The 57,671-nt window shown below is 58.4% G+C and carries 46 protein-coding genes (1 of these 46 running past the window's edge); 30 read left to right on the forward strand and 16 right to left on the reverse strand.

Annotated features, from left to right (window positions below):
- The 4 genes in view from A3709_RS18945 to A3709_RS18960 are tightly spaced (at most 39 nt apart) and all read left to right on the forward strand, a layout consistent with a single transcriptional unit that may run on beyond the window.
- Nucleotides 1–1,428, forward strand: partial view of a glycosyltransferase gene (locus tag A3709_RS18945; RefSeq protein WP_066058234.1) — the 3' portion only. 2,181 nt of this gene lie to the left of the window's left edge; the window shows 1,428 of its 3,609 coding nt (coding positions 2,182–3,609); the start codon falls outside the window, past its left edge; the stop codon is at nucleotides 1,426–1,428.
- A 39-nt stretch (nucleotides 1,429–1,467) separates the two neighbouring features.
- Nucleotides 1,468–3,423 carry a sulfotransferase gene (locus A3709_RS18950; protein WP_066058237.1) on the forward strand — a complete coding sequence of 652 codons (1,956 nt, stop codon included), beginning with the start codon at nucleotides 1,468–1,470 and terminating at the stop codon, nucleotides 3,421–3,423.
- Nucleotides 3,424–3,455: 32 nt separating this feature from the next.
- Nucleotides 3,456–4,709, forward strand: coding sequence for an AmpG family muropeptide MFS transporter (locus A3709_RS18955; RefSeq protein ID WP_066058239.1), 1,254 nt, complete (start codon nucleotides 3,456–3,458; stop codon nucleotides 4,707–4,709).
- The gene (locus A3709_RS18960; RefSeq protein WP_066058243.1) at nucleotides 4,706–5,869 is read left to right on the forward strand and encodes a hypothetical protein; all 1,164 of its coding nucleotides are present in this window, start codon (nucleotides 4,706–4,708) and stop codon (nucleotides 5,867–5,869) included. Before A3709_RS18955 ends, A3709_RS18960 begins: the two co-directional genes overlap by 4 nt.
- Here the strand turns inward: A3709_RS18960 and A3709_RS18965 are convergent.
- Nucleotides 5,847–6,155 (reverse strand): MGMT family protein, encoded by a 309-nt coding sequence (locus A3709_RS18965; RefSeq protein ID WP_066058660.1) that lies wholly within the window; start codon nucleotides 6,153–6,155, stop codon nucleotides 5,847–5,849. The genes A3709_RS18960 and A3709_RS18965 overlap by 23 nt on opposite strands.
- A 74-nt stretch (nucleotides 6,156–6,229) precedes the next feature.
- Between A3709_RS18965 and A3709_RS18970 the strand changes: the two genes are divergently transcribed.
- The 5 genes from A3709_RS18970 (at nucleotide 6,230) to A3709_RS18990 (ending at nucleotide 10,901) form a co-directional block, all read left to right on the forward strand.
- Nucleotides 6,230–7,243 (forward strand): YdiY family protein, encoded by a 1,014-nt coding sequence (locus A3709_RS18970; protein WP_197484292.1) that lies wholly within the window; start codon nucleotides 6,230–6,232, stop codon nucleotides 7,241–7,243.
- 56 nt (nucleotides 7,244–7,299) lie between these two features.
- Nucleotides 7,300–7,725, forward strand: coding sequence for an FxsA family protein (locus A3709_RS18975; RefSeq protein ID WP_082850221.1), 426 nt, complete (start codon nucleotides 7,300–7,302; stop codon nucleotides 7,723–7,725).
- Between the two features lie 197 nt (nucleotides 7,726–7,922).
- Nucleotides 7,923–8,213, forward strand: a complete 291-nt coding sequence (locus A3709_RS18980) for a co-chaperone GroES (RefSeq protein WP_066058249.1) — start codon at nucleotides 7,923–7,925, stop codon at nucleotides 8,211–8,213.
- A 50-nt stretch (nucleotides 8,214–8,263) separates the two neighbouring features.
- Nucleotides 8,264–9,910: a chaperonin GroEL gene (groL, locus tag A3709_RS18985; protein ID WP_066058251.1), complete on the forward strand. Its 1,647-nt coding sequence runs from the start codon at nucleotides 8,264–8,266 to the stop codon at nucleotides 9,908–9,910.
- A gap of 289 nt (nucleotides 9,911–10,199) precedes the next feature.
- Nucleotides 10,200–10,901 carry a crotonase/enoyl-CoA hydratase family protein gene (locus A3709_RS18990; protein WP_066058253.1) on the forward strand — a complete coding sequence of 234 codons (702 nt, stop codon included), beginning with the start codon at nucleotides 10,200–10,202 and terminating at the stop codon, nucleotides 10,899–10,901.
- A 92-nt stretch (nucleotides 10,902–10,993) separates the two neighbouring features.
- Here the strand turns inward: A3709_RS18990 and A3709_RS18995 are convergent, their stop codons facing one another.
- Entirely contained in the window at nucleotides 10,994–11,575 is a 582-nt protein-coding gene (locus A3709_RS18995) for a Fe-Mn family superoxide dismutase (protein WP_066058259.1), read from the reverse strand.
- A 145-nt stretch (nucleotides 11,576–11,720) separates the two neighbouring features.
- Here A3709_RS18995 and A3709_RS19000 point away from each other — a divergent pair, with 145 nt between their 5' ends.
- From A3709_RS19000 to A3709_RS19085, 18 genes are all read left to right on the forward strand, one after another.
- Nucleotides 11,721–12,341, forward strand: a complete 621-nt coding sequence (locus A3709_RS19000; RefSeq protein WP_066058262.1) for an antitermination protein NusG — start codon at nucleotides 11,721–11,723, stop codon at nucleotides 12,339–12,341.
- 123 nt (nucleotides 12,342–12,464) lie between these two features.
- A complete protein-coding gene (gene pyrH, locus A3709_RS19005) occupies nucleotides 12,465–13,214 on the forward strand; it encodes a UMP kinase (RefSeq protein ID WP_066058265.1) in 750 nt (249 codons plus the stop codon).
- Nucleotides 13,215–13,216: 2 nt separating this feature from the next.
- Entirely contained in the window at nucleotides 13,217–13,774 is a 558-nt protein-coding gene (gene frr / locus A3709_RS19010) for a ribosome recycling factor (RefSeq protein WP_066058268.1), read from the forward strand.
- A 23-nt stretch (nucleotides 13,775–13,797) separates the two neighbouring features.
- Complete coding sequence (gene uppS / locus A3709_RS19015; protein ID WP_082850222.1) at nucleotides 13,798–14,577, forward strand: polyprenyl diphosphate synthase; 780 nt, start codon at nucleotides 13,798–13,800, stop codon at nucleotides 14,575–14,577.
- Nucleotides 14,570–15,406, forward strand: coding sequence for a phosphatidate cytidylyltransferase (locus tag A3709_RS19020; protein ID WP_066058270.1), 837 nt, complete (start codon nucleotides 14,570–14,572; stop codon nucleotides 15,404–15,406). Before uppS ends, A3709_RS19020 begins: the two co-directional genes overlap by 8 nt.
- A 2-nt stretch (nucleotides 15,407–15,408) precedes the next feature.
- Nucleotides 15,409–16,599 carry a 1-deoxy-D-xylulose-5-phosphate reductoisomerase gene (ispC, locus tag A3709_RS19025; RefSeq protein WP_066058274.1) on the forward strand — a complete coding sequence of 397 codons (1,191 nt, stop codon included), beginning with the start codon at nucleotides 15,409–15,411 and terminating at the stop codon, nucleotides 16,597–16,599.
- Nucleotides 16,599–17,954 (forward strand): RIP metalloprotease RseP, encoded by a 1,356-nt coding sequence (gene rseP, locus A3709_RS19030; RefSeq protein ID WP_066058277.1) that lies wholly within the window; start codon nucleotides 16,599–16,601, stop codon nucleotides 17,952–17,954. Before ispC ends, rseP begins: the two co-directional genes overlap by 1 nt.
- Nucleotides 17,955–18,009: 55 nt before the next feature.
- On the forward strand, nucleotides 18,010–20,580 hold the full coding sequence (bamA, locus tag A3709_RS19035) for an outer membrane protein assembly factor BamA (RefSeq protein WP_066058671.1): 2,571 nt from the start codon (nucleotides 18,010–18,012) through the stop codon (nucleotides 20,578–20,580).
- Between the two features lie 26 nt (nucleotides 20,581–20,606).
- Complete coding sequence (locus tag A3709_RS19040) at nucleotides 20,607–21,119, forward strand: OmpH family outer membrane protein (protein ID WP_229801664.1); 513 nt, start codon at nucleotides 20,607–20,609, stop codon at nucleotides 21,117–21,119.
- A 12-nt stretch (nucleotides 21,120–21,131) separates the two neighbouring features.
- Complete coding sequence (gene lpxD / locus A3709_RS19045; RefSeq protein WP_066058280.1) at nucleotides 21,132–22,133, forward strand: UDP-3-O-(3-hydroxymyristoyl)glucosamine N-acyltransferase; 1,002 nt, start codon at nucleotides 21,132–21,134, stop codon at nucleotides 22,131–22,133.
- Nucleotides 22,134–22,162: 29 nt separating this feature from the next.
- Nucleotides 22,163–22,594, forward strand: a complete 432-nt coding sequence (fabZ, locus tag A3709_RS19050) for a 3-hydroxyacyl-ACP dehydratase FabZ (protein WP_082850225.1) — start codon at nucleotides 22,163–22,165, stop codon at nucleotides 22,592–22,594.
- Nucleotides 22,591–23,361 carry an acyl-ACP--UDP-N-acetylglucosamine O-acyltransferase gene (gene lpxA / locus A3709_RS19055; protein WP_066058282.1) on the forward strand — a complete coding sequence of 257 codons (771 nt, stop codon included), beginning with the start codon at nucleotides 22,591–22,593 and terminating at the stop codon, nucleotides 23,359–23,361. The genes fabZ and lpxA overlap by 4 nt, the downstream gene beginning before the upstream one ends.
- A gap of 5 nt (nucleotides 23,362–23,366) precedes the next feature.
- Nucleotides 23,367–24,512, forward strand: coding sequence for a lipid-A-disaccharide synthase (gene lpxB, locus A3709_RS19060; RefSeq protein ID WP_066058285.1), 1,146 nt, complete (start codon nucleotides 23,367–23,369; stop codon nucleotides 24,510–24,512).
- Nucleotides 24,505–25,095: a ribonuclease HII gene (gene rnhB, locus A3709_RS19065; protein ID WP_066058288.1), complete on the forward strand. Its 591-nt coding sequence runs from the start codon at nucleotides 24,505–24,507 to the stop codon at nucleotides 25,093–25,095. The genes lpxB and rnhB overlap by 8 nt, the downstream gene beginning before the upstream one ends.
- A gap of 477 nt (nucleotides 25,096–25,572) precedes the next feature.
- Complete coding sequence (dnaE, locus tag A3709_RS19070) at nucleotides 25,573–29,061, forward strand: DNA polymerase III subunit alpha (RefSeq protein ID WP_066058291.1); 3,489 nt, start codon at nucleotides 25,573–25,575, stop codon at nucleotides 29,059–29,061.
- A gap of 158 nt (nucleotides 29,062–29,219) precedes the next feature.
- On the forward strand, nucleotides 29,220–29,531 hold the full coding sequence (locus A3709_RS25095) for an NUDIX hydrolase (protein WP_369795160.1): 312 nt from the start codon (nucleotides 29,220–29,222) through the stop codon (nucleotides 29,529–29,531).
- 10 nt (nucleotides 29,532–29,541) lie between these two features.
- A complete protein-coding gene (locus A3709_RS19080; protein WP_066058297.1) occupies nucleotides 29,542–29,832 on the forward strand; it encodes a DUF1244 domain-containing protein in 291 nt (96 codons plus the stop codon).
- A 21-nt stretch (nucleotides 29,833–29,853) separates the two neighbouring features.
- The gene (locus A3709_RS19085; protein WP_066058301.1) at nucleotides 29,854–31,377 is read left to right on the forward strand and encodes an arylsulfatase; all 1,524 of its coding nucleotides are present in this window, start codon (nucleotides 29,854–29,856) and stop codon (nucleotides 31,375–31,377) included.
- Between the two features lie 51 nt (nucleotides 31,378–31,428).
- Here A3709_RS19085 and A3709_RS19090 read toward each other — a convergent pair whose 3' ends face one another.
- The 3 genes from A3709_RS19090 to A3709_RS19100 are packed head-to-tail and all read right to left on the reverse strand — an operon-like array spanning nucleotide 31,429 to nucleotide 35,966.
- Complete coding sequence (locus tag A3709_RS19090; protein ID WP_066058303.1) at nucleotides 31,429–32,445, reverse strand: TIGR03617 family F420-dependent LLM class oxidoreductase; 1,017 nt, start codon at nucleotides 32,443–32,445, stop codon at nucleotides 31,429–31,431.
- Between the two features lie 12 nt (nucleotides 32,446–32,457).
- Nucleotides 32,458–33,480, reverse strand: a complete 1,023-nt coding sequence (locus A3709_RS19095) for a hypothetical protein (protein ID WP_066058305.1) — start codon at nucleotides 33,478–33,480, stop codon at nucleotides 32,458–32,460.
- A complete protein-coding gene (locus tag A3709_RS19100; RefSeq protein WP_066058309.1) occupies nucleotides 33,477–35,966 on the reverse strand; it encodes a PEP/pyruvate-binding domain-containing protein in 2,490 nt (829 codons plus the stop codon). Before A3709_RS19100 ends, A3709_RS19095 begins: the two co-directional genes overlap by 4 nt.
- Nucleotides 35,967–36,244: 278 nt before the next feature.
- Between A3709_RS19100 and A3709_RS19105 the strand changes: the two genes are divergently transcribed.
- Complete coding sequence (locus A3709_RS19105; protein WP_231871246.1) at nucleotides 36,245–37,513, forward strand: ribonuclease J; 1,269 nt, start codon at nucleotides 36,245–36,247, stop codon at nucleotides 37,511–37,513.
- On the opposite strand, the gene A3709_RS19110 is transcribed toward A3709_RS19105, so the two are convergent.
- The 8 genes from A3709_RS19110 to A3709_RS19145 all read right to left on the reverse strand — a co-directional run bounded on the left by A3709_RS19110 (nucleotide 37,510) and on the right by A3709_RS19145 (nucleotide 48,860).
- Complete coding sequence (locus A3709_RS19110; RefSeq protein ID WP_066058315.1) at nucleotides 37,510–38,070, reverse strand: DUF2452 domain-containing protein; 561 nt, start codon at nucleotides 38,068–38,070, stop codon at nucleotides 37,510–37,512. The genes A3709_RS19105 and A3709_RS19110 overlap by 4 nt on opposite strands.
- A gap of 191 nt (nucleotides 38,071–38,261) precedes the next feature.
- Complete coding sequence (locus A3709_RS19115) at nucleotides 38,262–41,387, reverse strand: efflux RND transporter permease subunit (RefSeq protein ID WP_066058318.1); 3,126 nt, start codon at nucleotides 41,385–41,387, stop codon at nucleotides 38,262–38,264.
- Nucleotides 41,388–41,390: 3 nt separating this feature from the next.
- Entirely contained in the window at nucleotides 41,391–42,551 is a 1,161-nt protein-coding gene (locus A3709_RS19120) for an efflux RND transporter periplasmic adaptor subunit (RefSeq protein WP_066058681.1), read from the reverse strand.
- 222 nt (nucleotides 42,552–42,773) lie between these two features.
- Nucleotides 42,774–44,525, reverse strand: a complete 1,752-nt coding sequence (locus tag A3709_RS19125; protein WP_066058323.1) for a DUF885 family protein — start codon at nucleotides 44,523–44,525, stop codon at nucleotides 42,774–42,776.
- Nucleotides 44,526–44,539: 14 nt separating this feature from the next.
- Nucleotides 44,540–45,169, reverse strand: coding sequence for a DUF2894 domain-containing protein (locus tag A3709_RS19130; RefSeq protein ID WP_066058327.1), 630 nt, complete (start codon nucleotides 45,167–45,169; stop codon nucleotides 44,540–44,542).
- Complete coding sequence (locus A3709_RS19135) at nucleotides 45,162–45,806, reverse strand: OmpA family protein (protein ID WP_066058330.1); 645 nt, start codon at nucleotides 45,804–45,806, stop codon at nucleotides 45,162–45,164. The genes A3709_RS19130 and A3709_RS19135 overlap by 8 nt, the downstream gene beginning before the upstream one ends.
- A complete protein-coding gene (locus tag A3709_RS19140) occupies nucleotides 45,806–48,121 on the reverse strand; it encodes a hypothetical protein (protein WP_066058333.1) in 2,316 nt (771 codons plus the stop codon). Before A3709_RS19140 ends, A3709_RS19135 begins: the two co-directional genes overlap by 1 nt.
- Nucleotides 48,111–48,860, reverse strand: coding sequence for a DUF3348 family protein (locus A3709_RS19145; RefSeq protein WP_066058338.1), 750 nt, complete (start codon nucleotides 48,858–48,860; stop codon nucleotides 48,111–48,113). Before A3709_RS19145 ends, A3709_RS19140 begins: the two co-directional genes overlap by 11 nt.
- Before the next feature lie 195 nt (nucleotides 48,861–49,055).
- Here A3709_RS19145 and A3709_RS19150 point away from each other — a divergent pair, with 195 nt between their 5' ends.
- Nucleotides 49,056–49,691, forward strand: a complete 636-nt coding sequence (locus A3709_RS19150; protein WP_197484294.1) for a peroxiredoxin — start codon at nucleotides 49,056–49,058, stop codon at nucleotides 49,689–49,691.
- A gap of 63 nt (nucleotides 49,692–49,754) precedes the next feature.
- Here the strand turns inward: A3709_RS19150 and A3709_RS19155 are convergent, their stop codons facing one another.
- Nucleotides 49,755–52,265, reverse strand: a complete 2,511-nt coding sequence (locus A3709_RS19155) for a TonB-dependent siderophore receptor (protein ID WP_156507853.1) — start codon at nucleotides 52,263–52,265, stop codon at nucleotides 49,755–49,757.
- A gap of 356 nt (nucleotides 52,266–52,621) precedes the next feature.
- A complete protein-coding gene (gene gcvP, locus A3709_RS19160; protein ID WP_066058346.1) occupies nucleotides 52,622–55,519 on the reverse strand; it encodes an aminomethyl-transferring glycine dehydrogenase in 2,898 nt (965 codons plus the stop codon).
- Between the two features lie 127 nt (nucleotides 55,520–55,646).
- On the opposite strand from gcvP, the gene A3709_RS19165 reads away from it, so the two are divergent.
- Nucleotides 55,647–56,237, forward strand: coding sequence for a uracil-DNA glycosylase family protein (locus A3709_RS19165; protein ID WP_066058349.1), 591 nt, complete (start codon nucleotides 55,647–55,649; stop codon nucleotides 56,235–56,237).
- An 18-nt stretch (nucleotides 56,238–56,255) separates the two neighbouring features.
- Here the strand turns inward: A3709_RS19165 and A3709_RS19170 are convergent, their stop codons facing one another.
- Nucleotides 56,256–56,771 carry a hypothetical protein gene (locus A3709_RS19170; protein ID WP_066058352.1) on the reverse strand — a complete coding sequence of 172 codons (516 nt, stop codon included), beginning with the start codon at nucleotides 56,769–56,771 and terminating at the stop codon, nucleotides 56,256–56,258.
- Nucleotides 56,772–57,671 lie beyond the last annotated feature (900 nt).

Consider the following 57,671-nt stretch of genomic DNA (forward strand, 5'->3'; position numbering starts at 1 on the left):
AAAATGCGCACCTGCGGCGATTGGGTACTGTACCTGCACCTCCTGCGTGGCGGAATGCTGGCCTATTCCCCCGAGGCCTGCAATTATTACCGGATTCACGGTCAGAACACCTCGGTCAGCTCCTACTCACAGGATGCGTTTTATCGCGAGCATGAAATGGTCGCCAAAACAGTGCAGCGCTATTTTGATGTCCCGGTCAGCGTGTTCGAGCAGTTGCGTGACAACCTCGAAATTCACTGGCGCGAAACACGCGGTGATTATAGTGATGAGGCCCTGGAGAACTGCTACAGCCTGGCCTGCATAGCGTCCGAGGACGAGCAGAGAGCGCCCAACCTGCTAATGGCATCCTATGCGTTCTGCTCGGGTGGTGGAGAAACCTTCCCGGTTAGTCTGGCGAATATCATGAAGCGGTATGGATATAACGTGACCTACCTGGACTGCGCCCGTGAACCGCGGATGGAGGGTGTGTACGGTAAGCTTCGCAAAGATATTCCCATCGTATCCGACTTCGGCCAGCTGGAGCGGATTATTGAGGATTTCGACATCGATCTGGTGCACTCACACCATGCCTGGATGGATAGCACGATTCTCGATTTGCTGCCGGAAGATGTAGATTGCAAGACCGTGGTGACCTTGCACGGCATGTACGAGACTATTAACGAATATGACCTGAGGCCCATTCTTCCGCGCCTGGTCAAGCGCAGTGCGCGCTTGATATATGTTGCCGAGAAGAACCTGGAGGCGATTAATCGCCACGGTCTGCTGCAGTACGCGCGTACCAGCTGTATCGACAACGCCCTGGAGCTTGAAAACTTCGAGCCGCTGAGCCGCGAGGTGCTCGGGCTGCCCGAAGACGCGTTTGTCTTTACGCTGGTCAGCCGCGCTATGGCGGAAAAGGGCTGGGCTGAGGCTATTGCCGCCACCGGCGTTGCGCGCGAGCAAAGCGGTCGTGATATCCATCTATTGCTGGTGGGTGACGGCCCTGAATACGATCGTCTTGCGACCAGTGAGCTGCCAGACTACGTGCACCTGGAAGGTTTTCAGCGCAATGTGCGCGGCTACTTTGCCGTGGCCGATGTGGGCTTTCTGCCATCGAAGTTCCGCGGTGAGAGTTTCCCTCTGGTGATTATTGAATGCCTGCAGACAGGCGTGCCTTATCTGGCCACTGATCTGGGTGAAATTTCGCGTATGCTGGACAGCAGTCAGGGGCCAGCGGGTGCGGTGGTCCCCCTGGATAACCACGAAATTGATATCGCTCGTCTGGCAAGTGAAATGGCGCGCCTGGCGGGAGATGCTGACTATTACGCTTCACTGCATGCAGCGGTACCTGCTGCGGCCGAAAAATTTGATCCTGCGGTACTGGCCGAAAAACATGACGAGGCCTATCGTCTCGCGCTGCTCGAGCCAGGATTACACGCAACCGTATAGCGAGAACCCGGTGCTCAATCCGGGTTATAGAGAGGAAGAATGAAGAAGAAGTTGTACGTGCATATCGGCATGGGTAAGACCGGTACCACGGCATTGCAGAATTTCTTCTGGGATAACCGCAAGGCTCTCAAGGAGCGGGATATCTGCTACCCGCGTCAGGGCATTATGTCCAACGCGCACCACCTGCTGTCACCGCATATTCCCCGTTTCCTCGAAGACCAGTGGAATTTCCAGACGGTGGAAGAGTGGGCGCCTAAGCTCGCCGACTGCGCCGAGGGAAATGTGTTGCTCTCTTCGGAGCTTATGGCCTGGGCTGAGGAATCCAAAGCTCGCCGTTTCTGTGCACAGGTGTCAGCCTGGTTTGATGTGCACGTGGTGGTATACCTGCGCCGACAGGACAACATCATCATGGCCAGCTACAACCAGCAGATTAAGGCCGGGCCGCAGAAACGTCGCATCGATCTGATTTACCGGAAACAGCAGGAACGCTTCGACTACCTGAAAGTGCTGGCCCCCTGGGCTGATTCCCTGGAACCTGGCAAATTGATTGTGCGCCCCTATGAGCGTGAACAGTTCCACAAAGGGGATATCCGCCGCGATTTCATGTACCACGTGTTTCGTCAGGACATCGCCGAGGATAATTTCAGCCTGAAAAGCGGCAACTCTAACCCGCGTCTTTCACTGGCCGCAGGCGAGTACAAGCGGATGATTAATACGCTGGTGACTGACTCCAAGAAGAATGAGCGCTTTAATCAGTTGCTCATGCGGTTCTCGGCTGAAAAAGACCAATCTTCCACCAGTTATTTTGCCAGTCAGTCATTACTGTCACCGGCCCAGCGCCGCGAAATCCTCGATGCCAGTGCGCATGCCAATGAGGTGATTGCCCGAGATTACTTCGGGCGGGCCGATGGCAAGCTGTTTTACGAGGAAGAGCCTGTTGGCGATGAGCCCTGGGAGGGGATCGACTTGTCGCGGGCTGATGCGCAGGAGATTACCACTTATATCAAAGGTCAGGATGCCAAGTTAATGCGGCACCTGGCGGGCAAGATTAACGCGCACAAGGATGACCTGGCCTATCAGATCAGACATTCCGCCCGGTTCCTGTCCCACAGTGTATTGGCAGCCGGTGAGGCGGTACCGGTTTACCGCATCGCGCGGGAAGACGCTGCGCCCATTGTTATTGGCGGTCTCGGCGGCAGTGGTACTCGACTGGTTGTGACACTGCTGCGCCGTATGGGTGTGCATTTTGGCGGCGAGCTCAATGATTCGCTGGATAATCTCTGGTTCACTCTGCTGTTTTTGCGTCGCTCGCTATTGCTGAAATCGGATGACGAAGTCGAGAAGTTGAGCTGGATTTTTGCCAATGCCATGCGCCACGGCGTGGAACTTTCCGAAGAGCTGCGTGTTCTTCTTGACGAGGCCACAGCGCTTGACCGGGCACCGGTCGTGCCGGCAGAGCATTTGCAGCGTGCCCGCGATTCGCTGTTGCACAGTCCAACCCACGATCGTCGCCACGAGCACTGGGGCTGGAAGGAGCCGAATTCACACATCATGCTGCCGCAGCTGGATCGCTGCTTCCCAGACATGAAATACGTTTTCGTGGTGCGCAATGGTCTGGACATGGCCTTTAGTGACAACCAGAACCAGCTCAAGTATTTCTGGGGTGAGCTGATGCTCGATCAGAAGCTTGAGCCTGCCCCGGCGGCTGCGTTGCGTTACTGGGTGGCGAGCCACAAGAGGATGCAGGGCTTCCGCAAGCGTCTGGGGCACCGTCTTCATTTTCTCAGTTTTGATCGCCTGTGCGCCGATCCCGAGGGAGAACTGGAAGCGCTGCGGGAATTTGCTGCGATTCAGATCAGTAAAAAAGACATGGCCGACATTGCCGCGTCGGTGCGTGCCCCTGCAACTGCAGGCCGTTTCCGCGATCAGGACCTGTCGCAGTTTGACCCTGCCGATATCGAATTTGTCCGTCAGATGGGGTTCGATGTCGATTGACTATCGGCCCCTGAGGCACCGGGAGGGTTGCAGTGAGTAACCCCGCAACGCCCTGGCGCGAGGCGATTTTTAATCGCCGCATGCTGATTTGTATCTTTACTGGCTTTGCCTCAGGCCTGCCGCTGTATGTCTTGATTCAGCTGGTGCCGGCCTGGTTGCGCGAGGGGGGAGTGTCCCTCACCGAGATCGGCTTCTTCGCGCTCATTCTTATGCCTTACAACTGGAAGTTCTTGTGGGCGCCATTCCTGGACCGCTGGGAATTGCCTCTGCTGGGGCGCCGTCGCGGCTGGTTACTGCTCTTTCAGCTCGGCCTACTGCTGTCGATCGGGCTACTTGGCTGGTTCCAGCCCGGTTCTCAGACCGCCACGATTGCTTGGGCAGCGCTGATTGTCGCGTTTTTCGGAGCCAGCCAGGACGTTGTCATTGATGCTTATCGTCGCGAAATCCTGCCGGATGAGGAACTCGGGCTAGGTAACTCTATTCATGTTCAGGCCTACAGGCTGTCCGGCCTGATTCCGGGGTCGCTGTCACTGATTCTGGCCGACATTCTGCCCTGGGAGTCAGTATTCTGGATTACCGCCGGATTCATGCTGGCGGGCATTGGCATGACGTTGTGTGTTGCTGAACCTGAAACGGAGCGCCCCCCGGCGATGGGACTGTATGGCTCTGTGGTGGCGCCGTTTAAGGAGTATCTGCAGCGCAAAGGCTGGCAGGCTTTGTTGCTTATTCTGTGCTTTATGTTCCTGTATAAGCTCGGCGATAACATGGCGACGGCGTTATCCACCCCGTTTTATCTGGACCTCGGTTTCACCAAGACCGAAATAGGTCTTGTTGCCAAGAATGCGGCACTTTGGCCGGCGATCATCGGCGGACTGCTCGGTGGCGGGCTCATGATTAAGCTCGGTATTAATCGCGCCCTGTGGTTGTTCGGCGTCGTTCAGGTTGTCAGCATTCTGGGCTTCGCCGTGCTGGCGGCCAGCGGGGCCAAGCTCTGGTTGCTGGCATTGGTGATTGGTTTTGAGTATTTGGGGGTCGGCCTGGGTACGGCGGCTTTTACTGCCTTTATTGCCCGGGAAACCTCCAAGATGTACGCTGCGACCCAGTTCGCCTTGTTTACCGCGCTGGCTGCATTGCCGCGCACGTTTGCCAATGCCAGTACCGGATGGATTGTCGAGCAGATCGGCTGGGTAGAATTTTTTGTGCTTTGTGCCGTGCTGGCTCTGCCGGGCATGCTACTCCTCTTCTGGGTGGCCCCCTGGCGCAGCGATGAGAGTGTCAGATCGTGAAGCGTCTGGTGATTCATGCCGGCATGGCTAAAACCGGTACCACGACCATTCAGGAATCCCTGGGCGAGATGGCCGCCGAGCTGCGCTCAGCCAATGTGTTTTACCCGGGCTGGCGGCCCTACAATCACTCATATGAACTGGCAGCCCTGTTTCGCCGTAACCCCAAGGTCGGGTTTTATTATCGCCAATTTGCTCCTCCGTCAGATGAGGCCTGGGAAGAAGAGCGAGAGCGTTTGCTAGAACAATGGCGCGCGTTCTTTACCTCCTTCGACGAGGGTACGGCAATTGTCTCCGCAGAGGGGCTAGAGCAATTTTTTGTCGATGAGTTGCGTGCGTTTCTGGATTTCGCCGAACCGTTCTTCGACGAATGTGTCGCGGTTATCTATGTGCGTCATCCGCTGACGTCTATCAAGAGTCGTTGGGAGCAAGCAGTCAAGCAGCTCGATGCGCTCTCATCAGGCGAAGCGCTGTTGCAGGATTGCAAGCGCCGTACGCGTTTTGCCGCCGTGCGACGCTGGGCAAACGCGATTGGCGAGGACAGGCTGAAAGTGCGGGCATTTGACCCCGATCAGTTTGTGGATGGCAACCCTGTCGATGATTTTTTACACTCGATCGACCTGGGGTATCTGACGCTGCCAATAGCAACTGAGCGCGCCAGCAATACGTCGTTGGGTTTCAACGGCACTTCACTCTTATTGCAGCTTAACGGCCAGTACCCCCTCTATCTGGATGGGGTTTATAACCCGGAGCGGGGTATGACCCAGCATCAGGAACTACTGCATCGCCTGATGCGGGAAATCGAAGATACGCCGTTATCCATCGATGTGAAGTTCAATGATGAAGAAGCGGCAGCAATCAATCACGAAATTGCACTGGTTAATCAGTTCTTGCCCGGTGATGCGCAGTTTGCACAGGTACAGGCCAGTGATGGTGAATCGGACGTGCCTGAGCCGGACAAGGTTGCACCGCGCTACGTTGCCGCGCTGGTCAATGGCCTGCTGGGCTTGTTAGAGCGGGAAAAGGCCGACCGACAGCATCTTGCGCGAGAGGTGAAGCGGCTATCGACCGAGATGTTGGCACGGGAGGATGAGCTTGCGGCCTTGCGTGAACTGTACCCGGAAGACGACGAGGTTGCGGCTAGTCCCAACGATAACGATTAAGGTCGATAGATTTATTGGCCTTGAAGCCGACACCCTCTGCCTCCAGTCTTTCCCTTTGGGTATACTGCGATGCAGAACCTTCTGGCAGTGAAATGCGCCCCTGCGAGTTAACTACCCGGTGCCAAGGAATACGGGTATCTTCAGGGAGTCCCTTAAGCGCTCTGCCGACCCGCCTTGCGGCGCCTGGCAGTCCTGCCTTGTAAGCCACATCGCCGTAGGTCGACACCTTGCCCTCGGGAATGAGTAATACGACCTGCCAGATGCGTTCATTGATATCAGTGTTCAACCGTGCGACCCGCACCACGAGAAAACAGATAATCCATGCACCATAAAATTCTCCGGTTCGGCTCTGCAGTGTCTTTGACTCGATCAATCCTGTTGTTGTTGGCAGTGCTTTTTACATCCCACAATGCATTAGCTGATCGCATATATTTCACTGATGGAGAGTCTATCACCGGCGTTATGGTCGGCATAGATGACGGCAAGGTGAGTTGGACGTCGGCGATACTCGGCGATTTACAAATTGAACTCCGCCACGTGGATTTCATAGAGAGCGGCGACCACTTCGACCTCAAGCTGACGGGCGAGGAACTCCACAATTGCTGGATGTTCGTGAAGCTGGATGAGCAGCATTTGCATTGTGATGAGGGTGTGCGGCCCTTGTTGGACTGGAAGCTCGTGGTGGGGGCAGGGGAAACGCTGATGGATCCTCAGCCACTGTTGCAGCAGAAGGGCTTGGTAGCGCTGGCGCTTGAGGACTCATCTGGCAACAGCGATATCACCAAGTATGACGTCAATGCACGCAGTGAATTCCGGTTGTTGGACTCCCGTCATACCCTGGCGCTGCGCTATCAGGACGAAAGCGCCGATGGAGAGAAAACCCGTGAGTCCTGGCTGGGCAGCTACCAGTACGACCAATTTTTCACCGACCAGTGGTTTGTCACCGGGAACGGATTTTATGAGACCGATGAATTCAGGGAGCTGGATGAACGTTATTCCGTTGGTATGGGGATGGGATATCAGTTCCTGGAAACCGTCTATTTTGATCTGCTTGGCAAGGGGACGGTGAACTACGTAAACGAGGATTTCGCCACCGGCGAATCCCGCAGCCGTCCGGCATTCCTGTGGAATCTGGACTTTGCCTGGCGTATCGATGGGGGCGGGGTAGAAATGTTCCACCGCCACGCCTTGCTGCAGTCGTTTGAGGAGGGTACGGATTACGAGGTGAATACCATCACCGGCTTCAAGTATCCAATTAGCGGCCAGCTCAGCTCGGTGGTGCAATTGGAATACAACTACGACAATCTGCCTGCAGAACAGGCTATCGAAAAGGTCGACCGCAAATGGTCTGTGGGCGTCAACTACGCGTTTTAGAGACCTTGCAAATTCGTAGAGTGCCCCCATAGTTTCTTAGCGAGAGAGAGGACACAATGCGACTATTTTTTCTGCTTCTGCCATGGCTGGAGCTTTTCACATTAATTCAGCTGGGGATTGAAACTTCCGCGCTCACGGCTATTTTTTACGTGCTCGCCACGCTGGTGCTTGGAATGGCTATTTTGCGCCGTCAGGGCATGCAATTGTTCCAGCAGCTGCGCGAAACCCAGCAGGGGGCGGTCCTTGGTCCGCGGTTACTGGTGGATGATATGGCCATGGGCCTGGCGGGCATCCTGATTGCCGTCCCCGGCATATTGACCGATATTGCCGCCCTGGTGGTGGTGATCGGTCCCTTGCGCCGGCGTGTGGCCCGTTTTTTTGGCGCTCCCGAGCCAGAACCCTACCGGCCCCAGTATGATCAGTCTGCCGACTCCGTTATCGAGGGGCGATTTCGCCGCGTCGATGACGATATGAAACCATAAGGTATTGAAAATAAGTCTATAAATTTACTTTCAGGCCTTTCTGTCCAGCCCCTTGACCCCGCCGTAACTCGCACTAGAATTAGCACTCTCTCAAAAAGAGTGCTAGTCGCCCCTTGAAATGTTCCGGGGCGGCCCCATGAACCTAGCAGCGCCCCGCTGAGGGCTCTCATAACATTGTCACTAGGAGAAACAGACAAATGAGTATCCGTCCCCTGTACGACCGCGTGGTCGTTCGTCGCAACGCAGAGGAAGAAACCAGTGCAGGTGGCATTCTGCTGCCCGGTTCCGCCAAGGAAAAGCCCAATCAGGGCGAGATCGTTGCAGTTGGTGAAGGCAAGGTCCTGGATAACGGCGAAGTACGCCCCCTGGCCGTAAAAATTGGCGATACCGTGGTCTTCGGCCAGTACGCCGGCAGCAACACCATCGAAATCGACGGTGAAGAACTGATCATCATGGGTGAGAGCGAGATCTTCGCTGTGGTCGAATAAGACCCGCCCGAATAGAACACGACCAGATTAAGTTTTAAGGAATTTAGACGATGTCAGCAAAAGACGTATTTTTTGGCGACGACGCTCGCTCTCGCATGCTCAACGGCGTGAACACACTCGCCAACGCCGTTAAGGCAACTCTCGGCCCCAAGGGTCGCAACGTAATCCTCGACAAAGCCTTTGGCGCTCCTACTGTCACTAAAGACGGTGTATCTGTTGCCAAGGAAATCGAACTGGAAGACAAGTTCGAAAACATGGGCGCGCAGATGGTGAAGGAAGTTGCTTCCCAGGCTTCTGATGTGGCCGGTGACGGTACTACTACTGCCACAGTACTGGCTCAGTCCATCGTCAACGAAGGCTTGAAGTCTGTTGCCGCTGGTATGAACCCGATGGATCTCAAGCGCGGTATCGACAAGGCTGTTGCGGCTGCCGTTGAGAAGATCCTGGAAGCTTCCATTGCCTGTGAAGATTCCAAGGCGATTGCCCAGGTAGGCACTATCTCTGCTAACTCCGACGCCCAGGTAGGTGACATCATCGCCGAAGCCATGGACAAGGTTGGCAAAGAAGGCGTTATCACTGTTGAAGAAGGTTCCGGCCTCGAAAACGAGCTGGACGTGGTTGAAGGTATGCAGTTTGACCGTGGTTACCTGTCTCCCTACTTCATCAACAACCAGGACAGCATGAGCGTCGAATCTGAAGCGCCCTTCATCCTGCTGGTAGACAAGAAGATCTCCAACATCCGCGAACTGCTGCCCCTGCTGGAGCAGGTTGCCAAGGCTTCCAAGCCGCTGGTCATCATCGCCGAAGATGTTGAAGGCGAAGCCCTGGCCACCCTGGTTGTGAACAACATGCGTGGCATTGTTAAAGTTGCTGCCTGTAAGGCACCTGGATTCGGTGACCGTCGTAAGGCCATGCTGCAGGATATCGCTATCCTGACCGGCGGTACTGTGATCTCTGAAGAAGTGGGCCTGGACCTCGAGTCCGCCACTCTGGAACACCTGGGCACCGCCAAGCGCGTAACCATGGACAAGGACAACAGCACTATCATCGACGGTGCTGGTGAAGCTGCTGCTATCCAGGCGCGTGTGGGCGAGATCCGCACCCAGATCGAAAACACTTCTTCCGACTACGATCGTGAGAAGCTGCAGGAGCGCGTTGCCAAGCTGGCTGGCGGTGTTGCAGTCATCAAGGTTGGCGCCGCCACCGAGATCGAAATGAAAGAGAAGAAAGCCCGCGTTGAAGACGCCCTACACGCGACCCGCGCTGCGGTTGAAGAGGGTGTTGTTGCCGGCGGTGGTGTTGCCCTGGTGCGCGCTATTGCGGCTATCGAAGGCCTGGAAGGCGACAATGAAGACCAGAACCACGGCATTGCAGCTGCGCTGCGCGCCATGGAAGGTCCTCTGCGCCAGATCGTCAGCAACGCTGGTGACGAAGCCTCTGTGGTACTGGACAAGGTCAGCAACGGCGAAGGCAACTTCGGCTACAACGCTGGCACTGGCGAGTACGGCGACATGATCGAGATGGGTATTCTCGACCCCGCCAAAGTAACCCGCACTGCGCTGCAGGCCGCTGGTTCCGTGGCTGGTCTGATGATCACCACCGAGGTAATGGTTGCCGATGCACCTCAGGATGCGGCTGCGGCGGCNCCTGCCATGCCAGACATGGGCGGCATGGGCGGCATGGGCGGCATGATGTAAGCCCAGCCTCTCAGGCAAACCCAAAAAGCCCGGCCTAGTGCCGGGCTTTTTTGTTTTTTTTTGGGGGCATTTTTTGGGGACAGACCACAATTGTTCGGGGATCGACCGCGTTGTAGGGGACAGAGCACATTTATTTGGGGAGAGAACAAGGTACGACCCGGGGAGTGCGGTCGATCCCCAAATAAATGTGGTCTGTCCCCGAATGCTGGCCCCGGTTTTGGTGGCCTTTGCCGCCGGTTTGCACTACGGTATATGCCCTCAGAACAGAACAATCCCTCCAGAGGTATCCATGTCACAAATCGTCACCTTCACCGAAGAAGAAAAGTACTGCCTGATCCAGATGGATGACGGCAAGGCCAATGCCGTTTCATTTGTGATGCTCGAGCAGCTTGGTGCTGCGTTCGATCAGGCTGAAGCCGTGGGCAAGGTCGTTATCCTCGCGGGGCGCGCTGGCAAGTTTTCGGCGGGCTTCGATCTCTCCGTTATGGGGCAGGGTGGCGATGCGATGATGGATCTCGTTACCCGTGGTGGCGATCTGGCCCGGCGTATGCTGACCTTCCCAACCCCGGTAGTGCTGGCCGTTACCGGCCATGCCCTGGCCATGGGTGCGATTATGCTGATGTCGGCCGATTACCGCATTGGAACCTCAGGGCCCTTTAAGCTGGGTCTGAATGAGGTAGCTATCGGTATGACGCTGCCTTACTTCGGGGTAGAGATTGCCCGGGCCAAGCTTGCCCCGGCGCATTTTGATCGGGCCGTTAACTGTGGCGTATTGTACGACGCTGACGGTGGTGTAGCGGCGGGCTATGTGGATGAAGCCGTTGATGTGGACGGTGTGATGGCGCGTGCTGTTGCTGTGGCAGAACAGTTGTCTGGCATTAATATGGCTGCGCACAAGGCCACCAAGGAACGCGTTCGCGCGCCGCTGTTTGCCGCGCTTGAGCAGGCACAGCAGTTGGATGCGGAGAGCCTCAAGGCACTGATGGCCTGAGTATTTTCCCGCCAGGGGAAATCACTTATTCATAAAAAAGGCCCTGCACCGGTATCGGTGCAGGGCCTTTTCCATTGTTTCGCGATGCGAAATCAGACGAAGTTCGCGTTGACGAATTCCCAGTTAACCAGCGCCCAGAAGGCTGCCATGTACTTGGGGCGCGCATTGCGATAGTCGATGTAGTAGGCGTGCTCCCACAGATCGACTGTCAGCAGCGGTGTCACGCCTTCTTCAGTCAGCGGGGTAGCAGCATTGGAAGTGTTAACGATTGCCACGGAGCCATCTGCATTTTTGACCAGCCAGGTCCAGGAAGAGCCAAAGTTGTTGATGGCGCTTTCGGTGAAGGCTGTCTTGAACGCGTCGAAAGATCCGAAGGCTGCATCGATGGCTGCAGCGATATCGCCGGTGGCTTCGCCGCCGCCATTAGGGCTCAGGCAGTTCCAGTAAAAGCTGTGGTTCCAGATCTGGGCTGCGTTGTTGAAGACGCCGCCTTCAGAGGTTTTTACGACTTCTTCGAGAGTTTTGCCTTCCAGGCCATTGGCTGCGGCCAGGCCATTCAGTTTGTCGACGTAAGTCTGGTGGTGTTTGCCGTAGTGGAATTCCAGCGTCTCGGCGGAGATGTGGGGCTCGAGCGCATCTTTGGCGTAGGGCAGGGCAGGCAGTTCAAAGGCCATGAGCAGTGTCCTCAATGTCGGTAGTGGTGGATGTACAACAAGAAAACCCCTACGAAGCGTGGGGGCTAGAAATCGCGCCTTTCGCCGCGACGGCGCAAGTGTATAATCAACGGGCGACCACAACAATTAAAAAGGGGGGTATCGCATGATTCTCGAGTTTATTTTCCGCTGGGCCCACGTGCTGTTTGGCATTACCTGGATCGGCCTGCTCTATTACTTCAACTTCGTACAGACAGAATACTTCAAGGAAGCCGAGGCAGACGCCAAGGCCGATGCCGTAAAGAAACTGGCTCCGCGCGCGTTGTGGTGGTTCCGTTGGGGCGCCATGTTCACGTTCCTTACCGGTCTGGTCCTGCTGCACCTGGTCGGTGCATCAACCAACCTCAAAGGTATGCCGGTGATCTGGATTGGCTCCCTGGCGGGTATCCTGATGTTCCTGAACGTATGGCTCATCATCTGGCCTAACCAGCAGATTGTTATTGGCCTGAAAGAAGGCGACGGCCCTGCAGCGGCTGCGAAGGCTGGCCTGGCATCACGCACCAATACGCTGTTTTCTGGCCCCATGCTGTTCGGTATGCTCGGTTCCAAGCACCTGTACATCGCCGATATCAGCATGGCCGGTGTCGGCGCGTGCGCGGCGATTATTCTGGCGCTCGAAGCCAACGCCCTGTTCGGTAAAACTGGCCCGATGACCTCAGTGAAAGGTGTCATTCACTGCAGTGTCGCACTGACGGCTGTTATCTGGGCGTTGCTGGCTTTCCTGTAAGCACCAGGCAGTTCCTGAGAAGCCCGTTCGCGGGCTTCTTTTCGTTTGAATTTGCCGAAATTGCCGCTGGGGTGCCGGGCCTTGTTCCTGTAAGATAGCGTCCCAGTTCAGGAGAGGTGAGATATGCCCCAGATGACTGGTGAAAAGAAGTACAAGCGCATTCTGCTCAAGTTGAGCGGCGAGGCGCTGACCGGCAGTGAAGCCTTTGGCATCGACCCCAAAGTGCTCGACCAGATGGCGCTGGAAATCGGCCAGTTGGTTGGTATTGGTGTGCAGGTGGGCCTGGTGGTAGGTGGCGGTAATCTGTTCCGCGGCGCCGCGCTGCAGACAGCGGGTCTGGACCGGGTCACAGGTGACCATATGGGCATGCTGGCCACGGTGATGAATGCACTGGCACTGCGCGACGCGCTGGAACGCTCCAACATCTCCACCCAGGTCATGTCTGCGATTCCCATGAGTGGCGTGGTAGATCACTATGATCGCCGCAAGGCCATTCGAGCGTTGAATAACGGTGATGTGGTTATTTTTTCAGCAGGCACCGGTAACCCCTTCTTTACCACAGATTCGTCGGCCTGCCTAAGAGGCATCGAGGTCGATGCGGAGCTGGTGCTCAAGGCGACCAAGGTCGATGGCGTGTATTCGGCCGACCCCATGAAAGTGGCGGATGCCGTTAAGTATGATCGCCTCACTTACGATGAGGTGCTGGACAAAAAACTTGAGGTGATGGACCTCACTGCAATTTGCCTGTGTCGGGATCACGATATGCCGGTGCGGGTATTCGAAATGGAGAAGCAGGGCGCCCTGCTCAATATCGTCCGCGGTGGCGATGACGGTACTTTGATTGAACAATCGGCGCCACAGGAGGAATCATAAACGTGATCGACGATATTAAATCTGAAGCTGGCGAGCGCATGGAAAAAAGCCTCGACGCGCTGAATCACAATTTCAACAAAATCCGCACAGGCCGCGCGCACCCCAGCCTGCTGGATGGCCTGAAGGTCGAGTATTACGGTTCCGATACCCCCCTGAATCAGGTGGCTAACGTGAACGTGGAAGATGCGCGCACCCTGTCTCTGACTGCCTGGGATAAGACTATGATCCCGGCCATTGAAAAAGCGATTATGAAGTCCGACCTGGGCCTGAACCCGGCAACGGCAGGCGAGGTGATTCGTATCCCGATGCCGATGCTGACCGAGGAAACCCGCAAGGGCTATATTCGCCAGGCGCGCCAGGAGGCGGAGTCTGCTCGCGTCTCTATTCGCAATGCCCGTCGCGATGCCAATGGCATGCTCAAGGACCTCGTCAAGGAAAAGGAAATTTCTGAGGACGATGAGCGTCGCGGTCAGGATGAGGTGCAAAAGCTCACCGACGGCTTCGTTGCCAAAGTTGAAAAAATGTTGGCTGAGAAAGAAGCCGACCTCATGGAGATCTAGGGCCCGTAGCCCGGTTCTCAGCCATGTCTGAATCCAATTCGCGGGGCGAAACTGACAGTCGCGAAACCGTTGTGCCACGGCATGTTGCCATCATCATGGATGGCAACAATCGCTGGGCAAAGCGCAACGGCGTTCCCGGCCCGGCCGGCCATCGCGCCGGCGTAGAAGCAGTCCGCAATATTCTCCGAGCCTGCCGTAACCACGGCGTTGAAGTGCTCACCCTATTTGCTTTCAGCAGTGAAAACTGGGGGCGTCCGCTGCCCGAGGTGCGGGCATTGCTGGCCCTGTTGTCGCGCTATTTGCGCAGTGAAGTGCGCGAACTGCACAAGGACGGTATTCGCCTGCGGTTTATTGGCGAGCGCTCGCGATTCAGTGGCCGCCTGCAGCGGTTGATGCAGCAGTCTGAACATCTCACTGCTGGCAATACCGAGGCCACTGTCGTGATTGCGGTAGATTACGGCGGCCAGTGGGACATCGCCCAGGTAGCGCAAAAGCTGGCCCGCCAGGCCCAATTGGGAGAGCTTGACCCCTACAGCATCGACGCTCAGATGATTGATCGGAATATCTCTATTGCCGACCTGCCGCGCCCCGACCTTTGCATACGCACCGGGGGCGATGCTCGTATCAGTAATTTCATGCTGTGGCATTTCGCTTACAGTGAGCTGTATTTCACGAACACTCTGTGGCCTGATTTTGGCGAACTGGAATTCGCCCGGGCGCTGGCTGACTATAGCCGCCGCGAACGGCGTTTCGGGCTGCGTGATCCTGATGGCCTGGTGGCAGGAGCAGATCTCGATGCTTAAGCAGCGCATTATTACGGCGCTGATAATGGCGGGCCTCTTTCTCGCCGCTATCGCCTTTCTCTCGGTCCCTGCTCTGGCGTTGGCGATTGCCCTGATTGTGCTCGCCGGCGGTTGGGAATGGTCGCGTCTGGCCGGCTGGGAAAGTGCCCCTGCCAGAGGCCTGTTTGTAGCAGTGCTGGGCAGCGTAGTGGGTGTTATCTACGTAACATGCGGCTTGGGTCAAAACCCGGCTCGTGAACAGGTTCAGCCGATTCTTGGTCTGGCGACCCTGTGGTGGTCATTTGCCCTGTTATGGATTAAGTCCTACCCGGGAAGTGCGGTGCTCTGGAGTAACCAGTGGATGCGCTCTCTGATCGGGTTGCTGGTGCTTGCGCCGGCCTGGACAGCGGCGATCTACCTGCTGAGCTTCTCTCAGGGAGGCCTGTTGTTGATTTCCATGGTGGTCATCGTTGTGGCAGCGGATGTCGGTGCGTATTTCAGCGGGAAGTCCCTGGGCAAACACAAGCTGGCGCCGGCGGTCAGCCCCGCGAAAACCTGGGAGGGTTTCTGGGGTGGTGAGATTGCCGCTGCTGCGGTCGGTGTTGCGTTGTGGTTTTTCCTGCCCGCCCAGGGCGCACATATTTCCCTGCTGGCTGTGCTGGCCATTGTAGTGGCGACCAGTATTGCCTCAGTCGTGGGTGACCTGACCGTCAGCATGGTCAAACGCGAAAGTGGCTGCAAAGACAGCGGTAGCCTGCTGCCGGGTCACGGTGGTTTCCTCGACCGTCTCGACAGTCTCTGTGGAGCCGCACCGGTATTTACCCTGGGTCTGGTTCTGGCGGGCTGGTGACGATGAGCAGTGCGGTACGTCAGGTCTCTGTTCTAGGGTCCACAGGTTCTATTGGTGTCAGCACCCTCGATGTGATCGGGCGCCACCCCGAAGATTTCCAGGTATATGCCCTGGCCGCACACCGCTCGGTAGACGCCATGCTTGCCCAATGTGAGCAGTTCCAGCCGCGCTATGCCGTTATGGCTGATGAAAGGGCTGCTGAGGCCCTGCGCAAGGGGCTGGCCGCGGGTTCGGTCACCGAGGTATTGTGTGGTGATGCAGGCCTGGAGCAGGTTGTGACTGCCCCGGAAGTCGACTGTGTCATGGCGGCCATCGTCGGTGCCGCCGGCCTGCCTTCTACCCTCGCGGCGGCGCGAGCGGGCAAAACTCTGTTGCTGGCGAACAAGGAGTCGCTGGTCATGGGAGGCCATCTCCTGATGCAGGCCGTGCGCGATTCAGGCGCCCGATTGTTGCCTATCGACAGCGAACACAACGCGATTTTTCAGTGCATGCCCGCTGATAGCGAGGCGCGCCCTCAACTCAAGGGCGTGAGTAAGATTTTGCTGACGGCCTCTGGTGGCCCCTTCCGCAACTGGACCCACGCGCAAATGGCCGAGGCCACCCCGGATCAGGCTTGCGCGCACCCCAACTGGTCCATGGGGCGCAAGATTTCCGTAGACTCCGCAAGCCTGATGAACAAGGGGTTGGAATTTATCGAAGCCTGCTGGATTTTTGATGTCGGCCCGGAACAGGTTGATGTGATTGTGCACCCGCAGAGTATTATTCACTCCATGGTGCAGTATGTGGACGGTTCTGTGATTGCCCAGCTTGGCAATCCCGATATGCGTACCCCCATAGCTTACGGGCTAGCCTGGCCCCAGCGGGTGGATGCCGGCGTGGCGCCGCTGGATCTGATTACCACCGCCAGGCTCGATTTCGAGGCTCCGGACGAGCAGCGGTTCCCCTGTTTGCGCCTGGCCCGTGAGTCGGTGGCGAGCGGTGGCACGGCCATGGCTATCTGTAATGCTGCCAATGAGGTGGCGGTAGAGGCATTTCTGGACGAGAGAATTCGCTTTACGGACATTCCGCGAGTGATTGAGTCGGCCATGGAACGGGTGACCTCGGTTGAACCGACGGACCTCGATGTGGTCGAAACTGCAGACAGGGAGGCCCGGGAGGCCGCCCGCGAAGCGATAGGGACGCTGGTCAGCTAATGGACATTTTGTACACCATACTTATCACGCTCTTCACCCTGGCTGTGCTGGTGGCGGTGCACGAGTACGGCCATTTCTGGGTGGCCCGTAAGTGCGGCGTTAAAGTCATTCGATTCTCCATCGGCTTCGGCAAATCCCTCGGCAGCTGGCGGGACAGCCAGGGCACGGAATATTCAGTCGCCGCCATTCCCCTGGGCGGCTACGTCAAAATGTTGGACGAGCGCGAGGGCGACGTGCCCGAGGAAGAGCTCGAACAGGCATTTAATCGCAAACCCGTACTCCAGCGCATTGCCGTTGTGGCCGCCGGCCCGCTGGCAAACCTGTTATTGGCTGTGGTCGCCTACTGGTTCCTGTTTATGGCTGGTGAGCGCGGCTATGCGCCGGTCATTGGTGAGGTAGAGACCGGCTCCATCGCCGATGTGGCGGGCCTGGAGACTGGTCAGGAAATTGTCGCGGTAGATGGCGCCGATACCCCCACCTGGCGCGCCCTGAGCTTTGCATTGCTAGATCGTATCGGTGATTCCGGCACCATTGAATTTGCGGTGAGCTACCCCGGTTCCGATATGGTCTATGAGTCAGAGGTGGTTATTGACCGCTGGCTGTCTGAGCAGGAGGAACCCGATCTGTTCGGCGGCCTGGGTATTGCCATGTACACCCCGGATGTACCGCCTGTGGTAGACAGCGTGAGCGAGGGCAGCCCCGCTGCCGCTGCTGGCCTGCAGACCGGCGACCGGGTGCTGCGGGCAGATGCTGTGCCCATGGAAAAGTGGATGGATTGGGTGGAATATGTGCGCGCCCGACCAGGCCAGCCCATTACCCTTGAGATTGAGCGCGACGGCCAGATTGAGCAGCGTGTCATCACCCCTGAACGCGTGGTGGAAGAGGGTGCTGAGCCCTTTGGCCGCGTCGGTGTGGGCGTTGCCCTGCCGGAAATGCCCCCGGAAATGATTCGCACCTTCCAGCGCGGCCCGATTGAGTCAATGGGGGCTGCGGTGGTGCAGACCTGGGAACTGGTCGGATTTACCCTGAATTCGATCAAGAAAATGATCATGGGGCTCATCTCGCCGAAAAACTTGAGCGGCCCTATTACCATTGCTAAAGTGGCCTCCGCCTCCGCCAAGTCGGGGCTGGAGTCCTATATTGGCTTCCTGGCCCTGCTCAGTGTGAGCCTCGGCGTATTGAACCTGTTGCCGGTCCCGGTACTGGACGGGGGACACCTGCTCTTTTACACCGTGGAGCTCTTGGCTGGACGGCCTGTACCTGAGAAAATACAGGCCCTTGGATACCAGGTGGGCCTGTTTCTGGTGCTGGGAATGATGGCACTGGCTCTATATAACGATTTTACGCGCCTGTAGCGAACAGTAAGAGCAACTCAGCTACATGCTGAATCTGTCGATTGAGTGAATTTTGATTAAGCGATATTTCAAACACCTGGCCGTGGTACTTCTCCTTTTGGTACCTCATGCCTACGCCGAGACATTTATCATCTCTGACATTCGGGTGGAGGGACTGCAGCGGATTTCAGCCGGTAGTGTCTTTGCTTCGCTGCCGGTGGCGGTGGGCGACATGGTGGACGAGCGCGCGATTCGCGCCTCGGCACGCAGCCTGTTCTCGACAGGTAATTTTGACGATATTCGCATTGGCCGGGACGGCAATGTCCTCGTGGTCGTGGTGGCCGAGCGCCCCAGCATTAGCGAGATCAATATCGACGGCAACAAGGCGATCGAAACCGAAGCCCTGCTCGAAGGCCTCAAGGGTGCGGGCCTGGCGGTTGGCCAGGTATTCCAGCGGTCTACCCTCGAAGGCATGCAATTGGAACTGCAGCGCCAGTACGTCCAGCAGGGTCGTTATGACGCCAGCATTGATACCGAGGTGGTGCCGGAGCCGCGCAACCGGGTCACAATCAATATCGACGTCAACGAAGGTACCGTGGCGGCGATCAAGCACATCAACGTGGTGGGCAATGAAGTCTTCACCGACGATGAGCTGGGGGAAGTCTTCGAACTCAAAACGACGGGCTGGCTGTCCTTTTTTACTAACGACGACAAGTATTCCAAAGAGAAGCTGACCGGTGACCTGGAATCCCTGACCTCTTACTACATGGACCGCGGCTATCTGCAGTTCCGCATCGACTCTACCCAGGTGTCGGTATCCCCCAACAAAGAAGAAGTCTACATTACCGCCAACGTGACCGAGGGCGACAAGTTCACTGTGGGCAGCGTCGATCTGTCCGGAGACCTGGTGTTACCTGAGGAAGACCTGCGTCGCTTCATGCTGGTAGCAGAGGGGCAGACCTTCTCACAGCAGCTGGTGACGAGTACCGAGGAATACATGACTCGCCGCCTGGGTAATGAAGGCTATAACTTCGCCAAGGTGACCGGTATTCCCGAGGTGGAAGAAGGTGAAACCACGGTAAGCATGAAGTTCTTCGTTGATCCCGGCAAACGCACCTACGTGCGCCGCATCAGCTTCAAGGGCAACATGAAGACGGCCGACGATGTACTGCGCCGTGAAATGCGCCAGATGGAGAGTGCCCCCGCCTCCTCGGCCAAAATTGAGCAGTCTCGCGTTCGTCTGGAGCGACTGGGCTATTTCAGCCGGGCCACGGTGGAAACACCACAGGTGCCTGGCCACGATGATCTGATTGACGTTGAATACAGCGTGGAAGAACAGTCCTCGGGCAGTATTGGCGCCAGCTTCGGCTACGCCCAGGACGCGGGCCTGATTCTCGGCCTGAATCTGCAGCAGGATAACTTCATGGGTACTGGTAAGCGGGTCGGTATTAACCTGAACTCCTCGCGCTACCAGGATCTTTATAACTTCAGCTACACCAACCCTTATTACACTGAAGACGGTGTGAGCCGCGGCTTTAATGTGTTCTACCGCTCCACTGACCTTTCCGAGGTGAACGTGGCCAGCTATACCACCGATACCATGGGCGCATCCCTGAACTTCGGTTATCCGATTAAGGAAACCCAGCGTCTGGGTTTCAGCTTCGGTATCTCCGACACCGAGATCACAGCCGGTCGCTTTGCCGTCCAGGAGATCAAGGCCAGCCCACGTCTGGAAGACGGGGTGGAGTATTGGTTTGACAGCACCCAGCTGCCCGATGGCACCTTTGCCGGACCTGAAGAGGTGTTCCCAATCGATACGCTGCCACCGTCGTATCTGACACCGCCTGCTGACCTGGGCTTCCTCGATGAGAACGGCGACGAATTCCTGAACTGGACCATCACCGCCAGCTGGACACAGTCCACCCTGAACCGCGGTCGTTTCGCCACCAGAGGTACCTCGAACTCAGTTTCGCTGGAAGTGGCCATGCCGGGCTCTGACCTGGAGTTCTACAAGCTGAATTACCGCGGTGAAGTCTACTTCCCGATCAAGGGTGAGTGGGTAATGCGCTTCCGCGGAGAACTGGGCTATGGCGACGGTTATGGCGATGCCACCGAGCTACCGTTCTACGAGCACTTCTTTGCCGGCGGGTTCGGCAGTGTGCGTGGCTTCGAGAGCAACACCTTGGGACCGCGTTCCACGCCCGCAGAGCTCTATGAGGGCCGCGGCGCGGTGACAGAGGTCGACGAGGAAACCGGCGAGCCCACCGCCATCGGCGACTTTGGTTATGTCGCGGTTGATGACAAATTGCTCTATGAGACTCTCAACGACGACCCCGATCCCTTCGGTGGCAACGTGTTGGTTGAGGGTAGTGCTGAGCTCCTGTTCCCGCTGCCGTTCATCAAGGATCGCAGCCAGCTGCGCTCTGCCTTCTTCGTGGACGTGGGCAACGTATTCAACACCAACTGCGGTGTAAACCAGATCAACTGCTTCGATATCGATGCCGATGAACTGCGTTATTCCGTGGGTGTGGGCGTGACCTGGATTACCGGGTTCGGCCCCATGACATTCAGCCTGGCCAAGCCGCTTAATGCCGGCGATGAGGATGAGGAAGAAGCCTTCCAGTTCACCCTCGGCCGAGGCTTCTGATTTTTACCTGACGATTGGAGATAACCGTGTCTAAATTTTTCAAAGTAACCCTTGCTGCGCTGGCGTTTACACTGTCTGGCGCTGCGATGGCCCAGGGCAAGATTGCCGTTGTAAACCTGCAGGAAGCTATTCTGCAGACTGATCTGGCCCAGAAGCGCATTGAAGAAGTACGCAACGGAGACGACTACAAGGCCGACAAAGCCGAGTTCGACAAGCTCAAAGCCGAAATGGAAGAGCTGGTGAAGTCCTTCCAGAAAGATGCCGCTGTGATGAGCCAGGAGCAACAGACCGCTGCGCGCCAGAAGCTGGCCAGCAAGCAGTCAGACCTTGAGCACGTTGGTGGCAAACTGCAGCAGGCCGAGCAGGTAGCGGGCCAGCAGTTGCTGCAGGAGCTATCCCCCAAGGTTCAGGAAGTCCTGCGTGAACTGATCGCTACTGAAGGCATTGGCCTGCTGATGCCGCGCGCTTCCGTGATTCACGCGGATCCCGGATACAGCATTACCGCCAAGGTGACTGACAAGCTCAATCAGGCCAACTAAGGCGCCCTGGTAATGACTCTCGGGGAGCTGGCGGAACAACTGGGCCTGACCCTCTCAGGCGATCCCCAGCGCCCCGTGTCCGGCCTTGGCACCCTCGCCAATGCTGGCCCCGAGGAAGTGACCTTCCTCGCCAATCCCAAGTTCCTGTCCCAACTCGAAAAAACCCGAGCCGCAGCGGTGATTTTACGTGCGGATATGGTCGAGGCCTGTCCGGTGGACAGCCTGGCTGCCGAAGACCCATATCTTAGCTACGCCCGCGCTACGGCGCTGTTTGATCGGGCGCCCGCTGTCCCTGAGGGCGTGCACCCCAGCGCAACGGTTGCCGCGGAAGCAAACATCGGTGAGGGAGCCTCTATTGGCCCCAATGCGGTGGTGGAAACCGGGGCTGATATCGGTGCCGGTGTCTCTATCGGGGCGAACGTAGTGGTCGGACAAAACTGTCGGATTGGGTCCGGCAGTGCCCTGATGCCCGGTGTGGTGCTCTACCACGACGTGCACCTGGGTGAACGCTGCCTCATCCACAGCCAGACCGTGATTGGCTCCGATGGCTTTGGTTTTGCCCCCGGTAAGGCCGGCTGGCAAAAAATCCATCAGCTGGGCGGCGTGCGCATCGGTAATGACGTGGAAATTGGCGCCAGTGTGACGATTGATCGCGGTGCACTTGAGCATACTGTGCTCGAAGATGGTGTGATAATCGACAACCAGGTGCACATCGCCCACAACTGTCGTATCGGCAAAAATACCGCGATAGCAGGTTGCACCGGAATGGCCGGAAGTTCGATCATAGGCGCTAACTGTACGCTGGCTGGAATGGTGGGTGTGGCAGGGCATCTCGAGATTTGTGACAACGTCCATGTGACAGGCATGAGCATGGTGAGCAAGTCCATTACCGAGCCCGGTTCCTACTCCTCCGGTACGCCAATGATGCCCTCGCGGGACTGGCGCAGAAGCGCGGTGCGCTTTAGCCAATTGGAACGTATCTACCAGCGGCTGGCCTCCCTTGAAGACAAGTAAGGGCCCTAGCTCCAAAGGAACAGCAATTCATGATGGATGTCATCGAAATCCGCAAACACCTTCCGCATCGCTACCCGTTTTTGCTGGTAGACCGGGTGGTGGAACTGAATCTGGGCGAATCAATCCTCGCCTACAAGAATCTTTCGGTTAACGAGCCGTTTTTTGACGGTCACTTTCCTGACCAACCCGTTTTCCCCGGTGTACTGTTGGTAGAGGCCATGGCCCAGGCGGCCGGTATCCTCGGTTTCAAAACCATGGACAAGACGCCTGCTGACGGCTCTATCTACTACTTTGTCGGCGCCGATAACCTGCGCTTTAAGCGTCCCTGTGTGCCAGGTGACCAGGTGATGCTGCGGGCCTCCATTGTCGGCGAGCGCCGCGGTATCTGGAAATTCGACGTCAAGTCTGATGTCGATGGCGAGCTGGCGGCTTCCGCCACGATTCTCTGCGCTGACCGATGATTCACGAACTGGCTCTGGTCGATCCTTCCGCAAAGCTTGCGGATGACGTGGTGGTCGGCCCATGGTCGATGATCGGGCCTGAGGTCGAAATCGGCCCTGGGACGATTATCGAGCCCCATGTGATTATCCGTGGCCCCACCGTTATCGGTGCCAATAACCACGTTTACCAGTTCTCCAGCATTGGCGAGGCTACTCCTGATCTCAAGTATCGCAACGAGCCGACCCGGCTGGTGATTGGCGACAACAATATTATCCGTGAGAACGTGACGATTCATCGTGGCACGGTGCAGGACCGTTCCGAGACTACGATTGGTAACGACAACCTGATCATGGCCTACGTTCATATTGGCCACGACTCGGTGGTGGGCAACAACACTATTCTGGTTAACAACACCGCCCTGGCTGGCCATGTGCATGTGGGTGACTGGGCGATTCTCAGTGGCTATACCCTCGTGCATCAGTTCTGCAAGATTGGCGCACACAGCTTCAGCGGTATGGGCACTGCCATTGGCAAGGATGTACCTGCCTATGTCACGGTCAGCGGCTCACCCGCTGAGGCCAAAACGATCAATATCGAAGGCCTGCGTCGCCGCGGTTTATCCGCCGATGCCATCAGTCAGCTGCGCCGTGCATTCAAGATTCTCTATCGCCAGGGCCTGACCCTGGATATTGCCCTGCAACGGCTGGAGTCTATGCTCCGAGAAACGCCGGAAGTGCAGATTCTTATCGATTCCGTGCGCGCTTCTGAGCGCGGCATCGTCAGGTAGCATTCATGCCTTCGGGCACATTGCGTATTGGTGTCCTTGCCGGCGAGGCCTCTGGCGATATTCTCGGCTCCCGAGTGCTGGCAGCACTTCGAGAACAATGCGACGAACTCATTGTTGAAGGCATTGGCGGCCCGCTAATGGAAGCCCAGGGCCTGCAGAGCATGTTTCCCATGGACCGTCTGTCGGTCATGGGCTTTGTCGAGCCACTCAAGCGCCTGCCAGAACTGTTGCGTATCCGCCGCACGGTGTTCGAGCATTTTCGCGACAATCCGCCGGATTTATTCCTCGGCATTGATGCACCGGACTTCAACCTGACCCTGGAGCGCAAGCTCAAGGCCCACGGCGTCAAAACTGCGCATCTGGTCAGTCCCTCAGTGTGGGCCTGGCGACAGCGCCGCATCCACAAGATCAAGCGCTCTGTCGACTTGATGCTGTGCTTGTTTCCATTTGAGACGCGCATTTACGAAGAGCACGATGTGCCCGTGCGGTTTGTGGGGCATCCCCTGGCCGATGAGCTGCCTGATCGCGCCGATGCGGCTGCGGCCCGCAACGACCTGAATTTGCCCGCTCAGGGCAAGATACTCGCCTTACTGCCCGGCAGTCGCGGCGGTGAGGTTCGCATGTTGGCCCCGGTATTCCTGCAGGCGGCTCGACTTTTGTGGCAACTCAACCCCCAGCTCAGCTTTGTATTGCCTGCTGCAAATCAGGCCCGGGAAGCCGAACTGCGGAAGCTACTGACCCAACAACCCGACCTGCCCGTAACTCTGATTAGTGGCCGCTCCCGCGTGGTGATGGCCGCCGCTGATGCCATTCTGCTGGCCTCCGGTACCGCCACCCTGGAGGCCGCATTGGTGAAGCGTCCTATGGTCGTGGCTTACCGTATGGCCGCGCTGTCCTGGTGGCTGGTACTGCGTCTGGCCATCACCCCGTTTGCGGCATTGCCAAACGTATTGTCGGGTCGAGCACTGGTTCCAGAGCTGCTGCAGGATGGCGCCACGGCGGAGGCCATGGCCGCCTCAGCAGAACCGCTTCTGGAGGGCGGTGAGGCCGCCCAGAAGCAGGTCAGTGCCTTCGACGATATCCATGCCACCCTGCGCCGCGACTATGCGCACCGGGCTGCCGAAGCCCTGCTGGAGCTGGCCCGTGGATGACCTGTTCGAAGTCAGTTATGAAGGTGCCGATCTCGCTGGTGTCGACGAAGTAGGGCGGGGCCCGCTGGCGGGCGACGTGGTGGCTGCCGCTGTCATCCTCGACCCGGCGCGGCCGATCGAGGGCCTGCGCGATTCCAAGAAACTCACCGAGGCTCGCCGTGAATCACTGGCAAAGGCTATCAAGGAACACGCCATTGCTTGGTCTATCGCCCGGGCTTCGGTGGCGGAGATCGACGAACTCAATATTCTGCATGCATCAATGCTGGCCATGAAACGCGCGGTTGAAGCGCTGGCCCCACAGCCGGGCTATGTATTGGTTGATGGCAATCGCCTGCCGGTCTGGCATTACGCCTCGGAGCCGGTGGTCAAGGGCGATGATCGGGTGCCGGCCATTGCGGCGGCGTCGATTCTGGCCAAGGTGCAGCGCGACAATGAGCTGATTGAGCTGGAAGCCCGCTATCCGGGTTACGGTTTCGCGAAGCACAAGGGCTACCCGACGGCAGCCCATCTGAGTGCCTTGCGCGAGCTGGGGGTGACGCCTGTGCATCGTCGGTCGTTCGGGCCTGTCAGAGAGCTATTGTAGTTCTTTAGTGCCCCGCCTCAGCGCGGATGGCCGGTGAGGCTTACCTCACGGCCGCATGCTCCGCTTCGGCGGCTACGGCCTCGGGGCAACTCGGCGTGGGATTGCTGCGCAATCCTCAAGCACGCCTCAAACACTTACCGAGGAAAGCCCTTCGCCGCCTCTCGCTGCGCATTGGCGCGGTCTGATGGTGAGGTAAGCCCCACCGACCACCCGCACTGCTCTTGGCGTGAAAGGCCTCATGATAGTGGCGCCTCATTTTACCTGCCTTGTGGTACGGATCGATGAGCGGAGGCAGCTGTAAGCCTTCAGAAATCGTCGGGAGGCATGGATGCCGTACGCCGAAGCGCGCCATGGATGGCCTTGCAGCGGTTTCTGAAGGCTTACAGGTGACTCCGATCCGGTTAGCAAAAACTCCGCAAACACTTCGAGCGAGAGAAAACTGCTGCCGAAAAAACCCAACAAATGTACACTGCATGAATGACTTCGTTTGTGCATTTACGCCTCCACTCCGAGTATTCAATTGTCGATGGCCTGGTACGGCTCAAGCCCCTGATGGGCAGGGTAGCCGAGCTGGGCATGCCCGCCGTAGCAGTCACTGACTTCACCAATTTCTACGGCCTGGTAAAGGCTTACAAAGCTGCCTTTGGCGCCGGTGTGCAGCCCATTTTTGGCACCGACCTCAGGGTGATGGAAGCCGACGATCCCGAGAAGTCCTACCCCATGTGCCTACTGGCCATGAATGAGGCCGGTTACAAGAACCTTACGCTGCTGATATCCCAGGCCTATACCGATGGCCAGTATCTCGGTGAGCCCTATGTGCGCAAAGCCTGGCTTGAGGAGTGCGCTGAAGGCGTGATTGCCCTGTCGGCCGGTGCTGCCGGTGATGTGGGCCATGCACTGCTCAGCGATAAGCCCGAGCTTGCCCGGGAGCGGGCTGAGTACTGGATGAATCTTTACCCTGGGCGCTACTACCTCGAGTTGCATCGCACCGGGCGTGAAGGTGACGAGACTCATCTGCACCGGGCCGTGGCACTGGCTGGAGAGCTGGAGTGTCCCGTGGTGGCGACAAACGATGTGCGCTTCCTGGAGGCCTCAGAGTTTGAGGCGCATGAGGCGCGGGTGTGTATTGGTGAGGGCAGGGCGCTGGACGACCCGCGCCGGGTGCGCGCTTATACCGATCAGCAGTACCTGCGCTCGCCTCAGGAAATGCAGGAGCTGTTTGCAGATATTCCTGAAGCACTGGCCAACTCGGTAGCTATTGCCCGCCGCTGTAACGTCGTGTTGGAGTTAGGCAAACCGTATCTGCCCGATTATCCCATCCCCGATGGCATGACCATGGATGAGTTTTTCCGGCAATTGTCCCACGATGGGTTGGATGCGCGCCTGGAAGTTTTGTTTGATACCAGTGCCAGCGATTTTCCCGAGGTGCAACAACGCTATCGCGAGCGCCTGGATTTTGAGCTCGACACCATTGTGCAAATGGGTTTCCCCGGCTACTTCCTGATCGTGATGGACTTTATCCGCTGGGCCAAGGAGCACGATATTCCCGTCGGGCCAGGGCGGGGTTCCGGTGCAGGTTCGCTGGTGGCCTATGCGATGGAGATTACCGACCTCGATCCCATCGAATACGACCTGCTGTTCGAGCGCTTCCTTAACCCCGAGCGGGTATCCATGCCTGACTTTGACGTCGACTTCTGTATGGAGAAGCGCGACAAGGTTATCGAGTACGTGGCGGATAACTACGGCCGCGAGGCCGTTTCGCAGATTATTACGTTCGGCACCATGGCCGCCAAGGCGGTGGTGCGCGACGTGGCCCGGGTTCAGGGTAAGTCCTACGGCCTGGCCGACAAACTCTCGAAGATGATTCCCTTTGAAGTGGGCATGACCCTGGAAAAAGCGCTCGAGCAGGAAGAGCCACTGCGTGAGTTTCTTGCCGAGGATGACCAGGCCCAGGAAATCTGGGACATGGCCGAGCAACTCGAGGGGGTGACCCGGGGTGTGGGCAAACACGCCGGTGGTGTGGTGATCGCGCCTTCCAAACTGACGGATTTCTCGCCGCTTTATTGCGACGAAACGGGTTCCGGCCTCGTCACCCAATACGACAAGGGCGACGTGGAAGACGCCGGGCTGGTCAAGTTCGACTTCCTCGGCCTGCGTACCCTCACAATCATCGATTGGGCCGTGAAAATGATTAACCCGGCTAGGGCGCGCGCCGGTGAAGAGCCTCTGGATATTATGCAGATTCCGCTGGACGACGCGCCCAGTTTCCGCCTGCTCATGTCCGCCGAGACTACCGCCGTGTTCCAGCTGGAATCGCGCGGTATGAAAGATCTGATCAAACGCCTGCAGCCAGACTGTTTCGAGGACATTGTGGCACTGGTGGCCCTGTTCCGCCCAGGCCCACTGCAGTCGGGCATGGTAGATAACTTTATCAACCGCAAGCACGGGCGCGAGGAAATCTCTTACCCCGACGCGCAATACCAGCACGAGTGGCTGCAGCCGATTCTGCAGCCCACCTACGGCATCATCCTGTACCAGGAGCAGGTGATGCAGATAGCCCAGGAGCTGGCCGGCTATACCCTGGGTGGTGCGGATATGCTGCGTCGTGCCATGGGTAAGAAAAAGCCCGAGGAGATGGCCAAGCAGCGCGCCATCTTCGAAGAGGGTGCCCAGGGCAAGGGTGTTGACGGCACCCTGGCCATGAAGATTTTCGACCTGGTGGAAAAGTTTGCCGGCTACGGTTTTAACAAGTCGCACTCGGCAGCATATGCACTGGTCTCCTATCAGACCTGCTGGCTGAAGACGCATTACCCCGCACCATTTATGGCGGCGGTGATGAGTTCGGAACTCGACAATACCGACAAGATTGTGATCTTTGTCGAAGAGTGCCGGCGCATGAAGCTGTCGCTCAAACTGCCCGATGTGAACGAAGGGCAGTACATGTTCACCGTGAACGAGCAGGACGATATCATCTATGGTCTCGGTGCGATTAAAGGCCTCGGTGAGGGCCCGATCGAGAATATTCTCAAGGCCCGTGAAGAGGGCGGTCCATTTAGGGACCTGTTTGATTTCTGTGCGCGCACCGATCCGCGCAAGGTTAATCGCAAGGCGATTGAAGCACTGATTCGTTCCGGTGCTCTGGACTCCATGGGCGAGACCCGCTGGGTGCTGATGGCCAGCATGGAGGATGCACTCAAGGCAGCAGAGCAGAGTGCCAGCAACCGGGATGCCGGCATCGATGATTTGTTTGGCGAGGTGGTGCCCAGCGAGGAAAGCGGCCACGAAGATGTGTACGCACCGTTTCGCAATGTGCGCCCCTGGCCTGATAAAGAGCGCCTGGGCGGCGAAAAGGACACGTTGGGGCTGTATATTACCGGGCATCCCATCGACGAGTATGAGCGTGAGATCCGTAAATTCGCGCCGACGCGCATCGCCGATTTACGTGCCGACAAGCAGGGGAATCAGGTGCTGGCCGGACTGATTGTGGCCATGCGCACCATGAAGACCAAGCGCGGCGATACCATGGCCATTCTTACGCTCGATGATCGCAGCGCGCGCCTCGAAGTCACGGTGTACGCCGAGGCGTTTAATGAGGCGCGTGAGTTGCTCGGCAAAGACAAGATCGTGATTGTCGAGGGCAAGGTGGCCCACGATGACTATTCAGGTGGCCTGGCCATGCGCGTTAGCGGCGTGCGCGATCTGACCCAGGCCCGCCAGAGCTATGCCTCAGCCCTGAGCCTGCAGTTGCGCGGCGAGCAACTCAATGACAAATTTGTTACCCAGCTACAGCGCACCCTGGAGTCAGGGCGCGGCGGCAGCTGTCCGGTGTCTATGATGTACCTGCAGGGCCATAACCAGGCTCGCTTCACCTGCGGGGAGAACTGGCGTGTGTCGCCGACCGATGAACTGCTGCAATCGCTGCGCGACCAGTTAGGTCAGGACAGCGTGGCGCTGGAATACCGGTGAGGCTTACTGCGGCGCTAGTGCTGACGCTTCTGTTGGCCGCTTGCGCGGACTCTTCCCGTCCCTGCCCTCACCAGGGCAAGGCCGATTTTGCTCCTTCCGGGGGGTGCCTCGCGGTGGTTCACGGTAAGATTTTGTTGATTGAGAATTTGGCCCGAAAAGTGTCGCCCCCTGGTGGCAAATCGTTACAGGGTGAATCGGCGCAATGTACTGCCCATCGGGAAACTTACGAAGAGATCGGCCTGGACCTGGTCCCCGGTCGACTGTTGCACGTGTTTGATACCGGATTTCATCTTTACCATTGCGAGATTCACGCTGAATCGGGTCAGATCAAGCCCGCTGTGCTCGAGGCCCGTCGCGCGATATGGCTCCCTGTAACAGACGTCGATGACGTCGAATGGCGCTTCCCCGGGCAAGGTGCTGCCCTGCGAACTATACTGAATACCCCCTACCAGCAACTCGAACAAGAGTAGAGAAATCAACATGTCAGACACCGACAAAATTGAAGCGGCGGTGTTTCGCCGCCTTCTTGAACACCTCGACAGCCGTAAGGATGTGCAGAACATTGAATTGATGAACCTGGCTGGTTTCTGCCGCAACTGCCTGTCCAAGTGGTATATGGCCGCGGCACAAGAGCAGGGCGAGAGTGTCGACTATGACGCCGCCCGTGAGCGTGTCTATGGCATGCCGTATGGCGAGTGGAAAGCGCGTTACCAAACCGAAGCTACCCCGGAACAAATGGCGGCGTTTGCGAATAACAAACCCGCTGAATAATTCCAGCGACGAGGAACGATAATGATAAAACTCATCAAACACACGTTATTATTTTGCGCGTTTGCCGCCGTGCCTGCCCTGGCAGACGACAAGCCCAATATCCTGGTGTTCTGGGGTGATGATATCGGCATTACCAATATCAGCGCCTACAGCGACGGCATTATGGGTTATCGCACGCCGAATATTGATCGTATCGCCGATGAGGGCGTGCGCTTTACTGACTACTACGGCGACCAAAGTTGTACCGCCGGCCGCTCCAGTTTCATTACCGGTCAGTCGCCATTGCGTACCGGCTTGTCGAAAGTCGGTATGCCGGGCGCTGAACTAGGCCTCATGGATCGCGACCTGACAATTGCCGAGGTGCTCAAAGATCACGGTTACGCTACAGGGCAATTTGGCAAAAATCACCTGGGTGACAAAGACGAACATCTGCCCACCAATCACGGGTTCGATGAGTTCTTCGGAAATCTCTATCACCTCAATGCCGAGGAAGAACCTGAAGATGTGGACTACCCGACTGCACCGTGGTTCAAACAAAAGTTTGGCCCCCGTGGTGTTATCCGCTCTTATGCGGACGGTCGTATTGAAGATACCGGGCCACTGACGCGCAAGCGCATGGAGAACGTCGACGAAGAAATCGTCGCCGCGGCAAAGAAGTTTGTCGGTCAGTCTGTGAAGGCGGACAAGCCGTTTTTTGTCTGGGTGAATACCACCGGCATGCACTTCCGTACTCACCCTGCTGAGAAGCACCTGGGTAAGTCTGGCCAGGATTTTTACAACGACGTCATGGTGGCTCACGATGAACTAGTGGGTGAAATGCTCGACCAGTTGGATGAACTGAAGATCGCCGAAAACACTATTGTGTTCTACTCCACCGATAATGGCGTGCACTACAACACCTGGCCTGATGCCGGCATTACGCCGTTCCGCAGTGAGAAAAATTCCAACTGGGAAGGCGCTTATCGCGTGCCCGCTGTCATGCGCTGGCCTGCTAAGGTTGAAGCCGGCCAGGTCTCTAATGCGGTGATGTCACACCTGGATTGGATGCCCACCCTCGTGGCCGCAGCCGGCGATGCCGATCTCAAAGCGGATTTATTGAAAGGCAAGCGCGTCGGAAAGAAGAATTCCAAGCTTCATCTTGATGGTTATAACTTCGTTCCTTACCTGACCGGTGAAAGCGAGGAAGGCCCACGCAAGGAGTTCATCTACCACAATGACGGCGGCTTACCAGTATGTGTGCGCGTTGGCGACTGGAAGATTGTGTATGCAGAGAACCGCGCCCAGACCATGGCGCTGTGGGCCGAGCCTTCTGTGACATTGCGCGTACCGAAGATCTTCAACCTGCGCCGCGACCCCTTTGAGCGAGCCGATCACAACTCCAACACCTACTGGGACTGGATGATTGATAAGGCCGCCTGGATGTATATGGCCAGCGCTGTCACCACGCAGTACCTGCAGACGTTTGAACAGTATCCGCCGAGTCAGGTGCCCGATTCCTGGAGCATCGATAAGCTGACGGACAAGTACCTGCAGGATATCAAGTAACCCTGCTCAGGCGCGGATAGAGACCGCGCCAATGGTGTCGCTAAAGCTCACCTACGCGTGGGCTTTTGTTTGCTCGATAATCGGTGCCCAGAAACCTTCGGGTGTGGCATAGGGCGTATACAGGCTGATGCGGTTGGGCATGTCGCCGTATTTTTCTCTCACTCGTACGGCAACATTTTCTGGCTCATCGTAGATACAGAAGGCTTCGAAGAAGGTGTCGTCGATCAGATCTGCCAATTGGTCCCACTTCCCTTCCTTAGTCAGGCGATTGGCCTCTGGCTGTAGCTCGCCGTAGCCGATGGCTTCCATCGGGGGTTTGTAGGCGGGGGTAGAGGCGTAAAAACCCAACAGGCCTTTAATGCTGTCCTTGGCGGCTCGCATGGTCTCTTCGGTAGCACCGGTGGCAATCATGGCGCCTAGAGAAATGATGAAATCCGTATTCGACTTGCCGGCCTTCTCCAACCCCTTGTGTACTGCGGGCAGGGCGTGTTGCTCGATAAAGGCCTGGTTGTTAAAGGGGTGCATGATGATGCCGTCGGCCACCTCGCCGGCCACTTCGGTCATTTTTGGCCCCAGCGCGCCAAGCAGCACGGGAGGCTTGCCGTAGGGGTTTTCCCCTGCATTGAACATGGGCGTCATCAAGGTGTGGCGGGTGAATTCACCTTCGAAATTCAGGCGCTCGCCGTCCTGCCAGCAATCGAAAAACGCCTTGGTCGCGAGAATATGCTCGCGCATGCGCGCCGCCGGGCGCGAGAACTCGCAGCCGAAGCGGTTTTCAATATGGGTTTTGATCTGGGAGCCCAGCCCAAGCAAAAATTTGCCCTTGCTGAATTTGTGCAAGTCCCAGGCCTGGTACGCCAGGTGCGAGGGGTTGCGGGGGAAGGCGACGGCAATACCGGTGGCGATATCCAGTTGCGGTGCGTGCTCGGAAGCAAGCAGTAGCGGGAAGAACGGGTCGGTGTTGCCCTCCAGGGTATAGACCCCGTCAAACCCCTCTGCCGCCAGCCGCCTGGCTTCTTCAGCGGCGTTCTCCACCGTGGCGTAAAAGGGCGCGTCGATGCTTGTCATGATGCTGATGTCCTAGTGGTTGCCGGAACTGCCGCTGTCAATGTTGCGATTACATTCGAACCAGCCGGGGCTGGCTATGCCCTGATACGTGTCATCGAATGTACACCGCACCAGCGAGCGCCGATACTCTGTGCGCTTCGGAATGGCGAAGGTATGGGTAATGTCGATTTCGGTGCCTGAGACAGCCGCCATATCGGCACGAATTACCGAGCCGTCTTCACCGGTGAGGACGATGGTGCCGCTTACGGCTTGCTCCGGCGATGCTGCGTTGTACTCCACCTGAAAATCGACGTCCGTGAGGTTGACCATAGCAGCGTCCGCCGGCTTGAAGTAGCCCATCTTGATGGCCGGCCACTCGGGAATATTGACCACCGTGGCCTGCAGGCTGAACTGCTCGTTATTGATGACCAGGAACGCCCACTCCATGTCCCAGGGGCGAGGCCCCCAGGAGTGATCGCGCTCGCCGCGAACATCGAAGACACTCTCAATACCGGCAATACTGGTGGTGCACTGAGCTTTCATGGGTTGCTCATAGCGGTTGGTCGCATAGCCCTCGGCACTGTGACTCTCCACTTCGCCAGCACCCCGGGAGTGCGGTGGTGCTACCGCCTCCAGTTGCAGGTCCACCGCGACCGGAAGCACTGTGCCCAGCCGCACGCCACTGATCACCCTGGCGAATCCCTTGACGCTTAGCTTGCCGTCGACAAGAGGTTGTCCGGGGGTATAGCTGCATTCCAGACCCCAGCCACTGTAGCTAAAGGCCTTGTCATCGTTATTCAGAGTCAATGCTGAGAAGGGCAAACGGTATTCTTCAATCACCAGCCATTCATTGTTGTGGTAGACAAACAGCCAGAACAGCAGCCGTTCCTGTGCCGGGTGCCAGCCTACCCGGCAGTGCCCGGCGAAAGTGGCATCGTCGTTATACCAGTCAAAGAAGTAGGACTCATTCCAGTCCATGTGATCGGGGCTGAACGGGTGGGGGTATTCATCTTCAGCGACGATGCCGAATTGGCTGATATCGAACGGTGCGCTCATCTCGGGTTACTCCTGGCTTCGCTATCCGTGGTGTTGTCGGTTGTGCTCGGTGTCCCCGCTGATCCGGCGCTGCATTGAAGAACCTCTACAGTACCGTTATCAGCGTCCAGGCGAATCAGGTCACCTGTGGTAATGCGGCGAGTGCCTTCGCGGGTATTTACGATGGCTGGAAGGCCATATTCGCGCGCGATGACAGCGCCGTGAGATACAGAGCTGCCGATGTCAGTTACAAGTCCGGCTATCAGGTTGAAGTAGGGTGTCCAGCCAACGTCCGTAATAGGTGCTACCAGAATTTCACCCGGCTGCAGGGCGCTGGCCTCTTCGACACTATGTGCCACGCGCGCCGGTCCTTCAGCCACACCTCTGGAGACAGCGCGGCCGCGGATCTGACCGTCCTCGTCGTGGGCCCGGGTGCGTTTTTCGATAGGCTGCGGTGGGCCATAGCAGATTTCTTCAAATTCGATCTGGTTCTGAAACGCCAGCGCCATACGCCGTCGATCGGCGATATTGGCCCAGTCGCTCTCTTCGCTGTGCGCGTCATTAGTCAGTGACTGGAGCTCTGCATGGCTGAAAAAGAATACCTGGTCGCTGTCTTTTAGTACGCCTTTGGCGACCAGCCGTTGCCCGAGTACGTGATACGCCTCTGACAAAGTGTGAGTGGCTTTCACCAGCATTGACTTCGTTGCCTCGCGTCGGCGGATGGCGTTGTGAGCTTTAGGCAGAATCCAGCGCAGCCCTCGGGAAAGCTCATCGAGATTGATAGCGGTGGGAGAAACGTCATCTGTGGCGCCGGCCAGTCGGGCTTTGACACTGGCTTGAAGCGTAGACACAAGGCTCTCAGGGTGTTGTGACCAGCTGGGCTGACGCACACAGAGCTCGCGATAGCCGCGATGACCATGTCGTTCCAGAAAGGCGTCGAATGCGTTGGCAATGTCCGATGTGGTTTTGTCGCCCAACCACGCCAGCGCTTCCGCTGGGGATAGTTCGCAAAACGCCTCTGCCGTATCTCGCTCAAGGCCGGCGATCCCGCGGGCAATGTCGTCCAGCTGTTCCACGAGCACGGCACTCTCTACGTCTTTTGCGCCTGCGAGCAGGCGCGCAGCCTCGGATTCATGGTCTGCCTCGTCGCCGGGGCCGCGGGCGAGCATGGCGTGCAAGACGGCGCCTGAAAAGCCCGAGGTGGCGGAGGATTGCAGATGCACCCAGTAGGCCCGGTGTAGCACAGGAAGCGCCGTGTTTATGGCTTGTAGAACGGCGGCACTATCGCCTGACGTATTGATACTGAAGCTGTCCAGCTCGGTGCGGAAGGTGTTGATAGCCTTGTCTGCGCCCAGAATGTATTTCAACAGCCTGGCGAACCCCAGCAGCCTGATGGGTAGGGGCCTGGGCGGTGGCCCTTGCAGACCCGGAACCACGCGACCACACAAGCTCTGGCCCTGGGATTCCACATCAATGCCCATGACGCTCGCGGAGGCGACGGCACCGCCAGTCATATTGATGAACATCTGGCCGTGGCTGATGGCGACCTGGGTCCAGTCATCGGTGATAGCGGGGCGTCCGGCATAGGATACGTGCATATGCTGCATTCCCTGTTCGATGCCGCGACCGGTTACCGATAGCGTTAAGGGGCAGCAGGCCCCGGGCATCATTTCGCCAATATTGCAGCGAGTGACTATGTCCTGAGGCGGAACAACCGTGTCCTGCTCACGCAGATCGCTCGCCAGGGTGGTAATAGCCCGGGCCTGTACCCAGTAGAGTTGGCCTGCGCCGTCGATGGCCCATTCCATGTCCAGTGGCTGCCCGGCCTGTTGCGCTGCGGCGCGAGCCTGGCTGATCAGTAACTGCTGTTGATCGTCAGCCAACAGGGGACTGTCGTTGACGACTTCCGCATAGCACAGGGTGCCGGATTCATCGAACTCGTAGTGGTCAGGTGTCGCTTCGCCGCTGACCAGCGCCTCGCCCAGGCCGGCTACAGCGTCAATCACCAGCCGATCGTAGCGGTTGCTTACGGGGTCCACCGTAAAGAGCACACCGGCAACGGCGGCGTCGACCATCTTCTGGACAACCACGCACATGGTCGCCGGGGCGATGTGCTGGTCGTGTTGGTAGGCGTCGGCGCGATCGCTGTGCAGCGATGCGACACATTGCTCGATCGCACTTTGCAGTTGTTCCAGGCCCTGAACGTTTAGAATGGATTCGTATTGCCCGGCGAAGGAGGCATGCTCGCCATCCTCACCAATGGCAGAGGACCGCACCGCAACCTTGCACTCTCCTAATTCTCGGTAAAACTGCGCGAGAAGCTGCGCGGGGGCCGGGCGGGTAGCGTCGAGAATCACAAAGCCGTTCGGGCAGGGCAGTTGCCAGTTCATCAGCTGTTTCAGGCCGTGGGCTTTGCCGCCGGCCGCTTGGTGGGCTAGTTCGCCGAGCCAGAGCAGTTGCGCCGCTGTACCGGTCTCGGAATCCGCTGCTACTGTGTCTTCCTTCATGTTTTATTTTTACTATACGATCGGATAGTGAGTAGGCATTAAGCTGGCACAGTTAATGGGTGGGGTCAAGACGGTGGCGGGCAATCGGCGCGTATGGATATGGACAAGCTCGACAGATACACGCCTCTTCTGACGACCTGTTCTCTATTGCCGAGAAAATACTGGGTCATACCCCGGACCTCGCCGTGGCGAGCGAATGACCGTAGTATGCTTGCACTATGACCCCTTCATCAAAAGATCTCTGGTTTCTCCCGCTGGGCGGTTGCGGTGAGATCGGCATGAATATGAGCCTCTACGGCCATGATGGGCACTGGCTGATGGTGGACTGCGGCATCGGGTTTGACGATGAGAGTGCCGAGACTCGCATTATTACTGCTATGCCGGATTTTATTGCCGCACGACGGGATCAGTTGGTTGGGCTGCTATTAACCCACGCCCACGAAGACCACATTGGCGCAGTTGCAGATCACTGGCGGGAGTTGCGCTGCCCGGTTTACTGCACGCGTTTTACCGCTGAAATCCTGTCGCGCAAGCTCGCTGATGCGGGCCTGTTGGGTGTGACACCGGTGCATTGTGTTGAGACCGGTGAAAGACACAGCTTGCAGCCTTTCAATATAGAGTGGGTGGCGCTCAACCACTCAACACCTGAGTCCCAGGCACTGGTCATTCACACGCCCGCAGGCACGGTCTTCCACACTGGCGATTGGAAGTTGGACCCGGCGCCCGTAGTGGGTGATGGCTTCGATGCCTCTGTATTTCGTCGCATCGGTGATCGAGGTATTACTGCCATGGTGTGCGACTCCACCAATGCCACGGTGGAGGGGCGCTCGCACAGTGAGGGGGACTTGTATAAGGGCTTACTGGACAGAGCCAAGGCCGCCAGGGGTAGGGTGGTGTTCGCCTGTTTCGGCAGCAATGTGGCTCGCCTCACTACGCTGACAAAAATCGCGATCGCGACGGGACGTTATCCGGGGCTGTTGGGCCGCTCGCTGATCAACTACTACCGTGCCGCCCGGTTAAGTGGCGTATGGCCGCTTGAGCAGGAGCTGGTGCCTGCGGCTCATCTTGGCTATCTTCCCGCGGCAGAAGTCGTTGCTATCGCTACCGGCAGCCAGGGCGAACGCGGCGCTGCCCTGAGCCGCCTGGCCGCCGCTAATCACCCGGATATGGACCTGGAGCCCGGGGATACCGTGATCTTTAGCTCAAGGGTAATTCCGGGGAACGAGCGTGCCCTGGCGGCGCTTGATGCACGCTTGCAAGCGATGGGGGTGAACGTCATCCACGATGTAGACGAAGCCGCCCCAATTCATGCGTCAGGCCACCCTGCGCGCGATGAGCTGAGAGATATGTATGCGTGGATTCGTCCCCAGATTGCCGTACCTGTGCACGGCGAAGGCCGTCACCTTGATGCTCATACAGATCTGGCGAGGGAGTTGGCGGTGCCGGTTCAGCTCAACGGCCGCAATGGCGATTTGTATATGCTCGCCCCACAGCCCGGATTGCGCCGTGGCGCCGCGCCCGTGGGCCGCGTTGTACTGCGGCGTTAGCTGAGCAGCGCTGGCAGCTCCTGTCCTGCCAGCCAATCGCGGCTGCTTCGTGCGTCCAACCCTGATTTGGCCAATGAACTCTGCAGCGAATTGGACATCCCGGCGGCGAGTAGCCGGCGATAATACGGAAGTTCACGCACATAGAAGGGCAGGTGGTCCTCCAGTGTGCCGTCCTGATTTAACCAGTCAGCGAACCCTTCGCGAAATGCACTGAGTGCCTTCACCAGCTCGTCCTGCCTGTTGATATCTGCCCGTGGCGTGAGCTGCCAGGTCATGTCCGGCTGCATGACACAGCGGCCCAGGCAGGGGCCGGGTGGATGTCCGTGCCAGTCTTCAGGCGACAGTAGCGATAGCGTCCAGTTGCTCTGGATGAGGTAGAGAAAGTAGTGGATGCCCGGTCGTGGCTTGAAGCGAATTTCTGCCGCCACTACCAGTGAAGTGACCAGGTAGTCGCGCAGCACTTCCCGGGGGGTGCGGGCGCTTACGACGGCAGGCTGGGCCTCGCGCCAGTCTTCGACAACTGGCACCAGACCCTTGCCTTGTGGATTGGCTGACATTGTATGCCTCAACTCATATGACGTCGCTTGATACGTATAGCAACCGCAAATGTGTCACTAATTATGAGTTTAAGTGCTAGTGATACAATGAAGGCCCCCTCGCGTCTCGTAAGGGGGCCTTTGAGATTTGTAGCATTTGCCGCGCCGCCTTTCGATTCAGCGGCTACCTGTATTCATTTGCTACTTGCGTTCTAGTGCTGCTCCGCAGGATTGGTTTTGCTGCCGAACAGCTTGGCTTTCACCCAGGCGATGCCGCGGGAGCAGTCGCCGCCGATGGCGTACAGTGCGGGTACCATAAGCAGCGTCACGAACAGCGCGAACAGGACGCCGAAGGCCAGGGACAGTACCGCGGGCTTTAGGAACTGGGCGTCTGTTGAGCGCTCGGCCATGATCGGCATCAGGCCCACGAAGGTGGTGACGGTGGTCAGCAGAATGGGACGGAAACGCAGCACACCGGCTTCGACGATAGCGTCTACGATGGACTTGCCCTGTTTTCTCAAGCGGCCGATATAGTCCACCAACACCAGGTTGTCGTTCACGACCACGCCCGCTGCAGCGCCAATACCAAACCAGGAGAACAGGGCCATGGGTGTGCCGAAAATCAGGTGGCCGAACACCGCTCCCATGAAGCCAAAGGGAATGGCTGTCATCACCAGCAGCGGTAACCAGTAAGAGTGGAAGGCCACGGCGATCAGCGCATACATGATGAATAGCGCCACCGCGTAGAGCGCCATGATCTCGTTAAAGAACAGTTCCTCTTCTTCCTGCTGGCCACCCTTGAGGATGATGAGGCCAGGGTAGTCTTCCTCCAGCTTGGGCAGTACGGTCTCCTTGATGTCATCGGTGATATCACCCATGAGATCGTGGTCCATATCAGCGCGTACGCGGATATAGCGTTCACCATCGCGGCGCCGGATGCGCTGGGCACCTTTGGCAATTTCCACTTCAACGACCGACAGCAGCGGTACCTCGCGACCATCGGCGGTGCGGATGCGGAAGTTATTGAGGCTGGCGAGGTTGCTGCGATGTTCGCTGGGGTAGCGCACCATTACTTTTACGTCACCATTGGCACGTGGCAGGCGCTGCACTTCCTCGCCGTAATAGGCCTGGCGTACCTGCCGTGAGACATCGGCCAGGGTAATACCCAGCTTCTCGGCACCGGGGCGAAGATTGAGCAGAATTTCGTCGGCTTCACCGCGCTGGCTGTCGCGCACAAAGAAGGTGCCTTCGTAGGAGCGCAGGGCAGCCTGCAGATCGCGGCTGGCATTGGCCAGGCTGACGGGGTCCTTGTGCTTCAACAAGTAGGTCACATCCGCACCGCCGCCGTTCATGATGGTGTAGTTCACATCAATCTCATCCGCATCCGGAATCTCACCCACCAGTTCGCGGAAACGCTCGGCGGCTTCTTTCGCCGACAGGTCGCGAATCTCCGGTGGCGCCAGTTTCACGATGGCAATCACACTGTCTCGACGAGAGCGGGTGTACCAGCCTTCAATCAGTTTACCGCTGCCTTCACCGGAGGCTTCCGCTTTCTGGTCCACTTCTTCGATGAGTCGACGCTCGGCATCCTGCAGGTGATCAAGTACCTCCAGTGCGCGGGAGTAGGGCGATCCCGTGGGCAGGGTGACGTTGATGTAAATGGTTTCCGATTCTACTTCGGGCATGAAGTAGAAGCGCACCCAGCCGCTGCTGAAAATGCCGATGGCAAGCACAAAGCCACCAAAGAAGATGCTGGCCGTGAGATAGCGGTGGTTAACCGCACTCTGCAGTAGCGGACGGAAACGAGTCTGACCGAAGTTGATAATGCTGTGCTCGATCTTCTGCTGCACCCTTGCCAGCCCGTGCAGTTCCTTGCGGGGCTCCAGGTGACGCAGGTGAGAGGGCAGAATAAAGAACGCTTCGATCAGGGAGATCACCAGTGCCACGGTAATCACGATGGAAATCTGACGTGTTACCTGGGCTGTCTCGCCGGTCACGAATAGCCAGGGGGCAAAAGCGATAATGGTGGTAATCACCGCGAAGAAGACCGGTCGCGAGACCGCCATGGCGCCATCGACAGCGGACTGTGGCCCGCCGCCGCTGACATGGGCTTCGTGGTGAATACTTTCCCCCACCACGATGGCGTCGTCCACCACGATCCCCAGGACCAGCAGGAAGGCGAACGTCGACATAATATTCATCGACACATCGTTCATGGGCAGCATGGAGAAAGTGCCCAGGAACGCCACGGCAATACCGGCGGTTACCCACAGTGCAACTTTTGGGCGCAGCGACAGAATGAGTACCAGGAACACCAGGAACAGGCCGAGGAAGGAGGATTCACTGATCAGATCCATGCGTGATTTGTAGATGTCGGCCGTATCAAACCACATCGACAGGTCGACGCCCTTGGGCAGGGTGGGGCGGGTCTCTTCCATCCAGGCATGTACCGCGTCGGAGGCTTTGACCACCTGCATATTGTCGGTGGCCTGCACCTGCAGTAGCACGGCAGGCATGCCGTTCAGCGTCGCGAGAATCTCGTTGTCTTCGTATCCGTCAATCACTCTGGCCACGTCGCCTACACGCACCACCGCGCCTTCGCTGGTCTGACGAATCACAATGCGTTCAAAGTCGGTTTGTGAGTCGGCCAGGTTGCGCGCGCGTAATTGCACGTCACCGGTCTCGGTGCGCACCCGTCCGGAGGACAGGTTAATAGAATTGGCGCGGATGGCGTCAGCGACTTCAGAGAAGGTCAGGCCATAGCGGCGCATCGCCGACTCAGATAGTTCCACCGACACCTCTTCGCTGCGCGTGCCGAACAATTCAATAGTTGATACGAACGGCAGTGACGCCATATCGTCCTTGAGGTCTTCGGCAAGGCGGGTCAGTTCCCGTTCACTGATGTCGCCAAACACCACGACGCGAAGCATTTCCTCGCGATTGCGCATGCGCTGGACCCGGGGTGGTTCCATATCGCGGGGTAATGAAGTGACCGAGTCGACGGCATTTTTAACCTCGTTGATAAACTCATTGATGTCGACATTGGGATAGGTCGATACACTGATTTCACCAAACCCTTCGGTGGCCGTAGAGTAATAGTGGAACACCCGATCGACGTCTTCCAGGGCTTGCTCGATCCGCGAGATAACCTGTTCTTCCATCTCCTGGGGGTTGGCGCCTGGCCAGGCCACGTTGATCTGGGCCTGGTTGATTTTGACCTGGGGAAAGGCCTCTTTTTCCATGGCCTGCAGACCGAGATAACCGGACAGCAGAATGCCAATCATTAACAGGTTGGCGGCGACGGGGTTTTCCACCCACCAGCTGACTATGCGGCGCATGGCTTAGCTCTCCTTGTCGACAGCGGCCAGAGCCATGCCCTGGATGGGGTTGCGTATCGCCGAGGTCACTACCTGTTCACCGGCGCTTAGACCTTCGCTGACAATCACCCGCTGGCGAGTGGAGTGGGCCACGTTGACATCGCGAAACTCGAGTAGGCCTTCGTCGTTAATCAGGAAGACCTTGTCGCCCGCGCGCAGGGCGTTGGCGGGAATGATGGTGGCGTCTGCGATGTTGCGACCGGCGATGTGGGCTTCTACATACAGGCCCACGGCCATGGGCATACCTCTGTCAGATACGCCTGCGTCGTAGGGGTCGGTAATCTCTGCCAGTGCATAGAGCATGCGGGTATTCGGATCAACGGCGGCATCCAGGCGTACCAGGGTGCCATTCCATTCGTGATGCTGGCCCGCGACCTGGGCTGTGAAGCGCACCGGCAGGCCGGCTCCTGGCTCTGCCACATAGCCAATGGGCAAACCGAGAGACGCGAGCTGGGCGTTATTCAAGGGCAGGCGTACGTCGACGCTGTCGGTGCCAAAGGCCTGGCCGATCACCGTGCCGGGGCCTATAAACTGACCGATGTGTACGTTGGTGCTGGCGAAGCGGCCGCGGAAGGGCAGCGTGACCTGGGTGCGGGCCAGATCGAGCCTGGCCTGTTCCAGGCCCGCGCGCGCAGCGGCGCGCGACGCCCTGGCCTGGGCGACCTGGGGCTTTTTCAGTGCCAGGTCTGAGGCATCGGGCTGGTTGCGCAACTGCTTGCGTGCGACGTCCTGGTCGGCGAGGGCCTGTTGTACCCCCAGTTCGGCCTCGGCCAGGCGTGCTTCCGCCTGGCTCAGGGCCAGCTTGTAGTCGGTGTCGTCAATTTTTACCAGCGTGGCACCGGGTTCGATGCGACCGCCTTCGACAAATTCCGGCGACACTTCCACGATCCGGCCTCCCACCTGCGAGACAAGATCAATCGCGGTGCGCGATCGCACTTCACCCTGGGTGACCACTTCAAGTGCGGTGCTTTCCTGGACTACCGTCGCGGTATACACCGAAGTAGGGCGCGGACCCTCTTCATTTTTCTCTGGCTCAGGCCGCGAAGCCTGAAGTACTGCGAAGGCACCTGCGCTGGCGGCGATTACCGCAATAGGTGCAACAATCTTGACAATCTTGCCGGCCATGTTCATTTCTCTATCCCTGTATACAAACCTATTCTAGGCCAAATAACCCTCGCTCAGGCGGGGTTATCAGCGTTTCGGCAATAGTAACGATTTTCCTATACGAACCCCGGTTTTTGCGACCAACGGAGTGATTTACGCGGGGAGTTGAGCTCAGCTGTGGGCTAGTGGGTGCTCGCCGTTCATCGCAGGTGGCCTGCGATGAACAGCGAGAAGTGGAGGAGATCAGTTGGTGCTGGCAGCCCGTTCGGCTTCAAGCCAGGCGTCCATGCGGCGTTCCAGTGCGTCCAGCGGGATAGCGCCCGCGCCGAGCAATTCATCGTGGAAACGGCGAATGTCGAAGTTGTCGTCGAGGGCGGTTTCCGCTTCAGCGCGCAGCTCGAGTATTTTCAGCTGGCCGATCTTGTAGGCCAGGGCCTGGCCGGGCCAGCCGATGTAGCGGTCGATCTCGTTGATGATGTCAGCTTCGGTTTTGGCGGCATTGGCCTTGAAGTACTCAATCGCCTGTTCGCGGCTCCAGCCAAAGTAGTGGATGCCGGTGTCGACCACCAGGCGCACAGCACGCCACATGTCATACACCAGTTGGCCGTAACGCGAATAGGGGTCCTGGTACAGGCCCATCTGATATCCCAGGCGCTCGGAGTAGAGGCCCCAGCCTTCGGTGAAGGCGGTGACGCGGCTCTCGGTGCGGAAGGGTGGCAAGCCCTCCAGTTCCTGTGCCAGGGCAATCTGCAGGTGGTGGCCGGGTACGGCCTCGTGCACGCTGAGCACCTCCATCTCATACTTGGGGCGCACGTCGGGGCGATACAGGTTGACATAGTAGTAGCCCGCCCGGGTACCATTATTCGCCGGCGGCATGTAATAGGCTGTGGTGGTATTCGGTGCGATCTGATCAGGGATCGGGGTTACCCCGTAGGGCATGCGTGGCAGCTTGCCGAACAATTGCACCAGCTCTGGGTCAAGGCGTTTGGATATCGCCAGATAAGCGTGGTACAGCTCCTCCGGGGTCTCGTAATAAAACTGCGGGTCGGTGCGCAGGAATTCATTAAAGGCCTGCAGGTCGCCGTCAAATTCCACTTCCTTGCGCACCTCCTCCATCTCCGCAAGAATGCGCGTCACTTCCTGTTTGCCGATCTCGTGAATCTCCGCCGGGGTCAGGTCGGTGGTGGTGAACTGGCGGGCGAGGTACTCATATACGGCTTTGCCGCCTTCCAGGCTGCCGATGCCCGGGGCGCTGTTACTGACGGGCAGGTAGGTGTCTTCCAGGTATGCAGCAAATTTCTTATAGGCAGGATTCACCCTGGTCTTAATGATGTCGCGGGCCTCGGCCTGGAGCAGCTCGGCTTCTGCGCTGTCTATCGTCTCCGGCATGTTGAGTAGCGGACCATAGAACGGATTGGCGGTGACGTCGCTGTCGAGCATCTTGCCAATCTGGGTGGGAATGCGCTGAATCACTACACGTGGCTGAACCCTGCCACTGGCGATGCCTTCGTCGAGCAGGGCCTGTTGCCGCTTTAGGTAGTCAGGCATGGCCGTCAGACGCGACAGCCACATGCGGTAGTCCTCTGCGGTGGAAAATCGGGTGTAGGCGCTAATGGTGTAGGCGGTATGCGGACCATTGCGCATGTTCATCGACATCAGATGCAAGCCGTGCTGCTGGCGCTCAATGCGCAGTTTGAGCATACGCTCGAACAGGTCGTAGTTGAGCTGGGCTTCCGCATCGAGCGTGCCGCGATCAATCTCCTGCAGATCCGCCAGGAACCGCTTGCGCTCCTTCAGACGGGCGGCGATGGCCGGTGCACTCTGGTCGGTCCAGCGATCGTTCTGGCTGTGGTCGCCGCGATAGGTGCGACTCTCGGGAAACTGGTTTAGGTACCATGCCCAGTGCTCTTCAATCAGCGTGTCCAGGGTATCGCTGGCACCTGCGTGTACGTGCAGGCTGGCCGCGAGGCAAATCAACAGCATGATTTCGCGCATAAGGTTCTCCGTGATTAACGAGGCTTCTTTTTATCGGCTTCTTCCAGCCAGAATAAAGTATCAATATAGCTGACAAAGCGGCTCAGATAGTGGGGCGACAGGTCGCGCATGGTCTCCAGCGAACGGGTGGCCAGGCGCTGTGGGTTGAGTGGGCCGCACTCCGGGGGAATCTCGGAGATGGCGTCAGTCACCACGGTATCCGCATTCAAGCGTACCATGGCGCTGTGAAATCGACGTGCGGCTTTAAGCTCTTCGCGGCGCGGTGAAGGGCCAGGTGCGCTCGGTGCATTGCTGTGGCTGGACAGGGCTCCCACCAGGTCCAACTCCTGCTGGCGCAATGCTTGTTCCAGCGGGGCGATGTCGACATCGTCAGGCCCCTGCAGGTTATCCAGCAGGCGATTGAGTTCGCGCAGGGGGGGCGACTTACGTTGGGAACGGCGAGGTTCAGCAGATGTGCTGCCAGGCACAGCGTTGCGGTAAGCCTGCAGCGCGTCGCGAACCCTGGCCTCCAGGCGCGCCGCGAGAGGTTCTCTGGCCCGCTCGGCGCGAGCCAGCAAGCTTTCGATATAGCGCAAGCGGGGCAGGTCGTGGCGACCGCCGGGGTTGGTTTTAAGCGCCGTCAGATCGGCGCGCAGCTCACTCATTGATGTCCTGCGGTTCGGCGGATGTCTTTGGTACGGGCGCCAGCTCTACCCGGCGATTGCGGGCCCTGCCTTCACTGTCGGCGTTGGACGCCACTGGATGTTGGTCACCAAAGGCAGCGGCAAATACTAGCCCGCGGGGCATGCCGGCGGTAATCAGTTCACGCGTTACCGTCAGCGATCGTTGCGCGGAAAGCTCCCAGTTGTCTGAGAAATGAAGGTTGTCGCTGTGAATGGGCAAGTCGTCGGTAAAGCCGGAGACCATTAACAGCTCATCCTGTTCACCCAGGTACAGTTTCAGGGGTTCTGCCAGCGATTCCAGCAGTTCCCGTCCCTCTGGTTGCAGGTCCGATGAGTTAAGCGCGAATAACACGCTGCCGCTGATGCCGATGCGACCATCGCGCAGGGTAATACGACCGCTGGCCAGGGGCGCTTGGAGTGCTTGTTCCAATACCATGCGCCGTTCCTGCTCTGCCTCGCGCAAGTCGACCTGTTCCTGCAGCGACTGGGACAACTCCACCTGATAGCCCACCACCCAGACCAGCAGCAGGACAAATACCCCCACCAGGCCTGACATGAGATCGCCAAATACCGCCCATACGGGGGTGTCGTCGGCCAGCTCCTGTTGCAGCTCTTCCATCAGGAGGTGGCCTCGTCAGCGAACAGGTCACCGGTCTGGCCGAGGCGGCGCAGCTCCTCGATGATCTCGCGTTGCGACAGCATGCTCTGGTCGATGATTTCCCTGGCCTGGGCGACGTAATAGCTCATTTGTTCGTCGGAGCGCTCGGTGGACTTCTCCATCGATTCCTCAATGCGCGACAGGTTTTCCACGAGTTGGGTGTTCGACTCGCTGTAGAGCTGCACAGCCAGGCCAAAGGCTTCGCCCAGGCTTGCCATCTCAGCCGCACTGCCGGCTACGTCCACCGTGAGGTCGGATAGCTTGGAAGCCTCGTCGCTGAGGCTGCTGCGGAAACTGTCGCTGACCTCGCCAAGCATGTTGGTCGTGGTCGTTACCAGTTCGGCAATCACGGCCTGCTGGGAGGTGGTGGATTGCTCCATGGTCTTGGTCAGTTCCGCCAGGTCGGTCATGATTTGCTGGCGCTCCTCCAGCAGGGTGTTGTCGCGCTCGAGGTTGTTGGCCACTTCCTCGTGCAGCTTGCCAATGACTTCCGCGGCTGCGCGGGGTGTTTCCGAGGCGGTCTCGATCAGCCGTGTCATCGGCTCTTCCAGCTCCTGACCCAGGGTCGCGAGGTGGTTAGCTGCAGTGCTCTCCAGTGCCGCGAGGTGGGTGCTGGCTTCACCGGTGAGATTGCCGAGCTGGGAGGCGGCCGTGGATTCCAGGGCGCTCAGCTGCTCGGCGGTTTCGTCGGTTAATCGAGTCAGTTGGTCGGCGGCGCCGGCGCTCAGTTTGGTCAGGTGCTCGCTGGTGTCGCTGCTCAGCGCACTGAGCTGGCCTGTGGTGGTTTCGGTGAGGTTACTGAGATGGCCACTGGCAGTTTCGGTCAGCGTGCTCAGGTGCTCGCTGGTGGTTGCACTCAGGGTGGTCAGGGACTGTTCCAGGGTCTGGTGCAACTGAGCGGCCTGCTCGCGTTGCTGCGCGTCGATGGATGTCATCGTCTTGCCGGCCGAGCTATGCAGTTGTGACAGTTGCTCGGCGGTCTGGGTCTGCAGTTCGGCCAGCCTTGCAGCCGTGGCTTCCTGTAGTGCGCCAAGCTGCTCCAGGCTGGCGGCGTTGTGGGCACGGTCGGTGGCCCGAAATTCACTCAGCTCCCCGCGCAGGGCTTCGGTCAACTCATTCATGCGTGCGCTTTGTTGCTCCAGCCATTGGGACTCGTTGGCCGCGCGCTGTTGTACCAGAGCCTCTGTCCCGGCGAGGAGTTCGCCCATTTTTGCAACCAGCGCAGTGGAGGTATCGCCGGCGTGACTGGCCATGGCGGTGCCAGTTTCCTGCAACTGATCAATGACCTGGCCCGAACTCCTGGCGAGCTCTGCCTGCACCTGCTCCAGGTGCTTCTGGTTGGCCGCATTGAGCTGTTGATGGAGACTTTCGGAGTGTTCCACCAGCTTGCCCAGCGTTTGCGCGATGATGGGGGCAATGCTTTCGCCTGCCAGTCGGCCGCTGTCGGCGAGGCTGTCGCGCAGGCTCTGGCCCACGTCACTGGCAAGGGTCTGGTACTGGCCTTCGGCACCGGCCAGAAATTGCTGCTGGCTGCCCATGAGTTGGTCACCGAGCGTGTTGCCCATGCGTTCCAGCTCACCCGCCATGGCTTCCAGGCGGTCGGCCACCCGCGGCAGCGCTTCTGCCTGTTGCTGCATGGCGATAAAGGTCTGCTGGCGGTGCCAGTTCAGTGAGTGATGGCGCAGCTCGCCGGCGATCAGGCTGTCGAGTTGGCGGGTAGCCTGCATACGCTCGCGTCGGCTCAGGGTGGCGTTAAGTCCCAGCATGGCGGAGGCGGCCACACCGGCCACGGAGGTGCCAAAGGCCAGACTCAGGCCCTCAATGGGCGCGGCCAGGCCCTGGCGGATGGCCGCCAGTTCGGTGCTGCCCTCCAGCGCGATGACGGCGCCCTGCAAGGTGTCGACCATGCCTACAAAGGTACCGAGCAGGCCGAGCATAACCAGCAGGCCCACCAGGTAGGGGCTGAAGACGGGCGCTGGCAAACCGACACGTTCACCCTCAATACGCTGACCGACAGCGTTGCGCAAAGTAGCGGGGAGCTGGGTCAGCCACGGCGCCAGTTCTGTGTCGATGGGGGGTGTTTGCAATGCCGAGGTCAGGCTGGCGGTATCGCGACGGAAACGCCACAGCTCCAACTGTCCCAGGGTATACACGAAGCCAATGACTCCAGTTACCAGCAAAGCCAGGCCATTCGCGCCGACAAAATCAAATCCCATCCAGAGGATCGCGGCGGCGCCAAAGGCGGCGGCGAGGGTAAACAACAAATCAGTCTTCATGGGGGGGCTCTTCATTGAGTGCTTCTATGAGGCCAAGTGCGGGCAGGAGCCTGGCCTCGATTTCTGCCAGCAGGAGCCCCTGGCTCTCGCGGCGATATTGTTCTCGGGTGTTGGCCCAGGCATCGGCCGGGGTGCTGCCCGCCTCGACGGCCACCTGGTATTCGCCAAACAGGAATTCGAGCCGGCTTTGCAATATGGCCGGGATGGCCGCAAAAAAGCGCCGGGAGCGCGGTGCCAGGGCATCGCCCAGGGCGGCGTCGATAGCACAGATCCGGGCGAGCTTGGTCGACAGGACGCTGCTGGCCTCGCGGGTGCGCAGGTGCAGGCCGCGGATCTTGGTCTCGATGTCCATTTGCTGGGACTGGTAAAACTTGAGATATGGCGCCATTGCAGCTTCGGCGTCTTTTGGTATCTCGCTTTCCTGGGTCGGCCATTTGATACGAGTGGGGCCGCTGCTGGGGAAAAAGGACCGCATGGCGGCCTGAATCAGGGTGCTGCGCGCCCGCAGGAACTCCTGAGTAATGCCGTCGGCAAAGTCTGCCAGAGCCGCGTCGTCTTCGATTTCAAGGTCCCGGGCATGGGCGTCAGACAGCGTGATCGAGTCGGAAAAATCGATCCACTGGCCCAGCCGCTCGGTAAATTGGCGGTGGGAAACCTGGGTGTCAGTGACGGCCAGATCGGACAGGAAGCGGACAAGCCGCGAGCTGCCCAGAGATACTTGGGGGAGCGCTTGGGTCATTAATCGTTTTATGGGTCCTGCGGGACGGAGCCCACAGGGCTCAAGGCCTCATTATCCCTGATGTCGGGCCGGTTGCAAGGCATGCCAGCGGTTTCCTTGGCGGGGCTAACTTGGCGAACTGGCTGCCCGAAGGGAACCCTTTTGCCTGAGGGCGCTCTATACTCGGAACCATTACAACTGACCTGGGGAATATCCGTGAGGAAAATCGCCTTTGCAGCAGGATTGCTGCTCATTATTGCCGCCGTAGCCGTGTTCATGCGGGCACCGCTCAAAGACGCCGCCTATGACAAACTCACCGAGGATATGTTTGTCAGTGAGGATGCCGACGGCTTCGATCCGGGGCCTGCGCTCGGCTCCCGGTTTCCCGGTGTGAACGCTCGTTACCAGGGGCGGGATATTCGCCGGATTGACGACTTCGCCGGGCCCAATGGCACGGTTTTCCTGGCTGTTCGCTCGGTGGACTGGTGTCCCTACTGCATGCGTCAGGTGGCAGAACTGCAGGCCAGCAAAGCCGCCTATGATGCCGCTGGACTGGGGATTGTCGCGATCACTTATGACGCGCCGGAGCTGCAACAGGCGTTCATTGAAAAGCAGGGTATTACCTACCCGTTGATTCAGGACGTCGATACCCTGACTTTCAAGACCCTGGGCATCCTCAATGACCAGTACGCGCCGGGCGACGGCGCCTATGGCATTCCCTACCCGGGCATGATTGTGATCGCCCCTGACGGTGTCGTGCGCGGCAAGCTGTTTGTTGAGGCCTACAGCAGCCGGGTGGATGCCATGTCCTCTCTAGCCTACGCCAAGGAGGCCCTTGGCCTGAAGCCCTGAGAGACATTCGAAGCATAAAAAAACGGGAGCCGAGGCTCCCGTTTTTTGTGGTCAACCGCTCGATTAGAAATCGTAGAGCAGGCGGGCGTACATGAAGCGGCCGTTAAAGCCTCCCGGTGCCCACTGGCTGTACTGGTTACCCACGCCTGCGGCGGCGTTGGGATTGCGGTCGGGCGTCTCATCGAGGATGTTGTCGGCACCAAGGACCACGGCGAAGCCGCTGTCAAAGGTGTAGCCAATTTCCGCATCCACAACACCGTAACCATCGTAGGTCAGGGTGTCTTCAGAGTCATACCAGTCATCGAAGTAGCTGTAGCGAGCCATGAAACGCCAGGCGTCCATGGTGTGGTTCGCCATCAGGTTCCAGCGAGTCTCCGGCAGTGCCTCTTCCAGTTCCTGGATACGCACTTCGTCGATAATACCTTCCACGAAGTCCTCAACCGAGGTTTCGGTCTGGTTGTACGCCAGGTTGAAGCTGGTCAGGCCGATACTGCTGTCCAGCTCATAGGTGGCAACCACGTCGAAGCCCTTGGTGTTGGTTTCGATACCGTTGGTGAAGAAGCGGAAGGTCTGCAGACTGTTCGCACCGGCAACGCCGTCGTCGATCAGGGCCTGACGCTCTTCGTCAGTCAGCACGAAGTTCTGGGATACACCCAGACGGTCTTCCAGATCGATATCGAAGTAGTCTACGGTGACGCTGAAGTCGCCTGCCTGCCAAATCACGCCAGCGGTGAAGTTAGTGGATTCCTCAGGATCGAGAGCCTGGCCGCCACGCAGGGCTGCCACCGCACTGGTGGCGGGGATGGTGCCGTTGTTCTCAAGCTCGTTGGTGGCGAGGTTGAACTCAGTGGACACGTTGTAGGCATTGGACTGACCGGGCGTCGGCGCGCGGAAGCCGGTGCTGTAGGTACTGCGCACCGCAAAGCTGTCAACGATCTGCCAGTGGGCAGCGATCTTGCCGTTGGTGGTGGTGCCGAAATCATCGAAGTCTTCCCAGCGCAGTGCCGCGGCAACCAGCAGGTTCTCGGTCACGTCCGCTTCGAAGTCAATGTAGGCAGCGATGTTGGAGCGGCTCCAGTCACCCTCGGCAATCGGACCAAAGCCCGGGAAGCCGTTGGATGCAGCGGAGAAGCCCTGGTCGGCCAGCGGGCCCACTTCCCAGGAAGCCTGGTCACCGATGCCAATTTCGAACTCTTCGTCACGCCATTCAAAGCCACCGGCGATGTTGAGGTCAGAAGCGAGGAAACTTACCGGTACGGGATAGGAGAGGTCGACGTTGAAGTTTTTCTCGATCTGGGTGTATGAGCCCGGATCAAATTCAGTGGGTGACTGTGGGCCAAGAGAAGCGTTCACGGTGTCCACGATGAAGAAGTCAGCATCGTTGTAACCCACGCCTGCGCTCACGTCCCAATACAGCCCGCCGTCGGTAGTACCCTTGACGCCGGTAACGAAGGAGGCGTCCTCAGTATCTGCACCGAAGTTGGGTGTAAAGCCACCGGGGAAGCGCTCGTTGAATACGAAGCAGTTGGGGTCAGCGATTACTGCGGCCAGGCCAGCAGCATCTGACGGGTCCAGATCGGTAGGGCAGTTGCCGGACATGTCGCCGGTCACGTCGCCTACCAGCCTGTTGCCGTTGCCATCGCCGAAAACAGCTTGGCGGGTATCAGGGTTACGGAAGTAGAAACCGCCTGTGACGGTCTTGGAAGCGTAGTTACCGAAGCCGTACCAGGAGTTGTTTGAGTTGAGGTCAACGCCCATGTTGAAGAAGGTCTTCAGGTCTTCCTCAACTTCAGGGTTACCCCAGATCTGGGCAGGGTTGGCAACGTCGGTGTTGCCGCCGGCAATCAGGGCGGCGGCGTCATCGCGCTGCACACTGCGGCTGGTGGGTGCAGCCTCGCCGTATTCGAAACTGGCATTGAAGAAGCCGTTGGCAGTGAAGGGCAGGCCGATGTTACCGGCTACTGACCACAGGTCTTCGTCGCCATCTTCGCTGTACTGGCCGTACTTGGCCTCGATGCTGCCGCCCTCGTCGTAATCCTTGAGGATGAAGTTGACAATACCGGCGATGGCGTCGGAGCCGTACTGGGCCGCCGCACCGTCACGCAGTACCTCTACCTGCTTCACAGCGATTGAGGGGATCACAGAAATGTCCGGACCCTGGGCGCCATCGTTCACACCGTTACCCAACCAGGAAATCACCGCAGCGCGGTGACGGCGCTTGCTGTTGACCAGGACCAGCGTGTGGTCAGAGGCCAGGCCGCGCATGTTAGCCGGACGAACCACGGTGGCCGCGTCGGAGATAGGCTGGTTGTTGACGTTATAAGACGGCACGGAATTACGCAACAGGGTGGTCATGTCACTGGCACCCTGGTTGCGGAACTCCTCACCACCGATGACGTCGATAGGAGCTGCTGAATCAAAGACTGAACGGGCTTCCCTACGAGTACCCGTTACTACCACCTCTTCGAGTTGATCAGCGCCCTCCTGAGCCAGGGCAACCTGGCTATAGCCCGCCGTAAAAGCGATCTGCGCAGAGATCGCCAGGGCGAGCTTTCGGGGAGTGAATATTTTCATTTTTTTCACCATTAGTTGTTGTTGGTTCTTCTTGTTACGACAAGTGCTGCGAATGGATTACCCACCCGCGTGCGGCAGTACCCACGTTAGAGTATGTACTAGCTATATACCCTATCTGTCTCGTCCAAATTGTTTAAAGAATCTGGGCGGTAATATTTCGCATTTTTTAGCTTGAGGGTTTGGTCGATTTGTCTATTGGGGAGGAAGAAGATTCGCAAAATGCGAATCCAGCAGTTTTCAAAGCCCAACATTTTGCCTATTGGTCGATCATAAATGTGTGCTGGCTCGCGCAGCGGGACGTTTAGCAGGGCAAAAAAAAGCCCTGCGATGCAGGGCTTTTGGAGCGTGATGAAGTGCTATTCGACTTCTTCGCGATAGCTGTCGATGGCCGGGCAGGCGCAGAACAGATTGCGATCGCCATAGACATTGTCGACCCGGTTGACCGGCGCCCAGTACTTGTAGCGTCGCAGTGACGCGACCGGATAGGCGGCCAGTTCTCGCGAATAGGGGTGGTCCCATTCGCTGGCAGCGACATCCGCCAGCGTATGCGGCGCGTTGGCCAGAGGATTGTCCTGCGCATCCAGCTCGCCGGCCTGAACCTTGTTGATCTCCTCTTTGATCGCAATCAGTGCGTCACAGAAACGATCCAGTTCAAACATCGATTCAGATTCTGTTGGCTCAACCATCAAGGTGCCGGCCACCGGGAAGCTCATGGTGGGCGCGTGGAAGCCGAAATCAATCAGGCGCTTGGCAATGTCTTCTTCTGAGACGCCGGACGCTTCCTTGATGGGGCGGATATCGATAATACACTCGTGGGCCACATTGCCGGTCGTACCGGTGTACAGAATCGGGTAGTGGTCCTTGAGGCGGTGGGCAATGTAGTTGGCGTTCAGAATTGCCACCTTGGTGGCCTGCGCCAATCCCTCGCCGCCCATGAGCGCGACATAGGACCAGGATATTGGCAGAATGGAGGCGCTACCGTAAGGCGCAGCCGACACCACGTCGTTGTTCTCATCCAGGCCGGGGACCGGAACCACCGGGTTGCTCGGCAGGAACGGTTGCAGGTGCGCGCCGACGCCAATGGGGCCCATGCCCGGGCCGCCTCCGCCGTGAGGAATACAAAACGTCTTGTGCAGGTTGAGATGTGATACGTCGGCGCCGAACTGACCTGGCGCCGCAATGCCGACCAGGGCATTGAGGTTGGCGCCATCCACGTAGACCTGACCACCGTGGGCGTGGACCACGTCACACAGTTCGATAATCGATTCCTCAAAAACACCGTGGGTAGATGGATAGGTCACCATAATGGCGGCGAGATCCTCGGTGTGGCGCTCTGCCTTGGTCTTGAGGTCGGCCATGTCGATGTTGCCGTTGTCGTCGCACTCGACGATGACGACCTTCATACCTGCCAGGGCTGCGGAGGCAGGGTTGGTGCCGTGAGCAGAAGAGGGGATCAGGCACACGTTGCGCTGATGGTCGCCGCGGCTCTGGTGATAACGCATGATGGCCAGCAGGCCCGCGTACTCACCCTGGGCGCCGGAATTGGGCTGCATGGAGATGGCATCGTAGCCAGTGGCTTCGAGCAGCATGTGATCGAGCTCTGCCAGCATGGCCTGGTAGCCTTTGGTCTGATCGACAGGGGCAAAGGGGTGTAAGCCGGCAAATTCAGGCCAGGTCACCGGAATCATCTCGGTGGTGGCGTTGAGCTTCATGGTGCAGCTGCCGAGCGGGATCATGGCGCGATTCAGGGCGATGTCCTTGTCTTCGAGGTAGCGCATATAGCGCAGCATCTCGGTCTCGGAGTGGTAGTCGTTGAACAGCGGATGCTGCAGGTAGTCCACCTCGCGTTGCAGGGCAGCAGGGATACCAGGGAAGCCGTCGATGCCGGTATCCAGTGCTGCCGCGTCGGGGGTGTCCTCACGCCCGCTGAATACCTGCCACAGTTGTTCGATATCCGCGGCCGTGGTGGTCTCGTCCAGAGCGACACCGAGCCGATCAGTGCCGATGACCCGCAGGTTCATGCCCGCAGCGAGAGCGCGGTGCACGATGGCCTGCTGTTGCTCACACACGGTAAAGGTCAGGGTGTCGAAATAGGTGGTGTTGTCCGCGTTAAAGCCAAGGCCAACCATGCCTTCAGCGAAAATGCTGGTCAGACGGTGGATGCGGCTGGCGATGGTACGCAGCCCCTCGGGCCCGTGATACATCGCATAGAACGTGGCCATGATGGCGAGCAGGGCCTGGGCGGTACAAATGTTACTGGTGGCCTTCTCGCGGCGGATGTGCTGTTCGCGGGTTTGCATGGCCATGCGCAGGGCCTGGTTGCCGCGGCGGTCGATGGAAACACCGATAATACGCCCCGGTGTGGAGCGCTTGTAGGCGTCGCGCGTGGCGAAGAACGCAGCGTGCGGGCCGCCGAAGCCCATTGGTACACCAAAACGCTGGCTATTGCCTACGACAACGTCAGCGCCCAGTTCGCCGGGGGCCTTCACCATCAGCAGTGCCATAATATCGGCCGCCACGGTAACCAGTGTCTTGGCGGCATGCGCCTGCTCGATCAGCGGTGCGATGTCGTCCAGGTTGCCGTAGGTGCCCGGGTACTGCAGTAACACGCCGAAGGCTTCTGTCTTGCCCACCAGTTCGTTGGGATTGCCCACGACGATATCGATGTTCAGTACTTCTGCACGGGTCTTTATGACAGCGATGGTCTGCGGGTGGCAGTCTTCCGCAACTATGAACACGCTGCTGCGGTTTTTCTTGTTAACCCTCTGCAGCAGGGTCATCGCCTCTGCCGCGGCCGTGCCCTCATCGAGCATGGAGGCGTTGGCCAGGTCCATGCCGGTCAGGTCCATGACCATTTGCTGATAGCTGAGCAAAGCCTCCAGACGACCCTGGGAGATCTCGGGTTGGTAGGGTGTGTAGGCGGTATACCAGCCGGGATTTTCGAGTACATTGCGCTGAACGACGGGTGGTGTGAATGTGTCGTGATAGCCGGTACCGATAAAGGTCTTGTTGATCACATTCTGGCTCGCCAGCGCCTTCAGCCGCCTCACCACATTCTGTTCTGTCTGTGCGCCCGGCAGGTCCATGGGCTGGGCGCGGCGGATTGCAGCGGGCACCGTATTGTCGATGAGCGCATCGAGGCTGTCATAGCCCAGAATCTGCGCCATTTCGCGCTGTTGTTTGACAGTGGGGCCTATGTGGCGTTGGATGAAATCTGAATGGTTTTCCAGCTCGAACAGAGAGGGACGGCTCATACGTGCTCCGAAAGGCAAATACAGATGAAAATGGGGGTCGATTTGATCGGCGCGATACTACCAGCAGGGCTGCTCCGCGGCAATCAATCTGGCTATTTTTTGAGCCCTGATTGGCGCTGTCCAGGTCATGCCTGATTCACTGGAACTGGTCGACCTGTTGGCGCAGATTCGCGCCTGTGACCACTGTGCGCCGCATCTGCCGCTGGGGCCCAATCCTGTAGTGCGTGCCAGCACCAGCGCACGGCTGCTGATTGTCGGTCAGGCGCCGGGCACCCGGGTGCACGAAACCGGTATTCCCTGGAACGACCCTTCCGGGGAACGACTGCGCGATTGGCTGGCGATAGATCACGCAACGTTTTACGACGAAAGCCTGATCGCTATTGTCCCCATGGGTTTTTGTTACCCGGGGCGAGGCAAGTCCGGCGATTTACCCCCGCGCCCGGAGTGTGCAGAGCTGTGGCACGAGAAAGTGCTGACGCATATGCCCGACGTTGAACTGATACTGGTGATCGGGCGCTACGCCCAGGACCGCTATCTCGGCAAAAGCCGAGCGACGCTTACCGAGCGGGTCCGCAACTGGCGCGATGTCGATCCGCGGTACCTGCCACTGCCGCACCCATCACCGCGCAGCACGCTGTGGTTGCGGCGCAATCCCTGGTTCGAAGATGAAGTGGTACCCGCGTTAAGAGCCCGGGTGCAGGCAATATTCCCTGATTAGCCGGTGGCCGGCGCGCGATTAGGGCTCGAATTCTTCCGCTTTCATGCGCCTGAGTTTTTCGCCCTGGTCGGCATTGGTTGAGGACTTTTGCGTGGAGGAGGGCGGATCACCGACTTGAATGCCCACCGACATACTGCGGGACATGGATGCGCCCTGGCCTGCGGTAGTGGCATAGATACGCAGATAGTGGCGCCCGGCAGCCGGTGTTCGCACGCTAATGTCAAGATTGAAACGACCGTCGCTGTCTCTGGTGAGTTCAACCGGTGTCAGGGGGCTGATCAGATTGAGTGCGCTGTCGGCTTTGATCGCCACTGTCAATCGCTCGGTGGCGTGGGCACGCAGGCTGAGTGTGAGATTGAGTTCGGCGCCCACTTCAGACCGATATGAGCTGTCTGATACCAGCGTAATAGGTGCGCCCGGCTTGCTGTGGTCGGGGCCGATGGGGGTGTCGGCCACGGTGGCCTTCTCTGGCGCACAGGCTGCGGTGGAAAGGGCCAGGCAGGCAGCCAGGGCGAGTTTACTCAGGCATTTCATGGCGCGTTCCTCGTTATTGGGCTTGGATGCTGACGGCGTAGCAAACGTCACCGGCATTGGCATCGCCGGGCTGGCTCGCATTGTAAAAGCCGTAAAGGTTGAGGATATGTGGCCCGGCATTCAGGGGGCCAGTGGCAGATTCGAAATCGGCGTCGGGGTTGAATCCACCCAGCACGGGCACGCCCTGGCGGTAGACAGTGAAGTCGGGGTCGCTGCCAAACATCCCGGAAGTGCGTTCAATCAGCACCTGGTATTGATCAAAGCCCGGAACGTTGAATCGCACCAGAGCGTCGACCCCCAGCTTGTTACCGTCGCCATTAAAGTCAAAGTGCGTCTGGCTGCAGACCTCGATGGCATTGCCGTTCACGTCGAGCTCGGGATACACCGGCAACATCGATTGGACGCCATCGCGATCGCCGGGCGGGCGATTCTGCTCTCGGCTGCCATAGGGGTCGACGATGTCCCCGGTGATGGATTCAGCTTCCAGCATGTTGGCCAGGGAACCAGCGAGCTCAGGGTGATGATTGAGCATCGAGTCCACAAAACTGAAAATGCTGGTCATGGCAGGGGTGACCCGGTGTTCGCCCGTGAGGGCAGCATAGATGGGCCGCAGCCCGAGGGTCAGGTCGTCAGCGCCATCGTGCTGCTCGTCGTAAAGATCGTAAATCAATGACTGCACACTGCTGGAGCTGAACCAGCCCGGGTTGAACCGGGCGCCTGCCTCCATGGAGAAGCTCCATACNCCTTGCTGGCCCGGCCCGTGGCTGTCGGCATACCAGGGGTTGTCGAGCAGCGCTGCACCCAGGCCATTGGCCAGCCCTTCGCCAAAGGCCAGGCGGATATCCAGAATTTCCCCGCCGCCCCAGCGCCCGCCAAAGGAGTCTGAGCGGGCAATCTGGT

This window comes from Halioglobus sp. HI00S01 (genome assembly GCF_001635445.1).
GTDB lineage: Bacteria > Pseudomonadota > Gammaproteobacteria > Pseudomonadales > Halieaceae > Halioglobus > Halioglobus japonicus.

Excerpts from the sequence above, each read along its gene's own strand:
- A3709_RS18950 (WP_066058237.1), top strand. The coding sequence starts at position 1,468 with ATGAAGAAGAAGTTGTACGTGCATATCGGCATGGGTAAGACCGGTACC.
- A3709_RS18975 (WP_082850221.1), top strand. The coding sequence starts at position 7,300 with ATGCGACTATTTTTTCTGCTTCTGCCATGGCTGGAGCTTTTCACATTA.
- A3709_RS18980 (WP_066058249.1), top strand. The coding sequence starts at position 7,923 with ATGAGTATCCGTCCCCTGTACGACCGCGTGGTCGTTCGTCGCAACGCA.
- A3709_RS18990 (WP_066058253.1), top strand. The coding sequence starts at position 10,200 with ATGTCACAAATCGTCACCTTCACCGAAGAAGAAAAGTACTGCCTGATC.
- A3709_RS18995 (WP_066058259.1), bottom strand. The coding sequence starts at position 11,575 with ATGGCCTTTGAACTGCCTGCCCTGCCCTACGCCAAAGATGCGCTCGAG.
- A3709_RS19000 (WP_066058262.1), top strand. The coding sequence starts at position 11,721 with ATGATTCTCGAGTTTATTTTCCGCTGGGCCCACGTGCTGTTTGGCATT.
- pyrH (WP_066058265.1), top strand. The coding sequence starts at position 12,465 with ATGCCCCAGATGACTGGTGAAAAGAAGTACAAGCGCATTCTGCTCAAG.
- uppS (WP_082850222.1), top strand. The coding sequence starts at position 13,798 with ATGTCTGAATCCAATTCGCGGGGCGAAACTGACAGTCGCGAAACCGTT.
- A3709_RS19020 (WP_066058270.1), top strand. The coding sequence starts at position 14,570 with ATGCTTAAGCAGCGCATTATTACGGCGCTGATAATGGCGGGCCTCTTT.
- ispC (WP_066058274.1), top strand. The coding sequence starts at position 15,409 with ATGAGCAGTGCGGTACGTCAGGTCTCTGTTCTAGGGTCCACAGGTTCT.
- rseP (WP_066058277.1), top strand. The coding sequence starts at position 16,599 with ATGGACATTTTGTACACCATACTTATCACGCTCTTCACCCTGGCTGTG.
- lpxD (WP_066058280.1), top strand. The coding sequence starts at position 21,132 with ATGACTCTCGGGGAGCTGGCGGAACAACTGGGCCTGACCCTCTCAGGC.
- fabZ (WP_082850225.1), top strand. The coding sequence starts at position 22,163 with ATGATGGATGTCATCGAAATCCGCAAACACCTTCCGCATCGCTACCCG.
- lpxA (WP_066058282.1), top strand. The coding sequence starts at position 22,591 with ATGATTCACGAACTGGCTCTGGTCGATCCTTCCGCAAAGCTTGCGGAT.
- lpxB (WP_066058285.1), top strand. The coding sequence starts at position 23,367 with ATGCCTTCGGGCACATTGCGTATTGGTGTCCTTGCCGGCGAGGCCTCT.
- dnaE (WP_066058291.1), top strand. The coding sequence starts at position 25,573 with ATGACTTCGTTTGTGCATTTACGCCTCCACTCCGAGTATTCAATTGTC.
- A3709_RS19080 (WP_066058297.1), top strand. The coding sequence starts at position 29,542 with ATGTCAGACACCGACAAAATTGAAGCGGCGGTGTTTCGCCGCCTTCTT.
- A3709_RS19085 (WP_066058301.1), top strand. The coding sequence starts at position 29,854 with ATGATAAAACTCATCAAACACACGTTATTATTTTGCGCGTTTGCCGCC.
- A3709_RS19090 (WP_066058303.1), bottom strand. The coding sequence starts at position 32,445 with ATGACAAGCATCGACGCGCCCTTTTACGCCACGGTGGAGAACGCCGCT.
- A3709_RS19095 (WP_066058305.1), bottom strand. The coding sequence starts at position 33,480 with ATGAGCGCACCGTTCGATATCAGCCAATTCGGCATCGTCGCTGAAGAT.
- A3709_RS19100 (WP_066058309.1), bottom strand. The coding sequence starts at position 35,966 with ATGAAGGAAGACACAGTAGCAGCGGATTCCGAGACCGGTACAGCGGCG.
- A3709_RS19105 (WP_231871246.1), top strand. The coding sequence starts at position 36,245 with ATGAATATGAGCCTCTACGGCCATGATGGGCACTGGCTGATGGTGGAC.
- A3709_RS19110 (WP_066058315.1), bottom strand. The coding sequence starts at position 38,070 with ATGTCAGCCAATCCACAAGGCAAGGGTCTGGTGCCAGTTGTCGAAGAC.
- A3709_RS19115 (WP_066058318.1), bottom strand. The coding sequence starts at position 41,387 with ATGCGCCGCATAGTCAGCTGGTGGGTGGAAAACCCCGTCGCCGCCAAC.
- A3709_RS19120 (WP_066058681.1), bottom strand. The coding sequence starts at position 42,551 with ATGGCCGGCAAGATTGTCAAGATTGTTGCACCTATTGCGGTAATCGCC.
- A3709_RS19125 (WP_066058323.1), bottom strand. The coding sequence starts at position 44,525 with ATGCGCGAAATCATGCTGTTGATTTGCCTCGCGGCCAGCCTGCACGTA.
- A3709_RS19130 (WP_066058327.1), bottom strand. The coding sequence starts at position 45,169 with ATGAGTGAGCTGCGCGCCGATCTGACGGCGCTTAAAACCAACCCCGGC.
- A3709_RS19135 (WP_066058330.1), bottom strand. The coding sequence starts at position 45,806 with ATGGAAGAGCTGCAACAGGAGCTGGCCGACGACACCCCCGTATGGGCG.
- A3709_RS19140 (WP_066058333.1), bottom strand. The coding sequence starts at position 48,121 with ATGAAGACTGATTTGTTGTTTACCCTCGCCGCCGCCTTTGGCGCCGCC.
- A3709_RS19145 (WP_066058338.1), bottom strand. The coding sequence starts at position 48,860 with ATGACCCAAGCGCTCCCCCAAGTATCTCTGGGCAGCTCGCGGCTTGTC.
- A3709_RS19155 (WP_156507853.1), bottom strand. The coding sequence starts at position 52,265 with ATGAAAATATTCACTCCCCGAAAGCTCGCCCTGGCGATCTCTGCGCAG.
- gcvP (WP_066058346.1), bottom strand. The coding sequence starts at position 55,519 with ATGAGCCGTCCCTCTCTGTTCGAGCTGGAAAACCATTCAGATTTCATC.
- A3709_RS19165 (WP_066058349.1), top strand. The coding sequence starts at position 55,647 with ATGCCTGATTCACTGGAACTGGTCGACCTGTTGGCGCAGATTCGCGCC.
- A3709_RS19170 (WP_066058352.1), bottom strand. The coding sequence starts at position 56,771 with ATGAAATGCCTGAGTAAACTCGCCCTGGCTGCCTGCCTGGCCCTTTCC.